Origin of the sequence: Luethyella okanaganae (genome assembly GCF_042660285.1) — a bacterium.
Classification (GTDB): Bacteria; Actinomycetota; Actinomycetes; order Actinomycetales; family Microbacteriaceae; genus Luethyella; species Luethyella okanaganae.
This window is the reverse complement of record NZ_JBHSTP010000002.1, coordinates 690,118-746,325: the sequence shown is the minus strand read 5'-3', so window position 1 is coordinate 746,325 and position 56,208 is coordinate 690,118. Positions and strand designations below refer to the sequence as shown.

General features: G+C 66.6%; 56 protein-coding genes, 1 pseudogene and 1 CRISPR repeat array (2 of these 58 cut by a window edge). Of the genes and pseudogenes, 18 read left to right on the top strand and 39 right to left on the bottom strand.

The genetic code is table 11. The features are described from left to right. The 12 genes from ACFQB0_RS11205 to ACFQB0_RS11150 all read right to left on the bottom strand — a co-directional run. Positions 1-863, bottom strand: partial view of a type II secretion system F family protein gene (locus ACFQB0_RS11205; protein ID WP_386731410.1) — the 5' portion only. It extends 16 nt beyond the left edge of the window; only the first 863 of its 879 coding nucleotides appear in the window; it begins with the start codon at positions 861-863; the stop codon falls past the left edge of the window. 8 nt (positions 864-871) lie between these two features. After that, positions 872-1,828 (bottom strand): type II secretion system F family protein, encoded by a 957-nt coding sequence (locus tag ACFQB0_RS11200; RefSeq protein ID WP_386731408.1) that lies wholly within the window; start codon positions 1,826-1,828, stop codon positions 872-874. Next, entirely contained in the window at positions 1,825-3,480 is a 1,656-nt protein-coding gene (locus ACFQB0_RS11195) for a CpaF family protein (RefSeq protein WP_386731405.1), read from the bottom strand. Before ACFQB0_RS11195 ends, ACFQB0_RS11200 begins: the two co-directional genes overlap by 4 nt. Next, positions 3,477-4,829, bottom strand: coding sequence for an AAA family ATPase (locus ACFQB0_RS11190; protein ID WP_386731561.1), 1,353 nt, complete (start codon positions 4,827-4,829; stop codon positions 3,477-3,479). The genes ACFQB0_RS11195 and ACFQB0_RS11190 overlap by 4 nt, the downstream gene beginning before the upstream one ends. 5 nt (positions 4,830-4,834) lie before the next feature. Then, entirely contained in the window at positions 4,835-5,575 is a 741-nt protein-coding gene (cpaB, locus tag ACFQB0_RS11185; RefSeq protein WP_386731403.1) for a Flp pilus assembly protein CpaB, read from the bottom strand. An 18-nt stretch (positions 5,576-5,593) separates the two neighbouring features. Beyond that, the gene (locus ACFQB0_RS11180; protein WP_386731400.1) at positions 5,594-6,547 is read right to left on the bottom strand and encodes a pilus assembly protein TadG-related protein; all 954 of its coding nucleotides are present in this window, start codon (positions 6,545-6,547) and stop codon (positions 5,594-5,596) included. Between the two features lie 5 nt (positions 6,548-6,552). After that, positions 6,553-6,957: a TadE/TadG family type IV pilus assembly protein gene (locus ACFQB0_RS11175; RefSeq protein ID WP_386731398.1), complete on the bottom strand. Its 405-nt coding sequence runs from the start codon at positions 6,955-6,957 to the stop codon at positions 6,553-6,555. Between the two features lie 99 nt (positions 6,958-7,056). Beyond that, positions 7,057-7,245 carry a Flp family type IVb pilin gene (locus ACFQB0_RS11170; RefSeq protein ID WP_386731395.1) on the bottom strand — a complete coding sequence of 63 codons (189 nt, stop codon included), beginning with the start codon at positions 7,243-7,245 and terminating at the stop codon, positions 7,057-7,059. Between the two features lie 565 nt (positions 7,246-7,810). Further along, positions 7,811-8,467, bottom strand: coding sequence for a prepilin peptidase (locus ACFQB0_RS11165; RefSeq protein WP_386731393.1), 657 nt, complete (start codon positions 8,465-8,467; stop codon positions 7,811-7,813). A gap of 2 nt (positions 8,468-8,469) precedes the next feature. Then, positions 8,470-9,852: an FAD-dependent oxidoreductase gene (locus ACFQB0_RS11160; RefSeq protein WP_386731390.1), complete on the bottom strand. Its 1,383-nt coding sequence runs from the start codon at positions 9,850-9,852 to the stop codon at positions 8,470-8,472. Positions 9,853-9,861: 9 nt separating this feature from the next. After that, positions 9,862-10,932 (bottom strand): polyprenyl synthetase family protein, encoded by a 1,071-nt coding sequence (locus tag ACFQB0_RS11155; protein ID WP_386731387.1) that lies wholly within the window; start codon positions 10,930-10,932, stop codon positions 9,862-9,864. A gap of 55 nt (positions 10,933-10,987) precedes the next feature. Then, positions 10,988-11,653 (bottom strand): class I SAM-dependent methyltransferase, encoded by a 666-nt coding sequence (locus ACFQB0_RS11150; protein ID WP_386731558.1) that lies wholly within the window; start codon positions 11,651-11,653, stop codon positions 10,988-10,990. Between the two features lie 234 nt (positions 11,654-11,887). Further along, positions 11,888-12,158: direct repeats of the CRISPR family, unit length 27 nt; unit sequence GGAGGCCTTCGCGCGCGGGGGAGGGCT. A 235-nt stretch (positions 12,159-12,393) separates the two neighbouring features. Between ACFQB0_RS11150 and ACFQB0_RS11145 the strand changes: the two genes are divergently transcribed. Continuing rightward, positions 12,394-13,641 carry an isochorismate synthase gene (locus tag ACFQB0_RS11145; protein ID WP_386731385.1) on the top strand — a complete coding sequence of 416 codons (1,248 nt, stop codon included), beginning with the start codon at positions 12,394-12,396 and terminating at the stop codon, positions 13,639-13,641. A gap of 87 nt (positions 13,642-13,728) precedes the next feature. Here ACFQB0_RS11145 and ACFQB0_RS11140 read toward each other — a convergent pair whose 3' ends face one another. The 3 genes from ACFQB0_RS11140 to ACFQB0_RS11130 form a co-directional block, all read right to left on the bottom strand. Continuing rightward, on the bottom strand, positions 13,729-14,589 hold the full coding sequence (locus tag ACFQB0_RS11140; RefSeq protein ID WP_386731383.1) for a PPK2 family polyphosphate kinase: 861 nt from the start codon (positions 14,587-14,589) through the stop codon (positions 13,729-13,731). Between the two features lie 345 nt (positions 14,590-14,934). Then, a complete protein-coding gene (gene menD, locus ACFQB0_RS11135) occupies positions 14,935-16,755 on the bottom strand; it encodes a 2-succinyl-5-enolpyruvyl-6-hydroxy-3-cyclohexene-1-carboxylic-acid synthase (RefSeq protein ID WP_386731380.1) in 1,821 nt (606 codons plus the stop codon). Continuing rightward, entirely contained in the window at positions 16,748-17,122 is a 375-nt protein-coding gene (locus ACFQB0_RS11130) for a PLDc N-terminal domain-containing protein (RefSeq protein WP_386731378.1), read from the bottom strand. Before ACFQB0_RS11130 ends, menD begins: the two co-directional genes overlap by 8 nt. A 220-nt stretch (positions 17,123-17,342) precedes the next feature. On the opposite strand from ACFQB0_RS11130, the gene ACFQB0_RS11125 reads away from it, so the two are divergent. Then, on the top strand, positions 17,343-17,858 hold the full coding sequence (locus ACFQB0_RS11125; RefSeq protein ID WP_386731376.1) for a DUF4229 domain-containing protein: 516 nt from the start codon (positions 17,343-17,345) through the stop codon (positions 17,856-17,858). Here the strand turns inward: ACFQB0_RS11125 and ACFQB0_RS11120 are convergent. The 3 genes from ACFQB0_RS11120 to ACFQB0_RS11110 all read right to left on the bottom strand — a co-directional run bounded on the left by ACFQB0_RS11120 (position 17,772) and on the right by ACFQB0_RS11110 (position 21,204). After that, on the bottom strand, positions 17,772-18,698 hold the full coding sequence (locus ACFQB0_RS11120) for a 1,4-dihydroxy-2-naphthoate polyprenyltransferase (protein ID WP_386731555.1): 927 nt from the start codon (positions 18,696-18,698) through the stop codon (positions 17,772-17,774). The two genes, ACFQB0_RS11125 and ACFQB0_RS11120, sit on opposite strands and share 87 nt — an antisense overlap. 263 nt (positions 18,699-18,961) lie before the next feature. Beyond that, positions 18,962-20,263, bottom strand: a complete 1,302-nt coding sequence (locus tag ACFQB0_RS11115) for an AMP-binding protein (protein ID WP_386731373.1) — start codon at positions 20,261-20,263, stop codon at positions 18,962-18,964. Between the two features lie 2 nt (positions 20,264-20,265). Next, the gene (locus ACFQB0_RS11110) at positions 20,266-21,204 is read right to left on the bottom strand and encodes a 1,4-dihydroxy-2-naphthoyl-CoA synthase (RefSeq protein WP_386731371.1); all 939 of its coding nucleotides are present in this window, start codon (positions 21,202-21,204) and stop codon (positions 20,266-20,268) included. Positions 21,205-21,663: 459 nt separating this feature from the next. Here ACFQB0_RS11110 and ACFQB0_RS11105 point away from each other — a divergent pair, with 459 nt between their 5' ends. Next, positions 21,664-22,692: an o-succinylbenzoate synthase gene (locus ACFQB0_RS11105; protein ID WP_386731369.1), complete on the top strand. Its 1,029-nt coding sequence runs from the start codon at positions 21,664-21,666 to the stop codon at positions 22,690-22,692. A 148-nt stretch (positions 22,693-22,840) separates the two neighbouring features. On the opposite strand, the gene ccsB is transcribed toward ACFQB0_RS11105, so the two are convergent. Genes ccsB through ACFQB0_RS11080 form a run of 5 tightly spaced genes read right to left on the bottom strand, consistent with a single transcriptional unit; the run spans position 22,841 to position 27,556 of the window. Continuing rightward, positions 22,841-23,839 (bottom strand): c-type cytochrome biogenesis protein CcsB, encoded by a 999-nt coding sequence (gene ccsB, locus ACFQB0_RS11100; protein WP_386731553.1) that lies wholly within the window; start codon positions 23,837-23,839, stop codon positions 22,841-22,843. Positions 23,840-23,888: 49 nt separating this feature from the next. Further along, on the bottom strand, positions 23,889-25,574 hold the full coding sequence (resB, locus tag ACFQB0_RS11095; RefSeq protein ID WP_386731366.1) for a cytochrome c biogenesis protein ResB: 1,686 nt from the start codon (positions 25,572-25,574) through the stop codon (positions 23,889-23,891). Then, complete coding sequence (locus ACFQB0_RS11090) at positions 25,558-26,313, bottom strand: cytochrome c biogenesis CcdA family protein (RefSeq protein ID WP_386731364.1); 756 nt, start codon at positions 26,311-26,313, stop codon at positions 25,558-25,560. Before ACFQB0_RS11090 ends, resB begins: the two co-directional genes overlap by 17 nt. A gap of 2 nt (positions 26,314-26,315) precedes the next feature. Further along, a complete protein-coding gene (locus tag ACFQB0_RS11085) occupies positions 26,316-26,909 on the bottom strand; it encodes a TlpA family protein disulfide reductase (RefSeq protein WP_386731361.1) in 594 nt (197 codons plus the stop codon). Continuing rightward, positions 26,909-27,556, bottom strand: a complete 648-nt coding sequence (locus ACFQB0_RS11080; protein ID WP_386731358.1) for a histidine phosphatase family protein — start codon at positions 27,554-27,556, stop codon at positions 26,909-26,911. The genes ACFQB0_RS11085 and ACFQB0_RS11080 overlap by 1 nt, the downstream gene beginning before the upstream one ends. Positions 27,557-27,649: 93 nt before the next feature. Between ACFQB0_RS11080 and aspS the strand changes: the two genes are divergently transcribed. Continuing rightward, entirely contained in the window at positions 27,650-28,993 is a 1,344-nt protein-coding gene (gene aspS / locus ACFQB0_RS11075) for an aspartate--tRNA(Asn) ligase (RefSeq protein WP_386731550.1), read from the top strand. A 30-nt stretch (positions 28,994-29,023) separates the two neighbouring features. Here aspS and ACFQB0_RS11070 read toward each other — a convergent pair whose 3' ends face one another. Beyond that, positions 29,024-29,389: a heavy-metal-associated domain-containing protein gene (locus ACFQB0_RS11070; protein ID WP_386731355.1), complete on the bottom strand. Its 366-nt coding sequence runs from the start codon at positions 29,387-29,389 to the stop codon at positions 29,024-29,026. A 127-nt stretch (positions 29,390-29,516) separates the two neighbouring features. On the opposite strand from ACFQB0_RS11070, the gene ACFQB0_RS11065 reads away from it, so the two are divergent. The 3 genes from ACFQB0_RS11065 (at position 29,517) to ACFQB0_RS11055 (ending at position 31,709) form a co-directional block, all read left to right on the top strand. Then, complete coding sequence (locus ACFQB0_RS11065) at positions 29,517-30,638, top strand: formylglycine-generating enzyme family protein (RefSeq protein ID WP_386731547.1); 1,122 nt, start codon at positions 29,517-29,519, stop codon at positions 30,636-30,638. 341 nt (positions 30,639-30,979) lie between these two features. Then, positions 30,980-31,369 carry an SHOCT domain-containing protein gene (locus ACFQB0_RS11060; protein WP_386731353.1) on the top strand — a complete coding sequence of 130 codons (390 nt, stop codon included), beginning with the start codon at positions 30,980-30,982 and terminating at the stop codon, positions 31,367-31,369. Positions 31,370-31,418: 49 nt separating this feature from the next. Then, positions 31,419-31,709: a YegP family protein gene (locus tag ACFQB0_RS11055; RefSeq protein WP_386731351.1), complete on the top strand. Its 291-nt coding sequence runs from the start codon at positions 31,419-31,421 to the stop codon at positions 31,707-31,709. On the opposite strand, the gene ACFQB0_RS11050 is transcribed toward ACFQB0_RS11055, so the two are convergent. Both ACFQB0_RS11050 and ACFQB0_RS11045 read right to left on the bottom strand, forming a co-directional pair. Further along, positions 31,706-32,014: a Dabb family protein gene (locus tag ACFQB0_RS11050; RefSeq protein ID WP_386731348.1), complete on the bottom strand. Its 309-nt coding sequence runs from the start codon at positions 32,012-32,014 to the stop codon at positions 31,706-31,708. The genes ACFQB0_RS11055 and ACFQB0_RS11050 overlap by 4 nt on opposite strands. Next, positions 32,011-32,280, bottom strand: coding sequence for a glutaredoxin family protein (locus ACFQB0_RS11045; protein WP_386731346.1), 270 nt, complete (start codon positions 32,278-32,280; stop codon positions 32,011-32,013). Before ACFQB0_RS11045 ends, ACFQB0_RS11050 begins: the two co-directional genes overlap by 4 nt. A 152-nt stretch (positions 32,281-32,432) precedes the next feature. Here ACFQB0_RS11045 and ACFQB0_RS11040 point away from each other — a divergent pair, with 152 nt between their 5' ends. Then, positions 32,433-33,173, top strand: a complete 741-nt coding sequence (locus ACFQB0_RS11040) for an HAD family hydrolase (RefSeq protein ID WP_386731343.1) — start codon at positions 32,433-32,435, stop codon at positions 33,171-33,173. 45 nt (positions 33,174-33,218) lie between these two features. Here the strand turns inward: ACFQB0_RS11040 and ACFQB0_RS11035 are convergent, their stop codons facing one another. The 3 genes from ACFQB0_RS11035 to ACFQB0_RS11025 form a co-directional block, all read right to left on the bottom strand. Further along, on the bottom strand, positions 33,219-33,317 hold the full coding sequence (locus ACFQB0_RS11035; RefSeq protein WP_003792170.1) for a 30S ribosomal protein bS22: 99 nt from the start codon (positions 33,315-33,317) through the stop codon (positions 33,219-33,221). Positions 33,318-33,409: 92 nt separating this feature from the next. Then, positions 33,410-33,604: a helix-turn-helix domain-containing protein gene (locus tag ACFQB0_RS11030; RefSeq protein ID WP_386731341.1), complete on the bottom strand. Its 195-nt coding sequence runs from the start codon at positions 33,602-33,604 to the stop codon at positions 33,410-33,412. Between the two features lie 223 nt (positions 33,605-33,827). Next, positions 33,828-34,268 carry an ArsR/SmtB family transcription factor gene (locus ACFQB0_RS11025; protein ID WP_386731338.1) on the bottom strand — a complete coding sequence of 147 codons (441 nt, stop codon included), beginning with the start codon at positions 34,266-34,268 and terminating at the stop codon, positions 33,828-33,830. A gap of 77 nt (positions 34,269-34,345) precedes the next feature. Between ACFQB0_RS11025 and ACFQB0_RS11020 the strand changes: the two genes are divergently transcribed. Both ACFQB0_RS11020 and ACFQB0_RS11015 read left to right on the top strand, forming a co-directional pair. Continuing rightward, positions 34,346-35,788: a TrkH family potassium uptake protein gene (locus ACFQB0_RS11020; RefSeq protein ID WP_386731336.1), complete on the top strand. Its 1,443-nt coding sequence runs from the start codon at positions 34,346-34,348 to the stop codon at positions 35,786-35,788. Next, positions 35,781-36,452 carry a potassium channel family protein gene (locus ACFQB0_RS11015; protein ID WP_386731335.1) on the top strand — a complete coding sequence of 224 codons (672 nt, stop codon included), beginning with the start codon at positions 35,781-35,783 and terminating at the stop codon, positions 36,450-36,452. The genes ACFQB0_RS11020 and ACFQB0_RS11015 overlap by 8 nt, the downstream gene beginning before the upstream one ends. A 59-nt stretch (positions 36,453-36,511) precedes the next feature. Here the strand turns inward: ACFQB0_RS11015 and proC are convergent, their stop codons facing one another. Then, on the bottom strand, positions 36,512-37,348 hold the full coding sequence (gene proC / locus ACFQB0_RS11010) for a pyrroline-5-carboxylate reductase (RefSeq protein ID WP_386731332.1): 837 nt from the start codon (positions 37,346-37,348) through the stop codon (positions 36,512-36,514). A gap of 22 nt (positions 37,349-37,370) precedes the next feature. On the opposite strand from proC, the gene ACFQB0_RS11005 reads away from it, so the two are divergent. Then, positions 37,371-38,333 (top strand): cation diffusion facilitator family transporter, encoded by a 963-nt coding sequence (locus tag ACFQB0_RS11005; protein ID WP_386731329.1) that lies wholly within the window; start codon positions 37,371-37,373, stop codon positions 38,331-38,333. Next, positions 38,330-39,049, top strand: a complete 720-nt coding sequence (locus tag ACFQB0_RS11000) for a glutamine amidotransferase (RefSeq protein WP_386731327.1) — start codon at positions 38,330-38,332, stop codon at positions 39,047-39,049. Before ACFQB0_RS11005 ends, ACFQB0_RS11000 begins: the two co-directional genes overlap by 4 nt. A 77-nt stretch (positions 39,050-39,126) precedes the next feature. On the opposite strand, the gene tadA is transcribed toward ACFQB0_RS11000, so the two are convergent. Continuing rightward, on the bottom strand, positions 39,127-39,603 hold the full coding sequence (gene tadA, locus ACFQB0_RS10995) for a tRNA adenosine(34) deaminase TadA (RefSeq protein WP_386731325.1): 477 nt from the start codon (positions 39,601-39,603) through the stop codon (positions 39,127-39,129). Between the two features lie 52 nt (positions 39,604-39,655). Between tadA and upp the strand changes: the two genes are divergently transcribed. The 5 genes and pseudogenes from upp (at position 39,656) to ACFQB0_RS10970 (ending at position 43,761) form a co-directional block, all read left to right on the top strand. Then, positions 39,656-40,288, top strand: a complete 633-nt coding sequence (gene upp, locus ACFQB0_RS10990; protein WP_386731323.1) for a uracil phosphoribosyltransferase — start codon at positions 39,656-39,658, stop codon at positions 40,286-40,288. Between the two features lie 101 nt (positions 40,289-40,389). After that, positions 40,390-40,581 carry a hypothetical protein gene (locus tag ACFQB0_RS10985; RefSeq protein WP_386731321.1) on the top strand — a complete coding sequence of 64 codons (192 nt, stop codon included), beginning with the start codon at positions 40,390-40,392 and terminating at the stop codon, positions 40,579-40,581. Between the two features lie 409 nt (positions 40,582-40,990). After that, positions 40,991-41,710 carry a winged helix-turn-helix domain-containing protein gene (locus ACFQB0_RS10980; RefSeq protein ID WP_386731319.1) on the top strand — a complete coding sequence of 240 codons (720 nt, stop codon included), beginning with the start codon at positions 40,991-40,993 and terminating at the stop codon, positions 41,708-41,710. 120 nt (positions 41,711-41,830) lie between these two features. Further along, positions 41,831-42,486, top strand: a pseudogene (locus tag ACFQB0_RS10975) (IS5 family transposase); the annotation flags it as partial. 84 nt (positions 42,487-42,570) lie between these two features. Further along, positions 42,571-43,761 carry an MFS transporter gene (locus ACFQB0_RS10970; protein WP_386731316.1) on the top strand — a complete coding sequence of 397 codons (1,191 nt, stop codon included), beginning with the start codon at positions 42,571-42,573 and terminating at the stop codon, positions 43,759-43,761. A gap of 244 nt (positions 43,762-44,005) precedes the next feature. Here ACFQB0_RS10970 and ACFQB0_RS10965 read toward each other — a convergent pair whose 3' ends face one another. From ACFQB0_RS10965 to ACFQB0_RS10930, 8 genes are all read right to left on the bottom strand, one after another. Next, positions 44,006-45,673: a hypothetical protein gene (locus ACFQB0_RS10965; RefSeq protein ID WP_386731313.1), complete on the bottom strand. Its 1,668-nt coding sequence runs from the start codon at positions 45,671-45,673 to the stop codon at positions 44,006-44,008. Positions 45,674-45,796: 123 nt separating this feature from the next. Beyond that, positions 45,797-48,196: a glycosyl hydrolase family 95 catalytic domain-containing protein gene (locus ACFQB0_RS10960; RefSeq protein ID WP_386731310.1), complete on the bottom strand. Its 2,400-nt coding sequence runs from the start codon at positions 48,194-48,196 to the stop codon at positions 45,797-45,799. Then, positions 48,196-49,170, bottom strand: coding sequence for a LacI family DNA-binding transcriptional regulator (locus tag ACFQB0_RS10955; protein ID WP_386731308.1), 975 nt, complete (start codon positions 49,168-49,170; stop codon positions 48,196-48,198). Before ACFQB0_RS10955 ends, ACFQB0_RS10960 begins: the two co-directional genes overlap by 1 nt. A 55-nt stretch (positions 49,171-49,225) precedes the next feature. After that, positions 49,226-51,250, bottom strand: coding sequence for a DUF5107 domain-containing protein (locus ACFQB0_RS10950; RefSeq protein ID WP_386731305.1), 2,025 nt, complete (start codon positions 51,248-51,250; stop codon positions 49,226-49,228). A 54-nt stretch (positions 51,251-51,304) separates the two neighbouring features. After that, on the bottom strand, positions 51,305-52,108 hold the full coding sequence (locus ACFQB0_RS10945) for a carbohydrate ABC transporter permease (protein WP_386731302.1): 804 nt from the start codon (positions 52,106-52,108) through the stop codon (positions 51,305-51,307). A 118-nt stretch (positions 52,109-52,226) separates the two neighbouring features. Further along, on the bottom strand, positions 52,227-53,186 hold the full coding sequence (locus ACFQB0_RS10940) for a carbohydrate ABC transporter permease (protein ID WP_386731299.1): 960 nt from the start codon (positions 53,184-53,186) through the stop codon (positions 52,227-52,229). Position 53,187: 1 nt separating this feature from the next. Beyond that, entirely contained in the window at positions 53,188-54,537 is a 1,350-nt protein-coding gene (locus ACFQB0_RS10935; protein WP_386731297.1) for an ABC transporter substrate-binding protein, read from the bottom strand. Positions 54,538-54,952: 415 nt separating this feature from the next. After that, positions 54,953-55,525, bottom strand: coding sequence for a TnsA-like heteromeric transposase endonuclease subunit (locus ACFQB0_RS10930; protein ID WP_386731294.1), 573 nt, complete (start codon positions 55,523-55,525; stop codon positions 54,953-54,955). A gap of 607 nt (positions 55,526-56,132) precedes the next feature. On the opposite strand from ACFQB0_RS10930, the gene ACFQB0_RS10925 reads away from it, so the two are divergent. Next, positions 56,133-56,208, top strand: partial view of a hypothetical protein gene (locus ACFQB0_RS10925; RefSeq protein ID WP_386731291.1) — the start only. 215 nt of this gene lie beyond the right edge of the window; the window shows 76 of its 291 coding nt (coding positions 1-76); the start codon lies at positions 56,133-56,135; its stop codon lies beyond the right edge, outside the window.

Genomic DNA, 56,208 nt, shown 5'->3' with positions numbered 1-56,208 from the left:
ATCATGCCGAGTACCGCGGGGGTGAGCAGCACGATGAACAACACGGGGAGGATGCAGAAGACGAGGGGGAAGATCACCTTGACCGGAACCTTCATGGCCTGTTCCTCGGCGCGCTGACGTCGCTTGATCCGCATCTCCCCCGCTTGCACCCTCAGCACGTCTGCGATGGCGATGCCGTAGATGTCCGCCTGAATGACGGAACGGGTGAAGCGACGCAGATCGGGTGACGAGGTCCGTTCTGCGAGCGCGTGATAGGCGTCTTTGCGGGAGCGGCCGATACTCATGTCCTGGAGAGTGCGGATGAGCTCTTCGGCGAGCGGTCCCTTGCCGTTCGTGCCCGCCTTCGCCATCGCCGATTCGAAGCCAAGGCCCGCTTCGACCGAGATCGTCATTTGGTCGAGAGTGTCGGCCAGCGCATCCTGGATGCCCGCCTGCCGCTCCTGCGCGCGACTGTAGACGAGGAGCTCGGGAACGAAGAAGCACAACAGGATGAGAAGGCCGCCGAGCAGAAACCTGAGCGCAACCGGATCTGCGCCGATCCACCAGAATGCGAGCAGCGCGCCGACCGCAGCGAGCACGGGCTTGACGATGAGGATCTTGTCGATGGTCCATCCGGCGGGCCGGCCAGCGAGAACGAGCTGCCGGTCGAGCATTCCGAGGTAGCCGCGCGGGGCGAGTCCGCTCAGTCCGCCGCTCCGCCTGCGACGGGTGCCGTCGTCGACGAGCGTCGGAGCGTCGGGGACCGCGGGATTCCCGGCCGAAGCGGCGCTGCGCGAGCGCCCTCCCCCGACGAGGATGCCGACGAGCGCTCCGAACCCGCCGGCGACGGCGGCGGCGGCGATGATGGCTACGAGTTGCGGCATCCCCGCCCCTAGAACTTCACCTTGACGACGACCATCATCCAGAGTGAGCCGACGATCAGGAGCACACCGGCGACGAGCAGTGCGACGGCACCCCAGATGCTCGTGAAGAAACCGGCGAAGTACCCCGGCTGCGTCAGCAGCAGGAATGCGAATACGCCGATGGGCAGGAGGATGAGCACGATCGCGGACATCTTCCCCTCGGCGCTCAACGCCTTGACCTGGCGACGGATCTGGTTGCGTTCCCTGATCGTGCGGCCGACCTGGTCGAGCACGTCGGAGAGGTTGCCGCCGACCTCCCTGTTGATCGCGATCGCCTGGGCGACCCACTGGAAGTCGTCGCTCCTCATGCGCATCGCGGTATAGTCGAGCGCATCGCCCAGATCACGTCCGATCCTCGTCTCGTTCATGATCCGGGCGAACTCATCGGCGAGCGGCGGATCGGTCTCCTGCGACACCGCGTCGACGGCGCGCAGCAGGCTGTGGCCGGCGCGCAAGCCACCGGCGAGCACCGTGAGCGAGTCTTCGAGCTGATCGGCGAACTTCGCGCGGCGACGACGCGTCCACACGGAGAGCAGAATCCTCGCCCCCAGCGGGGCCAGAGCCGCGAAGAGCAGCATGAGGGGGATCGTCCAGATCGTTCCTCCTGCCAGCGCGAGGCCGAACGCGGCGAGAACGATCGCGGCGCAGCCGACGAGGAGCACGAAGGACGACGGCGTCACGGACAGTCCCGCCTCTTCGAGTCGCGCGGCACCGAAGAACGTGCCGCTGCGCTTGCCGATGACGCCGTCGATCGTCGCCGTGGCGCGATCCGCCACGCGCGACAGTGTGGACACCTGCACGACCCCCGGTGCTCTGCGACGCTCGAGCGCGACGCGCGGAGGCGGCGGCGCTATCACGAGAAACACGAGCACGAGCAGCGCGACGAGTGCGAGCGCGACTCCGGCGTAGGGCACGAGCGCACTCATCGCGTCATCCGTGCGGTCAGCGGCGCCTGGAAGACGTTCGGAGACAGGGTGATGCCCAGTTCGCGGAAGCGGTCCGCGAACCGTGGACGCACCCCCGTCGCAGCGGCGTATCCGAGAAAACGCCCCGCCGCATCGACGCCAGCCGAGTAGTCGAACACGAACGCGTCCTGCAGGGTGACGATGTCGCTCTCCATGCCCTGCACCTCGGTGACGTGGGTGACCCGGCGCGTGCCGTCTTTGAGCCGGGTGATCTGGACGATCACGTCGACCGCCGAGGTGATCTGCTCCCGGATGGCGCGCAGTGGCAGGTCCATCCCCGCCATGAGCACGAGGGTCTCCAGGCGGGCGATGGCATCGCGCGGAGAGTTCGCGTGCACGGTCGACAGTGAACCCTCGTGACCGGTGTTCATCGCCTGGAGCATGTCGAGGCTCTCCCCGCCGCGACACTCGCCGATGACGATTCGGTCTGGGCGCATGCGGAGGGAGTTGCGCACGAGGTCCCTGATGGTGATCTCGCCCTTGCCCTCGATGTTCGCGGGTCGCGACTCGAGACGCACCACGTGGTCCTGCTGCAACTGCAGCTCGACCGCATCCTCGATCGTGACGATGCGCTCGTCGCGCGGGATGTAGGAGGAGAGCACGTTCAGCAGGGTCGTCTTGCCCGTGCCCGTGCCGCCGGAGACGATGATGTTGAGCCGGGCCTTGACGCATGCCTCGAGCATGTCGGCCATGTCCTGGCTCATCGTGCCGAAGGCGACCAGGTCGTCGACGGTGAAGGGCTCGCGTGCGAACTTGCGGATGGTGAGAGCCGACCCGTTGACCGCGAGTGGCGGGATCACGGCGTTCACGCGCGAGCCATCTGCGAGGCGGGCGTCGACGAGCGGAGACGACTCGTCGATCCGGCGACCGACCTTCGACACGATGCGCTCGATGACACGGCGGAGCTGCGCCTCGCTCGTGAAGCGGACACCGCTGAGTTGCAGACGGCCTCCGCGTTCCACGAAGATCTGCTCGGGCCCGTTGACCATGATCTCTGTGATCTGCTCGTCGTCGAGGAACGTCTCGAGCGGCCCGTAGCCGAGGACGTCGGCCCCGATCTCGCGGATCAGGCGAGCACGCTCGTCGGAGCTCAGCGGAACCTGCTCCTCGGTGACGATCTGCGACAGCTCGGCGCGCGCGTAGGCGTGCAGCTTCTCCTCCGTGAGGCTCGAGTCGTTCATGCGTGCGCCGATGCGCACGAAGAGCTCCTGCGCCGCCCGTTCCTTCAGCTCGGCGAGCGCGTCGAACGGTTGCTGCGGCTCCGGTCGCTCCGGGCTTTCCGCCGGGGAGCGGCCCGACACGGGCTCCGTCACGGCGCGCACCGCGGCTCGGCGGCTCAACCGCTCTTCAGGTCTCGCTCCGGGCAGCTCGCCCGAGGGCGCGTGCCCCGAGGCCGGCAACTGAACCGGGGGCGGCGGTTGCACCGAGGCCGACGCCGTGGCAGGCGAGATCCCTGCGTATTCTCCGCCGGTCGGCGGCGTCGTCTGCGGAGATGCCACGGAGTCGACGGAGCTTCCCGCAGAGGGAAGGACCAGGCCGGTCGCGACGGTCTCGACCGTCGAATGCCGCGGAGGAACACCACGGGCGGCGTCGATGCGATCCGTCAGCTTCATGCGACCACCTTCTTCTGCAGACCTCGCTCGCGCCGCACGGCACCGTGCTCGAAATGCGTCACCAGCCGGGCGAGCGCCTTGGCGGCCGGATCCCGCGACCCCTCCTGCAGCAGTGGAACGCCGCGATTCGTCGACAGGGGCACGGCGGCCGAGCGGGGGATCGCGATGTCGACGGGCACCCCGATGACGGCTTCAGCGTCGCGTTCGGAGAGACCGCTCATGCGATCGACGAAATTGAGGACAATGTGGCGGGCGGGAGGCAGGAGTCCGATCGAGGCGAGAAGGGCGAGTTCCTTGCGCAGCCCCCTGAGGCTCGGCACGCCGAGACTGCACAGCAGGATCGCGTCACTCGCCATCTCGAGTGCGCTGAGAGTCTGCTCGCCGAGACCCGGTGCCGTGTCGATCACGACGTAGCGGAAGATGCCGGCCAGCTGACGGATGAGCTGCTCGAGCTGTTCCCCGCTGACCCGGTCGCCGTCCGCGGGCGATTCCGAGCCGCATACCGCGTAGAAGCCGCAGGGATGTCTCGTGAGCAACGTCTTGAGCACCATGGTGTCCACCGTCGCGGCACCACTCACCATGTCGGGCAGGGTGTGCGCCGGCTCGAGGCCGAGCGCCGTCGCGACATCGCCGAATTGCATGTCCGCATCGACGAGCACCACAGACATGGGCGCGGCCCTGGCGAGGCCGACGGCGAGATTGGTCGCGACGGTCGTCTTGCCCAGTCCGCCCTTCGGCGACACCACCGCGATGATGTGCGACCGCTCCCCCTCGACAGGCGCGACGGTCTCGACAGGCGCGACCGGTTCGACGGGCTCCGGCAGCCTCGGCGGCTCGAAGAGCGCGAGCCGCGCACCCGGGTGCGGCGCCCCCGCTGCGAGATCGATCGCTGGACCAGGAACGATCGGTTCGACGCCCGCTCCCGGTGCACCCCGATCGTGCGCGGGGTCCAGTGCCCCGCTATCCGGCCCGTCGCGACGCTGCTGGCCGAGGAAGGACCGCAGCCGGTCGAGCAGTTCGGTCACGGCGGCGTCATCGGCCGTCGGGCTGAGCACGGCGTGCACGGGCATCTCCGACACCCATTCCTCGATGACGGCGTGACTCTCGTGCACGAGGATGATGCCGACCCCCGGATAACGCTCGGTCAGCCCGCACGAGAGCTCGCGGGCATCCTCATAGCTGAGGAACGGCCCGAGAAACGCGAAATCGGGCGGGCTGAGAGCCTCCACCTGGTGGAGGACGACATCGGCCCCGACGATGAGCGTCGCACCGAGGACGGTGGTCAACGACTCGCCCAGCAACGAGCCGAGCCGGGCCTCGTACTCATGGCTCCTGGTGACGAGCAGCATGGAGCTCACGGGAACACGATGCTTCCATCGACGGAGCGGGAACCGCTTTCGTCGGCGCCCTCCGGTTCGAGCGTGAGCCAGATCGTTCCGAACTGCTGGCCCCACACCAGGGTCTCGACATCGGGGGTGCTGCGCGCGAGGGTGATCATGAGCGCGCTCACGGGATCGCTCGGCGCCTTGGCCCCGTCGGTGTTCGGGGCGACGACCGTGCCCGGCTGCACTGAGAGCACGAGCACGCGGTGGAACGCCTGCCTGGTCAGCGACACCTCGTCGCCACTCCCCGCGGGTTTGATCGTGGCCGCGATCACGACGCCGACGGTGTCGCCGGCCTTCACCGTGCCGCCGACCACCTGTTCGACGGGCAAGGCGATCGTCACGGCCTGCATGCCGACCGGAACGGCCACGTCACCCTGGGCCGCCAGTTCGGCCGGGTCGACCCAGCGTGAGGCGAGCAGCTGCTCGCCCGGCTCGAGCTCGACGTCAGCGACGAGGCCCGCCAGGTCACGGAGATCGATCACCCGGCCCTGCGCAGCCGCGGACGCCGGTAGCTCGGCCGTGGTGAGGTAGGCGGAGAGCTCTTCGGCGGGAGTCCCGCCGGGAACCTGCTTCTGCACGAGATAGACCGGCACGAGCTCAGCGCCGGCCGCTGCCCGCGCATCCGCACCGCGCACGTAGCCGATGAGCACGACGGTTCCCGCGACCGCGAGCACGATCGCGAGAATGGCTCCGATGAGTCGAGTCTTCATGAGGCTCCGTCGTTCCCGTCAGTTCTTCAGACGCGCGATGGATGCGCCGAGATCCGGCCCGCCGAGCTCCACCGCGGCCGCGTCGACCGAGACCCAGTGGTCGAAATACCCCTGGATTCCCCGACAGTTGCCGGTGCAATGCGGAGCGGCCGGGTCGAGGTCGACGGTCGGCATCTTGTTGCCACCGCTGAACTTCCACCCCGTCACCGTGAAGGCTGCGAAGGCGTAGATGTGGTACCACTTCGCCGGCCCGCTCACGACGTCGGCACCGTCGAAGATCGGAATGAGGATCGTCTTCCCCGCGAGCTCGGCCATGCCGGGATCGCAGACGCCGGGGTAGGAGTTGCCCGGCTCGCTCGGCGCGGTGGCGTCGTCGAGGTCCACGAAGGCCTCGCACAGTCCGCTCACTCGTTCGAGCCAGCCGAAGCCGCCAGGGATCGGATGGCCATCACGACCCTTGCACGAGACGTTCGTGTCATAGCGGATGAGCTGAAGCGTGCCGTCGAGGGTCGGCCGGAACTCGCAGAATGACAGAGCGATCGGCAGCACGACGGCGCTCGCCTTGGGCGGACCCCATTCGGCTGTCGCGCTCGCCCGCACCGTCGTCGAGTCGATGCCGAGCACGGCTGCGAAGGGGTGGTAGATCGCTGGAGCGTCCGTCCCCGCGACGCGTGTGCTGTCTGTGATCACGACCGTATGGGCGTTCGGAAAGCTCGGTGCGAGGGTGTTGGCCGCTCCGTCGTTCGCATTCGCGTTCGCGAAGCTGGCCGCCTGGCTCCACGCGTTGTCGCACACGCCGTCCCCCGCACAGTTCTGGGCGACGGCGAGCGCTGCGGCATCCGCGCCGTTCTGCAATTGCCCGCGCTCGACGTACAGCGCTCCGACGTCGAGGGCGATCGCGAGGCACCCGATGAGGGGCACGATCATGATTCCGACGAGCACGGCGCTCGCACCGCGCTCGGACTGGAGCAATCGAACTATCCGCCGCATAGCATGACTCCCTTGCCGCTCAGGGGGATCTCGACCCCGAAGAATCCGGTCATGAGCGCGATGTCGTAGTCGATCGTTACGGTGACGGTCGACCCGTCAGCGCACGTATCCGGGCTGACCGTGATGTCGCTGGAGGCGATCGCCGGCGAGACGGATGGTGCGGCGGCACTGGCCGCGCTCCTGGCCTGCGCCGCATCGTTGTGGATCGCCATGACCCTCGCACCCTCTCGTGCCGCATTGCTCAGCGAGATCTGCACGTTGTAGACCCTGCTGAACTCGAGCAGCCCGAGCACCAGCATCAGCAGCACCGGCAGCATCAGAGCGAACTCCACAGCGGCAGCACCGCGTTCGCCGCCGGGGCCGCGAACGTGTGCGCTGAGGAAACGGTGCATGGGGGATCCTTCGTTCGTCGTGATCGGTGGTGGCTTCCGGCCTCGGGAAGCCACCACCGGAACGCAGGCACGATGGCTCGCGGGACGTGTCGGGCGGTCTTACGGTGTCGTCGTGAGTTTCACGCCGACGGCGTCGAAGATCTTGTCGAGGTTGGTGCCGATCAGGGTCACGGCGGCGATGATGACGACGGCGATGAGGGCGACCATGAGGCCGTACTCCACGGCGGTGGCGCCGTCTTCGCTGCGCATGCTGTTGATTCGAGCCTGGATATCGGTGAGGAGCTTCATCGTGCAGTCCGTTCTGTGAACTGCCGGCCGGGGCTGGCCGGCGGGTGTTCGTCACGGTAGTGAAGAGTGAGGAGCGCTCACTAATCCCCAGTGGGAGGGAGACTCGAACAGGGGGTGAAATTGCCAATAAAATCCCTGATGGCACACAAAATACCGCGACCACTCGAGTCGCGGTGGCATGCGAGTCCAACGCCTACGGAAGTGCGGAGTTCGGCGGTCGTCGTGACGCGCAGGCGCCGTCCGTGGCGCACCCCTGCACCGCGAACGAAATGTGGTGGATAGTACCCATGACAGGCCTCTCGATTTCCCTAGCGAGATCACCGCCGGTTCAGATCCGGCGCTCATGCTGCGTGAAAAATCTAGTGATATCGATGGAGATCGATCAGTCCCCCTACTGGGGCGCGGGTTTCCGAGCGTTTTCGCGTCATAGCGGAGTCCTCCATGTCTCTTCACGATGAATCCTCTCCCTGAATGACGCCGTCAGCGTCGACGCGATGGAACATGTAAGGTCGACCGTCTCCGCACAGGGATGAGCGCAGGGATGATCGAAGCCGGCGAGGTCCGGTCAGGAGAGCAGGATCGCGAGCAACGCGCCCGCGAACATCGACGGCCCGAACGGAATCGAGCTCCGAAGCCCGGCCCGGCCGCTCAGAAGGGCGACGAGCGCGGCGACACCGCCAACGAGGAACGCAGCGACGAACCCGACGAGCCAGGTGGACCAGCCGAGGTATCCGAGCGCCACGCCGACGAATCCGGCGAACTTCACGTCGCCCATGCCCATGCCGCGCGGCGAGATCAGGGCGAGCACGAGATAGGCGGCGAACAGTGCCGCACCGCCGAGCGCCGCACCGAGCAGGGCCGACCAGCCACCGGAGAAGGCGGCCGCTGTCACGAGAAGCACGAGCTCGATACCGATCGACGGCAGTACGATCGCATTCGGCAGTCGCTTGTCGGCGAGGTCGACGACCGCGAGCAGGACGCCGGTCAGCGCGAAGAACAGATAGGCGGGCGTCTCGGATGCGAGGCCGAAACGCCCGACGACGAGCGCGAGCGACCCGCCCATTGCGACCGCCGCGCCCCAACGGGCAAAGGCCGGGAGCGGTCGCCGCGGCCGCAGCACCCGCTCGGCGGCGACGGCGAGCCACCAGCCGACGACGAGACCGGCCAGAACAGCCCCGACCAGCAGTGGCAGAGTCGCGAAAATCGAGGGGGCAGATGTCACGGTCAGGCCTTGGCGGCCCGTCCCAACGAGATGTCGACCATCTCGTCGCGCGGGACGACCTTGACCCGCGCGCGGCCCTGCTTCTCGCCGAGGGCCATCTCGTGCACATCGAGATTGCGCCAGCCGTCGAGGGTCGTGTAGTCGATGCCGCGTTCCTCGAGCATCGCGACGACGCTCTCCTCGGACTGCGATTCCGGACGCCACCAATTGCCGAGATCGTTGATGAGGTGGCGCACGGTCTCCATCGCATCGGACTTGGTATGGCCGATGAGGCCGACGGGGCCGCGTTTGATCCATCCGGTCGTATAGACGCCGTACATCTGCTGGTTCGATCCGTCCGGGTTGCTCTTCACGAGCACCTGCCCTTCGCGGTTCGGGATGATGCCACGCCTCTCGTCGAAGGGGATGCCGGGCAGCGGAGAGCCGAAGTAGCCGACGGCACGGTAGACCGCCTGCACGGGGATCTCCCGGATCTCGCCAGTGCCGACGACGCCGCCCTCACCGTCTGGTGCGGTGCGTTCGTAGCGGATGGCGCCGACCCGACCGGTTCCGTCGTCGGCGATCTCGAGCGGCTTGGCGAAGAAGTGCAGATGGAGGCGACGGCTGGCCCGACCGACCTCGCGCTGGCGCCACTGATTCAGCACCTTGTCGATCACGAAGACCTGCTTGTTGCCGCTCACGGCAGCGCGGGCGGCATCGTCGTAGTCGAAGTCCTCGTCGTAGACGATCATGTCGACATCGCGTAGTTCGCCGAGTTCGCGCAGTTCGAGCGGGGTGAACTTGACCGAGGTCGGTCCGCGTCGGCCGAACACGTGCACATCGGTCACAGGCGAGGCCTTGAGCCCGTCGAAGACATTCGCAGGGATCTCGGTCGGCAACAGGTCCTCGGCGTGTTTTGCGAGCATCCTGGCCACGTCGAGCGCGACGTTGCCGTTCCCGATGACGGCGACCTGCTCGGCCTCCAGCGGCCAGGTGCGGGGAAAATCGGGGTGCCCGTCGAACCAGCTCACGAACTCGGCGGCGCCATAGCTGCCCTCGAGCTCGACGCCGGGGATGTGCAGCTCGGCGTCGCGCACCGCGCCGGTCGCGAAGATGACGGCGTTGTAGTGCCTCTTGAGATCGTCGAGAGTCACATCCTCGCCGAAGCGAACGTTGCCGAAGACACGGATGTCGCCGCGGTCGAGCACCTCGCGCAGAGCGGTGATGATGCCCTTGATGCGCGGGTGGTCTGGAGCGACACCGTAGCGCACGAGCCCGTATGGCGCCGGCAACTGGTCGAACAGGTCGATCGAGACGTCGAAGTTCCTCTCGGCCCTCAAGAGGATGTCTGCGGCGTAGATGCCGGCCGGGCCTGCGCCGACGATGGCCAAACGGAGCCTGGTCATGGATTCGTCCTAACTGGAACGCTCGACAATGGTGTCGGCGAACCGGGTGAGCGCCTTCTTCACGGAACCGTCGGGCAGCGGTCCGAGTGCGGACACCGCCTCACGCGCCCATCGGTGCGCTTCGGCGAGGGTCGAGGCAGTGGCCTCGTGGTCGCGCAGCTCCGCGACCAGGGATGCGGTGGCGTCACGAGGGTCGAACGGCACGCCGACCACGTCACGCTCGAGGCGTTCGAGCAGTTCGGCGGATGCCGCGTCCGACCTCGCCGCCTCTCGCAGACGCAGCAGGGGCAGCGTCACGACCCCGGCATGCAGGTCGGTTCCGGGAACCTTGCCGGTCGTCTGCGGCTGGGGCGAGAGATCGATCACGTCGTCGATGAGCTGGAAAGCTACGCCGATCCGCTCGCCGAAGTCGGCGACGGGCTGCTCGAGCTCGCCGGGGGCCTTCGAAAAGATGACGCCGGTCTGGGCCGCGGCGGCGATGAGCGAGCCGGTCTTGTCGGCGAGCACCCGGATGTAGTGCTCGAACGGGTCGTCCTCGGGGCCGGGGCCGACCGTCTCGTGAAGCTGGCCGAGCACGAGACGTTCGAAGGTGTCGGCCTGCAGCCGGATGGCTCCTTCGCCGAGTCCGGCCATCAGCTGACTCGCGCGTGCGAACAACAGGTCACCAGCGAGGATGGCGACGGAGTTTCCCCATACCGTCTGGGCGCTGGGGACGCCGCGCCGCTTGTCGGCGTCGTCCATGACGTCGTCGTGGTAGAGCGATGCGAGGTGAGTGATCTCGATCGCCTCGGCCGCGATGACGACCTCCTCGGTGACGCCGGAGCCGAGATGTGCCGTGAGCAGGGTGAGCATGGGACGCACCCGCTTGCCGCCTGCATTGAGCAGATAACGCGTCGTGACATCCGCTACAGTGTCGGCGAAACCGACTTCGCGCAGCAGGCCTTCCTCGACGCGGTCGAGACCGGCGTCGATCGACCTGGCCAGCACACGATCCTCGGACGTGGCGAAGATGCGCTCACTGAGGCCCAACTGCGATGCGAGGGCGGAGCCGCGACGCACGATGGGAACGCTCGGTTTCACGGTTCCAGCCTAGCGATTGCGGGCGCGGCTGACGTCCATGGTCGGCACAGCGGGCTCAGGACGCCGACGATTTGATGCCGCGGTGCAGCGCGACGATCCCGAAGCTGAGGTTGCGGTGCCCGACCGCGACGTATCCGGCGTCGCGCAACCAGACGGCCAGTGAGCGCTGGTCCGGCCAGTCGCGTATGGACTCGTTGAGGTAGTCGTAGGCGGAGTCGTTGGAACTCGTGAGCCTGACGAGAGACGGCATGACGTAGCGCTGATACGCCGAATAGCCGAAACGGACGAGCGTCGCGGGCGGCGTGGAGAACTCGCAGATCACGATCCGTCCGCCCGGCCTGGTGACGCGATAGAACTCCGCGAGCGCCTTGCGGGGTTCGACGACGTTGCGCAGGCCGAAGCTGATCGTCACGGCGTCGAACTCGTCGTTCGCGAACGGCAGGGCCGTCGCATCCGCCTGCACAAACTCGATGTTCGGGATTCCGGCCTGCCGTGCTCGCCCGACCTCGACCATGCCCGGAGAGAAGTCGGCCGCGATGATCGTTGCCCCACTCCTGGCGAGGCTCGCGCTCGAGGTGCCCGTCCCCGCTGCGACATCGAGGATGCGCTCTGCCGGCCTCGGCGCGACGGCGCGCGTCGTCGCTGTGCGCCAGAGGGCGGCACTACCCATCGAGAGCACGGCGTTGGTGCGATCGTAGCCCGCGGCGACCTCGTCGAACATGGCGGCTACCTGCGCCGGCCGCTTGTTGAGGTCTGCCTTCGTCACTCCTGCAGTCTATGTGCAGCGGTAGCTGCGCCGACGGCCTGCGGTTATGGCGCAGCAGCCCGCGGTGCAGCCCGCGGTGCAGCCCGCGGTTTCGACACGCTCAACCAGCGTCGGCCCGCATCCGCTGAGTGAGCCTGTCGAAATCAGAGGGAGGCAACCGGTTTCGACACACCCAACCGACGCCGATCCGGAGGCCTTCGCGCGCGGGGGAGGGCTAGGGGCAGAATTCATTCACCCCCGGGCCATCCGCGGAGGCCTTCGCGCGCGGGGGAGGGCTTCCGCGGTCGTCACCGTCGGGGCTGTTCTCGAAAGGAGGCCTTCGCGCGCGGGGGAGGGCTAGGTGAACGACTCGTACACCAGTGGGCCGTTAGAGGAGGCCTTCGCGCGCGGGGGAGGGCTCGATGCTGCCCCGTCGAAGATCCTCGCCCACCGAGGAGGCCTTCGCGCGCGGGGGAGGGCTTCTCTCGCGATCGCGGCCTCCGCTCCGGCCGAAGGCCTCCCCTGCGGTGACTCGACTCCGACCGGTTCAACCGGCGAGGTCAGGCATCAGTTCAACGCCAGAGCACACAGGCTCCCCGTCATGGCACACAGGCTCCCCGTCAGACACGCAGGCTCCACGAGGTCGGGGCACGCAGGTTCCAGCGGAGGATACGCTCGACGACATCCGGGGCCACGCACGAGCGTAGGCTGATGTCGTGACTGTTACGGAGACCCGCGTGCAGGCGCTCACGGTTGAAACCACCGCGCTCGACGACATCCGCCAGCTGATCCCCATCGTCGACCCGCGTAGGCCACTGCTCTGGCTGCGTAAAGGCGAGGGCCTGGCCGGCATCGGCGAGGCGTTGCGGCTCGAGTTCTCGGGCCCAACCCGCGTGTCCGATGCCTCAGCCGCCTGGCGCGAGGTCGTCGCCCACGCGACCGTCGTCGACCCGCTCGGCGTGCCAGGCTCCGGCCTCGTCGCCTTCGGAACGTTCGCCTTCTCGGCGTCCTCGGCGGAGACGAGTGCGCTGATCGTGCCTGAGACGATCATCGGCCGGCGCGACGGCCGCTGCTGGATGACACGCATCGGAGCGACGGGAGCGGCACCGCCATCCGTTCCCCCAGTATCCCGAGCCCTCGGCGACGAGTACCGCATCGCGCTGCTCCCTGGCTCGCTCAGCGCCGACGGCTTCACGACTCTCGTCGCGAAAGCGGTCGACCGCATCGCGCACCGCGAGGTCAGCAAGGTCGTGCTCGCCCGCGACCTCGTCGGCCACCTTCCGCCGGAGTCCGATCTGCGTCGCGTCGTGCGCGATCTGGCCCTCGGCTACCCCGACTGCTGGACCTACGCCGTCGACGGTCTCGTCGGCTCGAGCCCCGAGACGCTGATCCGGGCGCATCGCGGCGAGCTCAACGCGCGCGTGCTCGCCGGAACGATCTCACGAGGCCCGGACGCCGCATCCGACCAGGCGGCGGCCGTCGCCCTCGCAACCTCGGAGAAGGACAAAGACGAACACGAGTTCGCCGTGCAGAGCGTGCTCGCCGCGCTGCGTCCGCATGCCTCGCATCTCGCGACGAGCGAGGTTCCCTTCACGCTCAAGCTTCCGAACCTCTGGCACCTCGCGACCGACATCGAGGGCAGCCTGAGCGACGGCTCGACCTCGCTCGACCTCGTCGCGGCGATGCATCCGACGGCGGCCGTGGCCGGAACCCCGACGGACGCCGCGCTCACACTCATCGAAGAGCTCGAGCCGTTCGACCGCGGACGCTATGCCGGGCCGGTCGGCTGGGTGGGCGCCGACGGCGACGGCGAGTGGGCGATCGCGCTGCGCTGCGCCCAGGTGGCGCGGAACGGCGACATCCGCGCCTATGCCGGATGCGGCATCGTGGCTGAGTCGGTCCCCGAGCACGAGCTCGCCGAGTCACGCATGAAGTTCCGTCCGATCGTCGAGGCCTTCAACTAGGCCCACGGAGACCTGCCGAGTTGCGCGGCCGGGGGTGCGCATCCGGCCGCACCCCGAAGGCCGGGCAACTCGGCGATGGGGTTGCGTTCAGCTCGCGGCGAGGCGCATCTTCTCGGCCTCGACATCGAAGTCGGCGGGCGGCCATGCGAGTCCGAAGCGCTGCAGGGTGTCGATGAGCAGGTGCTGAACGGCGAGGCGCGCGTACCATTTGCTGTCGGCGGGAACGACGTGCCAGGGCGCAGCAGTCGTCGAGGTCCGGTCGAAGACGAGTTGGTAGGCATCCTGATAGGCCGGCCAGAGCAGCCGCTCGTCCACGTCCCCGGGGTTGTACTTCCAGTTCTTGTCGGCCCGGTCAAGACGTTCGGCCAGACGGGCTTTCTGTTCCTCCGCGCTGATGTGCAGCATGACCTTGACGATCGTCGTCCCGTTGTCGACGAGCTCCTGCTCGAAGTCGTTGATGGTGCCGTAGCGTTTGTCGATGACATCCGGAGCCGCGAGTTCGCGTACCCTGGCGATGAGAACATCCTCGTAGTGCGAACGGTCGAAGACCCCGATCTTGCCGGCGCCGGGGATTCGCTTGCGGATGCGCCAGAGGAAGTCGTGCTCGAGTTCCTCCTTCGTCGGCGCTTTGAAGGCGTAATGGGCGATGCCCTGCGGGTCGACCGCGCCGACGACGTGACGTACGATTCCGCCCTTGCCTGCCGTGTCCATCGCTTGAAGCACGAGCAGCACGGAACGCGTGTCGCCGGCGGTGCTCCCCGCGAAGAACATCTCCTGAAGCTTCGAGAGGATCGCCGCGCCTTCCGCGAGCGCGGACTCGGACGATCTCTTGTCGCCGTCGAAACCGGGGCGCGAGTCCGTGTCGACCTCTGCGAGCACGAATCCCTCGTCGACGCGCAATAGGCGTGACGGGTCGTCGCCCCAGAACCCCTCGGTCGGTGCGGTCATGATGCCCCTTTCAGTCGGTAGCCATCATCCTGCCGCCTCAGACGGGTGGATGTCGAGGCGTACCACCGACCCGAACCCCACTCGACCCCACTCGAACCCACTCGAACCCACTCGAACCGGCAGTAGCCGCCCTTCTGGGCGCTGAGAAGGGCGGCTACTGCCGGTTCGCGCACTTGGTAGGGCGAGGGCTAGGGCGGGCGAGGAGCGGGGGCGAGCGAAGAGGCGGGGGCGAGCGAAGAGGCGGGGGCGGGAAGCGGGCGGGAAGCGGGCGGGAAGCGGGCGGGAAGCGGGCGGGAAGCGGGCGGGAATGGAACGGACGAGCGGAAGGAAGCGCGGCGACGACACTCAGCGCGGCAGCGGAACTTCGAGAATGCTCGGCGAGGGCGGCGGTGAGGTCAGCGCGTCGTCGAGCTCACCACGCGTCTCCGCCAGGGCGTACTCCCAGCCGTAGGCCGCGGCGAGCGCCGCTAGATCGACGGCCTGCGGCGTGTAGAGCACACGATCGAGTGCGGCCCGCGGGGCGGTTCCGGCGACCTCGAGCGCGTCGAAGATCGTGCCGCCCCCGTCGTTCCCGACCACGAGCTGAATGCGCGGACGCGATTCTCCCGCGCCCAGCAGAAGCGAGCCGGCGTCGTGAAGGAAGGTCAGGTCGCCGAGAAGCACGCGCGTCGTGCCCCGAGCGGATGGCGCGGCGTCCGCCCTTCCCGGCGCCTGGCTGCCGATGGCGATGCCGAGTGCGGTCGCAACGGTGCCGTCGATGCCGGCGAGGCCCCGGTTCGCATGCGCGAGAATGCGCTTGCCGGGAACGACCCTATCGGCGTCGCGGATGAGACGGCTCGCGCCGAAGACGAGGCGGTCGTGAGGCCAGCTGGCACGCCAGACCGCGTCGACGAGCATCCGTCGCGTGACCGGCGTGCGGAGGGCGGCGAGCTCGGTGCGCACGTATTCGCGCTGCGCAGAGAGCTCCGGTTTGCCGTCGAGGCCAAGCCGGGTGGGCACGAACGGAGAGACCTCAGGCAGACCCGCGTCGACGAGGTTGCGACTCGAGGTGACCCAGCGTCCGAGCCATGTCCGCGCCTCACGCTCCTCCTCGATGCTTCGTCGCGGTAGCGGTAGCACGTCGATCCGGCGCGCGAACGCCTGCGCACGATGCCCGGGGTTGAACCACTCGTCTCCCGTCGGCGAGACGACGACCGTCTCGACGCCGTCGCGCTGGAGGAGAGCCGGCACCTCCCGGCTGAGCGTCGGATGCCCGAACACGATCGCGCGTTCGACGCGCGCGCCGAAGTCGGCGTCGCCGAGGAGTCCACGATAGGCGACGACGAGATTGGGGCCGAAGTGCGCCCCGCTCGACACCTCCGCGAGCAGTGGCCACCCCCCGGCCCGCGCCGTGGCCTCCGCCTCGGCTCCCGCGCCATGGCCGGCGACGACGATCGTGCGCGGACCATGCCCGATCGGCAGGACAGAGGCCACGCGATCGTCCCGCTCGCCGACGCAGACCGCCGGAGCGCGAAAGGCCATCCCGTCCGCCACGACGGCTTCGGCGAGCATGGCAGGCACTGCGCGCGCAGCATCCAGAGTCACCGCTGCCGAGAGCGGCTCCCTCAATGCGAGGTTGAGGTGCACGGGACCGGGGTCGAGCGTGGCGAGCCCGGTGGCGAATGCGAGCGCGAGGTGGGCCAGATCCGTTGCAGCCTCAGACTCGGCGTCTCCGCCCTGTGGTGCCGGCACGTCTTCGCACAACCGCACGGCATCGCCGAACAGCCCCGGCTGCGCCGTCGTCTGATTCGAACGGATGCCCCGCAATTCGGCCGGCCGATCTGCGGTGAGCAGCACGAGCGGCACCCCGGAGTGGTGCGCCTCGAGCACGGCAGGGTGCAGATTCGCGACGGCGGTGCCGGAGGTCGTCACGACGAGCGCAGGGAATCCGGTCTCGATGGCGAAACCCAGCCCGAGGAACGCGGCACCGCGCTCGTCGATGCGAACATGCAATCGCAACGCGCCGACCCGCTCGAGCTCTGCGGCTGCGAGCGCGAGCGCCTGCGATCGCGATCCCGGGCACAGCACGACGTGACGCACGCCGAGGCGCACGAACTCGCTCAGCAGGGCGAAGGAGAAATCGGTGGCCGGGCTGTCGCTCTGCGACATCCGAGGCAGTTCAGGCATCTGGCCGGCTTGGCTTGTCGCCGTCGGTGGATTCCGTGCCAGGGTCGAGCCTCTTGTCGAGATCCGCAAGCTCTTGCTCGAGCTTGCGGATGCGGTCCTCCTGGGCGGCGTCGCGGTCGAGACGCTTGAGGAAGTCGGGGTCGTCGTCCGGCGCCACCGTACGAGTGCGGTCCCCCGTGCCGCGGCGACCCCGGCCGACGATCAGCCAGAGCACCGCACCGACGACCGGCACGAGAACGATGACGAGGATCCAGATGTAACGCGGAAGCCCACGGATGCGATTGCGGTCGAAGAATGCGCAGTCGACCGCCATGTAGACCGTCAACACCACGACGGCGATGGCGATGCCGAACAGCAGGCGGGACATGACGATCAGTCTAAGCCGCGCCGCTGCCCGTTGGCTGGGCGACTGGCTCGAACATCGAGGCGTTCCCCACCGGTGGACGACACGGTCGAGCTGTGCCGCCACCGCCACGCCGCCACCGCCACGCCGCCATCGCCGCGCCGCCACCGCCACGCCGCCATCATCGCCGCCGCCACGTCCGCCATCGGGCGGCAACCGGGCACGCAGCTTAGACTTGTGCCTCGTGAAAGCCCCCTCCTGGTTGACCTACACGATCCCGCGCGTGCTCGCGTTCGCCGTGCCTCTTACGCTGCTGTTGCTCGTCAACGTCAACCCATGGATCTCGGCGCTGCTCGCCGCGGTGATCGGACTGTGCGTCTCCTACATCTTCCTGCGGCGTCCGCGCGAAACCGTCTCACGCGAGCTCTACGAACGGCGCCATGGCGACAATCCGACCATCAACGTCGACGACGAGAGCGAAGACGCGGCGATCGACAATGCGGATATCGCGAAAAGCTCGGCAGATACCCCGACCTTGCCGGACGCCTCCACTGCGGGCCCGGACCCAGCCGACTCGAACCCAGCGAACTCGAACCCAGCCGACTCGGCCGCCATCGGCACAGCGACGATCCGCCCGGCCGGTGGCGACCCGGCCGCGCCATCCACGCCGTCGTCAGAACGCGAAGGCGGCACCGAGCCCCACGCCGAAGGCGAGCGCGGTGAAACTGCTCAGCCTGAGGGCGAGAACAAGCTCCTGTGACGACCTCGCGGTCGTGACGATGAGGCACGCGGGGAGCGCGAGCAGCAGCGCGAAGAACGTGAGCGACGCGAGCGGGTAGAAGAGCGAGAAGAACGCGATCGCCCCGAACGGCAGCAGCAGGAAGACGCAGAACAGCACCCGGGATGCCACAGGCCCGATCAGCACCGCGAGGGTGCGCTTGCCAGCTGCTCTGTCCGGTCCGATGTCGCGCAGGTTGTTCACCATGAGCACCGCGCAGGCGATGAGACCGATCGCGATACCTGACAGCCAGCTCTCGGTGTTGACCTGCAGCGCCTGCACCCAGGTCGTGCCGCAGGTCGCGACGAGGCCGAAGAAGACGAAGACGACGAGTTCGCCGAGGCCGTAGTAGCCGTACGGCCTTCTGCCGCCGGTGTAGAACCAGGCAGCCGCAATCGCCAACGCGCCCACCGAGATGAGCCACCACTGCTGGGTGACCACGACGACGGTGAGACCGGCGACGGCGGCGAGACCGAAGAATGCCAGGGCGACCGCGAGCACGTGCCGGGGCTTGGCCGCGCCCGAACCCGTGAGCCGCGCCGGCCCCACGCGATGATCATCGGTTCCGCGTACGCCGTCGGAGTAGTCGTTGGCGTAGTTCACGGCGATCTGCAGGCACAGCGCGACGACGAGGCACAGCAGCGCACGCACCGGATGCCACACGCCGTCGCCGTTTGCGACGACCGCCGCCCCTGTGCCGAGCGCGACGGGCGCGATCGCGAGCGGCAGGGTGCGCAGGCGCGCCCCAGACACCCAATCGGCCGCGGTCGCCGGCTTGACCCGCGGCTTCATGCCCGGCCTTCCGCGTCCGGCGGGGTTCATACGCTGTTGCTTGGGCCTCGACGGCCGGGATCCAGATGCCACGCTCCCATGTTAACGAGGCGCGGGCCGTGCGATGGTCCCGCCCGCGTCCTGGCAGCCCTTCGCCCCATCCATTCCCCGTTCACTTGCCGCTCATGACGCTGTTCCAGCGTGGCGTTCCAGCGTGCAGTTCCAGCGTGGCGTTCCAGCGTGCAGTTCCAGCGTGGCGTTCCAGCGTGGCGTTGGGATCACACGGGCCGACACGACATCAGCGGGACGACCCGTCAGCTGGCGCGGTCGGCGACGAGCGCCGAGAGCGCCCGGCGATCGGGCTTGCCCGACGAGAGCATCGGCATGGAGTCCACGATCACGAGCTCCCTCGGCCGGGCGGTGACTCCGAGCCGGGCCGAGACGAACCGGCGCACCGAGTCGAAGGCCGCGGTCGGATTCGGAACCGTGTTCGGGTCGTCGGCCGCGCTCGCGGCCTGCACGGCCTCCGTCACCACCACCGGCGCCTGTCCCCACCGGGCGTCGTCTGCGGCGACCACGACCGCATGCTCGAACCCGGGATGGCGGCGCACGACGAGCTCGACCGCATCGATGGATACCTTCTCGCCTCCCGAGATGATCACGTTGTCGGCCCGCCCGAGCACCCGCAGTCGACCCTCGGCGTCCAGCTCGCCGAGATCACCCGTGCGATACCAGCGTCTGCCGTCGTGCTCCGGGAACGCCTCTTCGGTGCGCTCCGGGTCGCCCACGTATCCCTGCGCGAGCACGGCACCGCTCAGCTCGACGAGCCCGCCGACGACGCGCATCCGCGTGTTTCCGATGGGAACGCCATCGTAGACGCATCCGCCCGCCGTCTCCGAGGAGCCGTACGTGCGGGTGACGACGATGTCGAGCGCTTCGGCGCGTTCGAGGAGAGCCGGAGGTACAGCCTGTCCGCCGACGAGGATCCGGTCGAAGTGCTGGAGCGCGGCGAGCAATCGGGCGTCGTCGACCGCCGCGTCGAGAACACGCGAAAGCTGCACGGGCACGAGTGAGGTGAATGTCCGCTCCCCGGTCATGCGGGCGGAATGCTCGCCGAACACGATGGGATCGAAACCTCCAGGCGGCAGGATGAGCGGATCGGTTCCGGCTGCGATCGAGCGCACGAGCACCTGGGCACCGGCGATGTAGTGCGCGGGAAGAGCGAGCAGCCATTGTCCGGCCCCCCCGAGCGCGGCAGCGGAGGCGGCAGCGGACGCGAGGAGGGCGTCGGTGCTGAGCGCCACACGCTTCGGCGCCTCCGTCGATCCGGATGTCTCGATGACAAGTGCGACGGCGCGGGGAACCTCGAGCGGTACCCTGTCGCGCTCGCGTGCGACTCGCCGGCCGCCCCCATGGCCATCACCTCGCCGATTGAGCCTGTCGAAGTCAGCCGGACTCCCGCCCCCCGCACGGTGCGAGGACCCGAACTGCGCTCGGCGCCCGGGTGCCGGCGTGATCGGGAGCACCGCCGGTCCATCTCCGCTCAACGCGGCTCGGAGCGCGACGAGAACCTCCGCCGGCCGCGAGCCGTCGACGAGGCGCAGCAGCCGAGTCATCCCTAGTACCGCCAGGGAAAAGGAGCCCAGTCCGGTTCGCGCTTCTCCAGGAAGGCGTCCCTGCCCTCGACGGCCTCGTCGGTCCCGTAGGCCAGCCTCGTGGCCTCGCCTGCGAAGACCTGCTGGCCCACCAGGCCGTCGTCGACGGCGTTGAAGGCGAACTTGAGCATACGGATGGCCGTCGGCGACTTGGTCAGGATGTCGCGGGCCCACTCGAGCGCGGTCGGCTCGAGTTCGGCATGCGGCACGACGGCGTTGACCGCGCCCATCTCGTAGGCGCGCTGCGCAGAGTACTCGCGAGCGAGGAAGAACACCTCACGCGCCGACTTCTGCCCGATCTGACGTGCGAAATAGGCGCTCCCATAGCCCGCGTCGAACGATCCCACATCCGCGTCGGTCTGCTTGAATCGGGCGTGCTCGGCGCTCGCGATGCTCAGGTCGCAGACGACGTGCAGAGAGTGCCCGCCACCCGCTGCCCACCCGGCAACGACGGCGATGACGACCTTGGGCATGAACCGGATGAGCCGCTGCACCTCGAGGATGTGCAGGCGGCCGACCGAGGTCGGTCGCCGATCGTTCCTCGCGAACGCCTGGTCGTCGCCGGGCTCCACCGTCGAAGGCTCGTACAGGTAGCCGTCGCGCCCGCGGATGCGCTGGTCGCCTCCCGAGCAGAACGCCCAGCCGCCGTCCCTGGTGCTCGGGCCGTTGCCGGTGAGCAGCACGACGCCGATGCGCGGGTTCGTGCGGGCATCCTCGAGCGCCGCATAGAGCTCGTCGACGGTGTGCGGGCGGAAAGCGTTGCGCACCTCGGGCCGATTGAAGGCGATCCGGGCGATCCTGCCATCGGTCGAGTGGTGGTACGTCACGTCGGTGAGGGTGCCGAAGCCCGGAGCCGCCTGCCACTGCGCCGGGTCGAAGATCTCGGATACCTGAGCGGTCATGGCTTCAAGCCTACGACCACCCGTGCGAAGGATCAGAGCGATGAGGCCGCGAAACCGGCCATGAGGCCTGCGATGACCGCGGATGCCCACATCGCGACAACGATGACGCCAGACCATGGAAGCCAGAGCGGCGAGCACGGCCAGAACACAGCCGACGCCGACGAGCACTTGGCGGAACGTCGACGGCACGGTGACAGGACTCGACCGCGACGTCGTTCTCGAACAAGCCACCGAGCCCGCAAACCCCGCCGTCCTCACTACTCTCCCCGCCGACTCCCTCTGCTCACTGCACACCTGTTACCCCCCTGCTGCCGCAAGCCTAACCGCGCCAGCCCGTTCACGACTCAGGCGGTTGTCGACGACCGAGCGCCACCCGGCCGGTTCGCGGCCTCCAGACGGGAAACCGCCCGGGTCGTGAACGCACGGGCGGTGCGAGACCGACGGTGCAAGACTGAGAGGATGACGCTGCCGCAGCCGCCCACATCCTCACCTTCGCCGACAGGGGTCCCTCCGCTGGGCGAACTCCTCACCGCGGCCCGCGTCGTGTCGTTGCCGCTCGTCACGCACTTCCGGGGCATCGACGTTCGTGAGGCGATCGTGATCGAGGGGCCGTTCGGCTGGACCGAGTTCTCGCCCTTCGCCGAGTACGACGACCACGAGAGCGCTGCCTGGCTGGCTGCGGCGATCGACTTCGGCTGGAACGAGACCCCGATGACGGTGCGCGACGTCATAGGCGTGAACGCCACCGTGCCTGCCGTCGCCCCTGGACGAGTCGCGAGCGTGCTGGCGCGCTTCCCGGGTTGCCGCACGGCGAAGGTCAAGGTCGCCGGAGGCGATCAGACACTCGCCGACGACGTGGCGCGGGTGCGCGCGACCCGTGAGGCACTCGGTCCCGAGGGACGCATCCGGGTCGACGCCAACGGCGGCTGGAATATCGACGAGGCTGAGCACGCGGTTCACGCCCTGGCCGGGTTCGATCTCGAGTACATCGAGCAGCCGTGCGCGACGATCGAGGAACTCGCCGAGATCCGGTTCCGCACGAAGTACATGGGCATTCCTATCGCGGCCGACGAGAGCGTGCGTCGTGCGGAGGACCCGCTGGCAGTGGTGGACGCCGGAGCCGCCGATCTGCTCGTGATCAAAGCACAGCCGCTCGGCGGCATCCGCAACGCGCTCTCGATCGTCCGACGCGTCGGACTGCCCGTCGTCGTGTCGAGCGCGCTTGAGACCTCGATCGGACTCGCCATGGGAGCCCATCTCGCCGCATGCATTCCAGAACTCGAATACGACTGCGGACTCGGCACAGCATCGCTCCTCGCGGCAGACGTCACGACCGATCCGCTGCTGCCCGTCGATGGCGGGATCCCGGTGCGACGGGTGACGCCGAGCGGGGCGCTGCTCGAACGCCATGCGGCGGCTCCGGGGCGGGCCGATTGGTGGCTCGCGCGGCTCGAACGCTGTCACGCGATCCTCGCCGGACGGCTCTGAGCCGCCCGTACCGGGTATCTCGATACCGGCGGCTCAAGGAACGAACCGGAACCCGATGGCTCGAGGGCGGTCGAGAACTCGCAGACCCGAGGGAGCGAGCGGAGACACGCTGGCTGAGGGAGCGCCACGCAGTCGGTGCCGAGTTGAGCTAGAGCCCCGAGTAGGCGTGCAGGCCCTTGAAGAACAGGTTGACGATGGTGAAGTTGAAGAGCACCGCCGAGAAGCCGACGATCGCGAGCCACGCCGAACGCGAGCCACGCCATCCGCGGGTCGCCCGTGCGTGGATGTACCCGGCGTAGATGGTCCAGATGATGAACGTCCAGACCTCTTTCGTATCCCAGCCCCAGTAGCGCCCCCAGGCCCTCTCCGCCCAGATCGCGCCGGCCATGAGCGTGAAGGTCCACAAGATGAAGCCCACGATGTTGATGCGGTAGGCCAGGTTTTCGAGCCTTTCCGCCGAGGGCAGGGTCGCGAGCAGCCTCAGCCTCACCGCCTTCGCCTCTGCGACGAGAGCATCGCGTCGCGATTGCAGGAGTTGCACGACCGAGAGTCCGAACCCGATGGCGAAGAACCCGACACTCGACGAGGCGACGAAGACGTGGATGACGAGCCAGATCGACCGCAACGCCGACGGCAGCGGCACGACGCTGACGTAGAAGTTCACGGCGGCGAGACCGAGCAGCACGAGCACGAGCCCCGTGACGAAGGTGCCGAGGAAGCGCAGGTCGACTTTGAGGTTGACGAGCAGATACACGGTCACGATGATGAGGGTCCCCGTCATGGCGAACTCGTACATGTTCGCCCACGGCACCCGCCCGGCGGCGAGGCCGCGAGTGAACACGGCCGCGAGTTGCAGCAGCCACGCGATGATCGTGAGAGCGATGCCGACGCGGAGGGAGGGCGAACGTCCGTAGCCGAAGGAGGCGATGGGCGGTGCCTTCTCGAGGGTGGAGGTGCCTGCGCGGCTGCCGGTGCGGCTCCCGGCATGTCTCGTGGAGGCTGCGATGGTTTCGACAGGCTCAATCAACGCCGAGGGCTCAACCGGCCGGGCGGACTCGACCAACGAGGAGATCCCTGCCGAGACCGCGCCCGACCGCCTGGCCAGGTCGATCGCGTAGGCGATGAAGGCCAGGGCGTACACCGCCATGGCCGAATAGAGGCAGAGAACGGAGATATCGTCGAGGAGCAGCACGGTGTCAGCCTAGATCTGATTGGCCCGCGGGGGCGAGTGGAGCGGTGAATGCGGCGGAATGCCTCTCGGCGACGGCGGCGACCGCCTCCTCGAGGGTCGGGTCCTCGCCGCGCGCGAGCCCGGCGTACTCGATGCGGAGCGAGCCGTCCTCCCGCTCGACGACCTTGACCCATATACGACGGCGCGGGATGAAGAGCGAGGTGAGCAGGCCGAGCAGAACAAGCACGGCGAAGAGCAGCACCCAGCCCTGCGTTGGGTCGTTATGGATGTCGAGCGAGGCGAAGCGCAAGACGCTGTGCGAGTAATCCGTCGTCTCGGCGGGATCTGCCGGGGCGTTGGGGGCGGCATTCTCGAAGGTGACCGTGCCAAGTCCGTTCGGCAGTTCCTGGGAACGGCCCGGCATGAGTTCGATCGACTTCACGCCCGTGTCGCCGCGCGTGAGCTGGGTCATCGAATCGGTGTTGAGCGTGTAGACCGAGGTGGGGATGCCACCGTCGATGCCGAGATCCCCCGCGAACACATCGAGTGTCAACACCGGATATTCGAGGTCGGGAAAGCTCGAGAAGTACGGCTGCTGCTGAGCGGCCTGCGTCGGGTAGAAGAAGCCGATCATGCCGATCTGCTCTGCGAGTCCGTCGGGAACCTTGACGACTCCCAACGAGGTGAGCTGGGCATCCTGCGGCAGAAAGGGGATCGAGTCGGTGAAGACGACGGTGCCCTCGGGGTCTCTCACAGTGATCGTCGGCGCATAGCCGTTGCCCAGGAGGTAGATGTCGGTGCCGCCCGTGCGCAAGGGCTCGTTGACCTTGACCCTGCCCGGCTCGGGCTTCTCGCCCTTGTGCTCGACGGTGACGTTCGCGGCGAAGTCGGTGGGCTGGCCGAAGGCGTCACGGTTCTCGGTCTCGTAGGTGACGTCGAAGCTGTCGAGGGTGAGCTTGTACGGTTCGAGGCTGCCAGGGCTGAAGAAACGGCCAGGGTTGTAGGACTCGTAGGCGAGCAGCGAGTTGACGAACGACTGACCCTCGACGACGACACGCTGACCGGTGAAGCCGAAGCCTCCGCCGAAGCCGACGGCCACGAGAATTCCAATGAGCGCGGAATGGAAGACGAGATTGCCCGTCTCGCGCAGGTAACCCCGCTCAGCCGATACCGAGAGCTCTTTCGCGTCGGTGAAGACCGCCACCCGATAGCCGCCGGAACGCAGTTGAGCGCGCGCCGCCTCGACGACGGATGCGGCATCCGCGACGCCGGCCGGAACCTCGCGCTCGATAAAGCCGGCCAGACGTGCGAGCCGCGCCGGGGTCTTCGGCGGCTTCGCCCGCAACGCCTGGAAGTGATACCGGGTGCGCGGGACGACACACCCGATGAGCGATACGAAGAGCAGGAGGTAGATGCTCGAGAACCAGACGGAGGTATAGACCTCGAACGCCTGGAAGGTGTCGAGGACCGGTGCGAGATCGGGGTTGTCGACGAAGTACTGAGTCACGCCGTTGGGGTCGCTCGATCTTTGCGGCACGAGGCTGCCCGGCACGGCGGCGATCGCCAGCAGCAGAAGCAGGAAGAGGGCTGTGCGCATGCTCGTGAGCTGACGCCAGAGCCAGCGCAGCCAGCCGACGAAGCCGAGCCTGGGCTGGTTGATGCCGCCGTCCGCCGGTTGCCGCGAGTCGATGTGGTCAGATGGCCGGGACAAAACCGGAGATCACCGCCTGCAGTTCGTAGATCCAGACCGTCCATTGCCCCGAGACCATGAGCAGCCCGATGATGACGAGCAGTGTCCCGCCGATGAGGTTGATCGTACGGATATGCCGTTTGAGGAATGTGACGGAGCGGGTCACCCAGTCGAGGCCGAGGGCTACGAGCAGAAAGGGGACGCCGAGCCCGATGCAGTAGGCGAAGCCCAGCAGCGCTCCTCGACCCGCCGAGCCGGCGTCGGTGCTGAGGGTGAGCACGACGCCGAGGGTCGGGCCGATGCACGGCGTCCAGCCGAGCCCGAACACGATGCCGAGCAGCGGAGCTCCTGCGATGCCGGTGACCGGCCGCCATGACGGCTTGATCGTGCGCTGCAGGAGCGTGAACCGGCCGACGAAGACGAGACCCATGACGATGACGATGACCCCGAGAACCCGGATGATCAGGTCTTCATAGACCTTGAGCCAGAGCCCGAGCACGCCGAAAGCAGCTCCGTAGGCAACGAAAACGACCGTGAAACCGAGCACGAACAGTGCGACCCCGAGCAGTAGCCGATGGCGCGATCGACGTGCGGCCTCCTCGTCGGCCGATACCTCGGCGAGACCACCGACATAGCCGAGATAACCGGGAACGAGCGGCAGCACGCACGGCGAGAGGAACGACACGACGCCGGCGACGACCGCGATGGGAACGGCGGCGAGAAGTTGACCGCCGAGAACGATCTCACTGACGCCGCCCACGGCTACTCGCCCTCCGCGATGGTGTCGCGAATGAGCGTCTCGAGGATGGACCGCTCCTGGAGCTGGCCAAGGATGCGTGCGGCGACACGGCCCTGCGCGTCGAGCACGAGTGTCGTCGGAACGGCGTTCGCCGGCACCTTGCCGGTGAACGCGAGCTGCACCGCCGCGTCGTTCGCGTCGATGACAGAGGGATAGGTGACGCCGAAGGTCTTCTCGAAGGCTGCGGCGGTGTCGGTCTGGTCGCGCACGTTCACGCCGAGGAAGCTCGCACCCTTGCCGTCGAACCGCTCGTTGAGCGCTTGGAGGTCGCGGGCCTCTGCGCGACACGGCGCGCAGCTCGCAAACCAGAAGTTGACCACGAGCACCTCACCGGCGTAATCGGCGGAGGTCACGGTCGTGCCGCTCTCGGTCGTGCCGCTGAACTCGATCGGCTCGTCCCGGTTCGACACGTCAATCTCCGTAACGGCGCCGTCGCCCGCGATGTAGTTCTTGTTGCTGCCCTCGCGGTACTGCTCGGCGAGCGGGTCGTTCGAGCAGCCGGCAAGCAGCAGCGCGAATGCCACGGCGACGGCGACGGGTGCGAGACGTCTGCGCATCAGACCGCACCCACATCTGTCGCCGACGAGGCGAGCGTGGCCGCGGGCTCGGCATAGCCGGTCTCGACGAAGGTGCCGCCGAAACGACTGAAGCTCGTCACGCTCGAGAGGCCGCAGCGCCGGGTGCGCGGATCGTGCCAGAGTCGCTGCCCGGCGAGCGCGCGGTGCACCATCCAGATCGGCAGCTGATGACTCACCATCACGATGTCGCCGTCGTCCTCGGCATCCCAGGCGGCGTTCATGGCGGCGATCATCCGGTCGGCGATCGAGCGATACGACTCACCCCAGCTCGGTCGGAGCGGGTTGAGCAGGAAGGGCCAGTTGCGTGGGTCCGTGAGTGCGGAGCCCTTGCCACGCATCCGCTTGCCCTCGAAGTGGTTGGACGGTTCGACGATTCGAGACTCCACCTGGGCGGCGAGGCCGAGGGCCACGGCCACGGGCTCGGCCGATTCCCGGGCGCGCTGCAGCGGGGAGACGTAGAGGGCGACGTAGTAGGACCCACGGGCGGCAAGGTCGTCCGCGGCGGCGGCGGCCATCGTCCGGCCGAGCTCAGAGAGCCCGTAGCCGGGGAGGCGTCCGTAGAGCACTCGCTCGGGATTGTGCACCTCGCCGTGCCGGACGAGGTGCAGCTGTCTGGCTACTACCACGGCACCCAGTCTACGGAGCGTAGAACCGTGAGCTTGCCGAGAGGATGGCCGCCGGCGCGAAAGGTAGGATTGGCGGTTGTGAACGCACGTGTCTTGATCAAGGATCTCTCCGCCCTGGCCGACGGCCCCGTCTCGGTGTCGGGCTGGGTCGATACCGTGCGCGACCAGAAGAAAGTGCAGTTCATCGTGCTGCGCGACGAGTCCGGTGCCGCCCAGCTCGTGAACCCGGCGGTGCGCGAGCCGTCCGTCGATCTGCAGACGGGAGCGGATGATGCGGCATCCGCCGACAGGTTCGCCATCACCGAGGCGATCTCGACCCTCGCGCACGGTTCGTTCATCACCGTGACCGGTCAGCTCAAGAAGGACGAGCGGGTCAAGCTCGGTGGCCTCGAGATCAAGCTCGAGACCCTTGACCTCGTCACCGAGGCCCTGCCCGAGACGCCGATCGCCGCCGACTCCGGACTCGACAAGCGCATGGACTGGCGTTTTCTCGATCTGCGCCACCCCAAGCAGAACCTCATCTTCAGGATTCAGACGACGTTCCTGCATGCCCTGCGCACGTACTGGGTCGACAACGACTTCATCGAGATCCAGACACCCAAGCTCATGGCGAGCGCGAGCGAGTCGCGCGCGGAGCTCTTCGAGGTCGAGTACTTCGAGGGCAAGGCCTACCTCGCGCAGAGCCCGCAGTTCTATAAGCAGATGGCGCAGCCGGCCGGCTTCGGCAAGGTCTTCGAGATCGGTCCGGCGTTCCGGGCCGACCCCTCTTTCACGAGCCGTCACGCCACCGAGTTCACGAGCATCGACTCCGAACTCAGTTGGATCGACGACCACGAGGACGTCATGCGGCTGCACGAGGAGCTGATCGTCGCGGGTTTTACCGCCGTCAAGGAGAAGCACGGCGCCGAGATCGTCGAGCTCTTCGACGTCGAGGTCACCGTGCCGTCGACGCCGTTCCCGCGCATCCCGCTGGCCGAGGCCAAGCGGATCGTCGCGGAGCGTGGCTACGAGGTGCCGCGTGCCGACGCCGACCTGGACCCGGAAGGCGAGCGCAGGATCGCCGCCTACGTCGCCGAGACCTTTGAGCACGAGTTCGTGTTTCTCACGGACTACGCGTCGAGCATCCGGCCGTTCTACCACATGCGCCACGCGAACGACCCGAGTCTGACCAACAGTTACGACCTGCTCTTCAACGGCACCGAGATCTCTACCGGAGCCCAGCGCGAGCACCGGGTCGAGGTGCTCGTCGAGCAGGCCAAGGAGAAGGGGCTCGATCCTGAGGAGCTCGGCTTCTACCTCGACTTCTTCCGCTACGGCGTTCCCCCGCACGGCGGTTTCGGCATGGGCCTCGCTCGCGTGCTCATGCTCATGCTGCACCAGGCATCGATTCGAGAGGTGACCTATCTCTTCCGCGGGCCGACTCGTCTCGAGCCTTAGCCGAGGCATCGGGGCCGCAGCACGGATGAGTCACACCAGGCGATAGCCGGCCTCGTCGACCGCTGCGGCGACGGATGGTTCGTCGAGCACCCGTGCACTGCGCACCGTGACCGTCGAGACGCCGCCGGCCATGAGTGCGACATCCACTCCGGTGACGCCGTCGATCGCCGAGAGCTGCTCCGTCACGCTCGAGATACAGTGCCCACACGTCATGCCGTCGACCTTCCAGATGCTCAGCTGCTCTGGATTCCGGTCGCCCGGCGCGGCATCGTCACCGGAAGCGGCGGCGCCGGCGACTTCGGAACTCCGCTCGGAAACGGCGCAGCACGAGCATCCGGAGTCGTTCGCCGAGACATCCGTGAGGCCGAGGTCGGTGAATGCGGTGGTGTCTGTCATGGATCGAGTATACCCCTAGGGGGTATATGGATAGCAAGCCGCCGGTCTTCTGAGTCTCGGGGCGGCGAGGAGAGCATCTCCCGCGAACGACAGGAGCGACCGCACGTAGGCTCGAAGGGTGACCGATATGACCGCCATGCTCCGCATCGACGGCGGAAGCTTCCGCATGGGCTCCGACGCGTTCTATCCCGAGGAGTCGCCCGCGCACGTCCGCGATGTCGCGGCGTTTCTCCTCGACGAGCATCCGGTCACGAACGAGCAGTTCGCGGCCTTCGTCGCGGCAACCGGTTACGTGACCGTCGCGGAGCGTCCGCTCGACCCAGCCGACTTTCCCGGAGCCGACACCAGCGGCCACTCCCCCGGCGGACTCGTCTTCACGGGCACGTCCGGCCCCGTCGATCTCTCCGACTGGCGCGCCTGGTGGGCCTGGGGCCCCGGGGCTTGCTGGCGTCGACCGTTCGGCCAGGACTCAACGATCGAGGGGCGAGAGAGGCATCCCGTCGTGCAGATTTCGTTCGAGGACGCCTCGGCCTACGCAGCCTGGGCCGGAAGGAGGCTGCCCACCGAGGCCGAGTGGGAGTTCGCCGCGCGCGGAGGCCTCGACGGCGCCAGCTACGCGTGGGGCGACGAGGTCCGCGTCGACGATCGGATCATGGCGAACACCTGGCAAGGGCGGTTTCCGTACCTGAACACCGGCGCAGACGGCTGGGTCGGCACCTCACCGGTGAAGACCTTCCAACCGAACGGCTACGGGCTCTACGACTGCATCGGAAATGTGTGGGAATGGACGAGCGACTACTACACGCCGCGCCACGAGGTTCCTGTCGCGATCGCCACCGCGCCCGAGCCGTCCGGACGCCCGGATCCACTCATCCCGCTCGCCGGTGCCACTGCGGGTTGCGGTGAGGCATGCGCCTGCGGGCCAGACGGCTCCGGCCGGAGTACCGCGGCTCGGACGCTCGGCCCCGACGCGGACGCGGCACAACCGGGTGCCCTGCCGCGGGCCTCGGATGAGGCGAACCCCGCGCGGCCCCCGGATGCGAAACGGGCGGACGCGAAACGGGCGGATGCGGAGCGAGCGGCTGCGAGCGCCGAACCGGGCTCGCCGATTCCGCGTCGCGTGCTCAAGGGCGGTTCCCATCTGTGCGCTCCGGAGTACTGCCTGCGCTATCGTCCAGCTGCGCGCTCGCCCCAGGCCGAGGACACCGCCACCACTCACATCGGCTTCCGCTGCGCTCGGGACCTCTAGCCCTGCAGCCCCGGTTGGAGCGGTTCTCGTGGATTCACGCGGGAGTCATCGCGCACGGCCGGATCATCGCGCGAAGGCTATCCACGGCCCCGCCTCCCGCCGCCCGCCCCCTGGCATCCAAGCCTCCTCTCCGGTGCGAGATGACGCGAACCGTCCTCCAACGCCGGTGCAGAGAGCCGTCGGTGTCAGCTCGCGGAGGCAAGGCGGGCTAGCGCTCGCTTGCCATCGGGCGTAGCGGGCGAGTGTAGACCCCGACTCCGACGAGGCGATAGCTTGTTCACAGGGGGCCATTCAGCATGGGGCTGGGGCCGATCTGAGCACAACGATCGGAAGGACTGCTCGTGAGTATCTGGGAAAATTTTTGGAACGTCCTCTGGGTGATCTTCTGGAGCTTCGCCTTCATCGCCTATCTGTTCGCGATCTTCGCGATCGTGGGCGACCTGTTCCGCGACCACAAGCTCAACGGCTGGTGGAAGGCGCTCTGGATCGTCTTCCTCATCTTCGTGCCGTTCCTCACCGCCCTGGTCTACCTGATCGCCCGTGGACGTGGGATGGCCGAGCGCCAGGCCAGGGACATCAGGGCCGCACAGCAGGCGAGCGACGACTACATCAAGAGCGTCGCCGGCTCTACCCCAACCGAGGAGATCGGCAAGGCCAAGGCCCTTCTCGACGCCGGGACCATCACGCAGAGGGAGTTCGAGATGCTCAAGGCCAAGGCTCTTTCGCACTAGTCGCACCTCGATAGACGAAGCGGCCGAAGGTTCACCCGTCGGTCGCTTCGTGTTCTCTCAGGATCCGTTCTGCCTCTGGCGCGACAGCAACCCCGTACATATCCTGATGCTGGCGGTCGACGTGGCCGACCACGCAACCATGCAGAAAGCGGGCATCATGGCAGGCAAATTCGAGCTGTTCCAGGACAAGGGCGGCGACTGGCGCTTCAACCTCAAGGCCGGAAACGGCGAGGTCATCGCGAGCTCGCAGGGATACAACGCCAAGGCGAGTGCGCTCAACGGCATCGACTCGGTCCGTCGTAACGCGGCCGACGCCGAGGTCGTCGAGTTGCAGAGCTAGAGCACCAGTTCGAAGTCGACGCAGCTGCGCTCCGCCGTGAGCGGCTTGATGAGGCCGACGACCGGAAGGTGCGCAGGATGCACCTGGTAGCGTTCGAGCGCAGCCGCGTCGTCGTAGTCGGCGATCAACACGACGTCCCAGTTCCGTTCCGGTCCGATCGAGTTGACCCCGACTTGCAGGGAACGGATGTCGCTGATCTGCGCCGGTAGCGCCTCGAGGGCCGCGACGATGCGCTCGGCCTGCGCGGCTCTCTCACTCGGGTCGCTCTCGGCGAGCTTCCACGTGACGACGTGACGGATGGTCATCGAGCCTCCAGAAGAGCGGATCGCAGGCGCACAGGGTCGATGCGCCAATAGTTGTGGACTCTGCCGTCGATCAGCAGCACGGGGATCTCCTCGACGAAGCGCTCGTGCAACGCACGATCGTCGAGGATCGACTTCTCCTCGAGGGAGATCGACGGGGCATCAGGATTCGCCGCCAGTTCGGCGACGACCGCACCGACGACCGAGCGAGCGTCGTCGCAGAGATGGCAGCCGGGTTTGCCGATGAGAGTCAGAATCGTGCTGGACACGATTCAACCCTAGATGGAGTCGGGTTCGCGGGCGCGGTGACATTCCGCGGCGAAGCTGCGGTTGGTGCCCTCTCTGAAGGGTGCGATACGGCCAACGACCGCCGCATCGTCGGCGCGAGGAGACGCTCGATGCGGTCTAGACTGCCTTAGTCATGCCCGAGCTCCCTCAGCCCGCAATAGCGTTCTTCGATGTCGACAACACGCTCATGCAGGGCGCCAGTCTCTACCATGTCGGAGTCGGCGCCTGGCGACGCCGACTCATCACCGCGCGCGACGTCTTCGCTTTCGGGTGGAAGCAGGCGCGCTTCGTCGCCGTCGGCGAGAACCGGAGGCACCTCGACACGATCCGCGAACGCGCACTCGAACTCGCCGTCGGGCGTCATCGCTCGGAAGTGATCCAGCTCGCCAACGACGTCTTCGACGAGAGGCTCGTGCCCCACCTGTGGCCCGAGACCGTCGCCCTGGCGCAGGAGCATGTCGCCGCGGGGCGGGAGGTCTGGCTCGTCACCGCTACGGCGCAGGAGGTGGCAGATGTCATCGTCGCCAGACTCGGGCTGACCGGCGCTCTCGGCACAGTGCTGGAATCGGTCGACGGCGTATACACCGGACGACTCATCGGCACCGTGCTGCACGGCCAGCACAAGGCGGATGCGGCAGAGACCCGCGCGGCGGTATCCGGGGTCGACCTCGCCGACTGCTGGGCGTACTCCGACTCGCGGCACGACATCCCGCTGCTCAACCTGGTCGGCAACCCCGTCGTGGTGAATCCGGATGCGACACTGCGCCGATACGCGATCGCCCGCGCCTGGCCCGTCATGACGACGCGACCGGAGACGCTCAGGGAGACACGGCGTGCAGCCACGGATCGCTCCGAGCGCAGCAAAAAGCGCTAGATCCCGAACGGGTCTAGCGCTTGCGCCAGCAACGGTCGGCGACCGCTACTTCTTGTTGCGACGCTGGTGACGAGTCTTGCGAAGCAGCTTGCGGTGCTTCTTCTTCGCCATGCGCTTGCGGCGCTTCTTAATTACGGAACCCACACAAACCTCACAAGAATTGGACTGACCACGAGAGTGCGGCCGACACGAAGTGCCCAGTCTACCGGATGTCGCGGCATCCGTTCACCGGATTCTCAAGCGCTATCGGCCACGTGGTGCCGCAACACCTGCACGACCGCGGATTCTGGCACCCGGAACGAGCGCCCGAAGCGGATCGCCGGCAGCTCTCCCGAGTGGACGAGACGATAGACCGTCATTCTGGAGACGCGCATCATGTCGGCCACCTCGGCGACGGTGAGGAAGCGCACATCGGAAAGATCGCGTGCCATGACTTCCAACCCCCTGTCGGCGAACTCGATGCCGAGTTCTGTAACTCCCGTGACTGATGTGACTGGAGTATGTGAGAAAACTCTAAAGCCGAAGGATGCCCGGCGTCTAGACCATCTCGGACGTCGGCGGCTCGGAGAGGAGGCTTCGCCGCGCCCAGCCGATGGAGAAAGCGCCCAACCGAGACCACAGCCAGCACTCGATGGCCATCAGCTCGCTCGACGACTACGCGTAGCGACGCTTCTTCTTCGTGGCGTCCTTCACGACACTCGTCACCTGGAACGAGGTGTCGGCGAATGCCTTGCCGAGAGCTGCGGCGAAAGCCCGCTGCTCGTCTTTGAGCACTGCCCCCTCGTCGGCCGCACCGATCACCGTGTCGAAATCGACGCTCAAGAACGGGATGAGCCAGTCTTCGATCTCTTCGAGCGGCCCGTAGTCGAGATGGTAGTAACGGTGTTGCCCCTCCTCACGCACCCCGACGAGGCCTGCCTCGCGCAGCACCTTGAGGTGCTTGGAGACTGTCGGCTGGCTGAGGCCCAGCTGTGCCACGATTTCGGAGACGCTGATCTCTCCCTCGTAGTCGCCGTCGGTGTTGTATTTCTCGAGCAGAATGCCCAGAATGTCCCGTCGGGTCGAATCCGCCACCACGTCAAAGATGTCCGCCATGGCCTCAAGGGTAGTCATTCCCCGCGGGGAGTACCATGACCATTCAGGCCAGACGCCGTTTCAGCGAAGGAAAATCGATGCGCAGTGCTGTCGCCGCGCGACGACCCCTGAGCGATGCGCGCTCATGGCCGGCGCGATTCCGCGACGGCCTCGACGCCTTCGCGGGCCGCTCGCCGGCGCGTTTCGCGATCCTCGTCTTCGCGGCGCTCGTGCTGCTCTTCACAGTGCTCTTCTCCCTTCCGATCGCCTCGGCCGACGGCACGATCACACCGCTCGCAGACGCCCTGTTCACCGCGGTCTCCGTCATCTGCGTCACGGGTCTGAGTACGGTCGACATGGCCACCCACTGGTCGGACCTCGGTGATGTGCTCGTCTTCGTCGGTGTGAACATCGGCGGCGTCGGGGTGCTGACCCTCGCATCGATCCTCGGTCTCGTCATCTCCCGGCGGCTCGGCCTGCGCGCCAAGCTCATGGCAGCGAGCGACACGAATCCGTCGCGCATCCATGTCGGTCCGGTGAACGAAGGGCAGGCCGTGCGCCTGGGAGAGGTCGGCAATCTGCTGCTGACGGTCGCGATCAGCGCCCTCGTCATCGAGGCGATCGTCGCGGTGCTGCTCTTTCCGCGGATGCTCGCCGTAGGCGTGCCCATCGGAGAGTCTGCCTGGCACAGCCTCTATTACGCCGCCATGGCCTTCACGAACACAGGGTTCAACCCGAACCCCGATGCGCTCACGCCGTGGGCGAACGACTACCTGTTCCTCGGCGCGCTCATGCTCGGCGTCGTGCTTGGCGCGATCGGCTTCCCCGTGATCTACGCGCTCGTCCGCGGCTGGCGGCATCCGCGACGCTGGTCGGTGCACGTGAAGATCACTCTTCTGGCGTTCGCGCTGCTCCTCGTGGCTGGCACCCTGCTCTACATCCTCCTCGAATACGACAATCCGAAGACCTTCGGCCAGCACAATGCCGCAGACACGGTCTTCCAGGCGCTCTTCATGTCGGTGATGACACGTTCAGGCGGCTTCGCGACCATCAACATCGACGATCTGCACGGGTCGAGCCTGCTCGTGAGCGACATGCTCATGTTCATCGGCGGTGGATCCGCCTCGACGGCCGGCGGCATCAAGGTGACCACGCTCGCCGTGCTCTTCCTCGCCGCCTTCGCCGAGGCCAGGGGAAACGAGTCGATGGAGGCCTTCGGAAGACGGATCCCTCGCGACATCCTGCGCCTCGCCGTGAGCGTCGTGCTCTGGGGCGCGACGATCGTAGCCGTCTCGAGCATCATCATCCTGCAGATCACGAAGGCGCCGTTCGACTACGTGCTGTTCGACGTGATCTCGGCCTTCGCCACATGTGGCCTGTCGACAGGGCTCACCGCCTCGCTACCGCCGGAGGGGGTGTACGTCATGGCCGCAACCATGTTCATGGGCCGCATTGGTACAGTGACACTCGCGGCGGCCCTGGCGGCGAGCCAGCGGCGGCAGTTGTTCAAGCGCCCGGAAGAGAGGCCCATCGTTGGTTGATCGCATCAAACACGACGCCCCCGTCCTTGTGATCGGTCTCGGACGCTTCGGGGCCGCGACGGCCGGAAAACTCGATCGACTCGGCCGGGAGGTGCTCGTCGTCGACGACAGCGAGGCGCTCGTGCAGAAGTGGTCGGAACGGGTGACCCACGCCGTGCAGGCCGACGCCCGCTCGATCGACGCACTGCGTCAGATCGGCGCACAGGACTTCTCGATCGCGGTCTGCGCGGTCGGGTCGTCCGTCGAGGCGAGCGTGCTCATCACGGCAAACCTCGTCGACCTGGGCGTCCCGCAGATCTGGGCGAAAGCGATCTCGCGTTCGCACGGCAAGATCCTTGAGCGCATCGGCGCCAATCACGTGATCTACCCCGAGGCCGAGGCCGGCGAGCGTGTCGCCCACCTCGTGAGCGGGCGAATGCTCGACTTCATCGAGTTCGACGACGACTTCGCACTCGTGAAGATGTACCCGCCCAAGCCGATTCGCGGGCTGTCCCTCACGGAGTCGCAGGTGCGCGGCAAGCACCGCATCACCGTCGTGGGCGTGAAGAGCCCCGGCAAGCCGTTCACCTATGCGACGGCGGACACCATCGTCTCGAATCATGACCTCATCATCGCCTCGGGCACAGAAGGCGATCTCGAGAGGTTCGCGTCGCTCGGCGGCTGAGGTGACAGGACGTCGGCGCGTCGCTTCACCTCCAGCCGCCCAGCGACGCGAGGCGCCGGCTAACCGGCTGCGAGCTCCCGCGCCCGCGCGAGGGCAGCGTCCGTCGCGGTGTCGAAGAGCGCCTTGAGGTCGACTCTCTCCAGTTCCCGGATCGCCCGTTCGGTCGTGCCGTTGGGGCTCGTCACCCGGCGGCGCAGCTCCGCGGGCTGCTCACCGGATGACGCGAGCAGCTCGCTCGCGCCGAGGAAGGTGCCGTTGACCATGATCGCCGCCTGCTCGGGGGTGAATCCCTTCGAGACGGCTGTGGCGGTGAGCTGTTCGATCAGGTAGAAGACGTAGGCCGGGCCGGAGCCGGAGATCGTGCTGAGCGCGTCGATCTGGTCCTCGGGAACGACGAGCACCGCACCGACCGTCTCGAACAGAGCGACGGCGAGCGCGAGATCCGCATCGCTCGACCGCGAGCCGCCGGAGATCCCGGTGACGGCCTTGCCGACGACGGCGGGCGTGTTCGGCATCGAACGGACGACGGACACGGTCGCGGGAAGAAGGGCCTCGAAGGTCGCAACCGTCACCCCGGCCGCGACACTCACGACGAGTGCACCGGGTTCCAGGGCATCCGCGATCTCCGCGAGCAGCTCGGGCACCATCGCCGGCTTCACGGCGACGACCACGATCTTCGCTCCGTGGACCGCGATGCGGTTCGCGTCGGCGTCCTCCTCGGTCGCGAAGGCGGTGACCCCGTCGAGCGCGGAGAGCTCGGCGGCCTTCGCGGCGCTGCGATTGGTCGTGCGAATGCCTCCGACGACCTCGATCCCGGGCTGGAGCAGCCCCGTCAGGATCGCGCGGGCCATGGAGCCGGCGCCGAGAAAGGCGATGGTGGGCAACTGAGTGGTCACGAGACCATCCTAGGATTGCAGCATGAGTGCATCGGGCGGAAACAAGGCGATCATCGCCGCCTTCCTGGCGAACGCGGGCATCGCGCTGACCAAGTTCATCGCGTGGTCCTTCTCCGGCTCGTCGTCGATGCTCGCTGAGAGCGTGCACTCGGTGGCCGACGCCGGCAACCAGCTGCTCCTCCTGCTGGGCGGGCGCCAGGCCGCGAAGAAGGCGACGCCAACGCATCCGTTCGGCTTCGGCCGGGAGCGTTATGTCTACGCCTTCGTCGTGTCGATCATCCTGTTCTCTGTCGGCGGCATGTTCTCGATCTACGAGGGCATCAGCAAGCTGCAGCATCCCCACCCGCTCGAGGTGTGGTGGCTGCCGATTCTCGTTCTCGTGATCGCCATCGTGCTCGAGTCGTTCTCGTTGCGCACCGCCATCAAGGAGAGCAACCATGTGCGGGGCAAGCAAGGCTGGGTGTCGTTCGTCCGGCACGCGAAGGCGCCGGAACTGCCGGTCGTGCTGCTCGAGGACATCGCGGCGCTGCTCGGCCTCGTCTTCGCCCTCATCGGCGTCGGCCTGACCATCCTCACCGGAAACGGCTTCTGGGACGCGATCGGAACGCTCGCCATCGGGACCCTACTCATCACCGTCGCCGTCGTGCTCGGCATCGAGACCAAGAGCCTGCTCGTCGGTGAGGGTGCGAACCCCGGAGATGTCGCCGCGATCGAGGATGCCATCCTCGACGGCCCCGAGACCGACCTCATCATCCACATGAAGACCCTCTATCTCGGGCCGGAGGAATTGCTCGTCGGCGCGAAGGTGTCGGTGCCGGCCTCCACGCGCTTCGCCGACGTGGCGAGCGGCATCGACGCGATCGAACAGCGCATCCGGGCCGCCGTTCCCGTCGCCCGGGTCGTCTACATCGAGCCCGACGTGTACAACGTCATGACCGGGCACAATCCACCGACCGACGCCATCGTCATCAAGGGACTCGAATGAGCAAGACCGCTCTCGTGCTGCGGCACCACGAGAGCATCCACCTCGGCAACCTCGAACCGGTGCTGCGCGAGCACGGCTACGAGGTGCACATCGTCGACACCCCGCATGCGGATGTCGCGGCCGTCGACCCGGCGAAGGCGGACCTCGTCGTGGTTCTCGGCGGCAACATGGGCGTCTACGAACACGCCGACCACCCCTATCTGCTCGACGAGATCGTGCTGCTGAAGGCACGGCTGGATGCACGCCAACCGGTGTTCGGCGTGTGCCTCGGCGCACAGCTCATGGCCCGATCGCTCGGCAGTGAGGTCTATCGCGGCCCGAGCAACGAGATCGGTTACCGCACCGTCGAGCCGACGGAGGACGGCGCTGCATCGCCGTTGCGTCACATGACCGGCGTGCCCGTCATGCAATGGCACAACGACACCTTCGACCTGCCGCCGGGCGTGACGCGCCTGGCCGGATCCCCGCAGTACGGCAACGAGGCGTTCGGCATCGACGAGTGGGCGCTCGCCGTGCAGTTCCACCCCGAGATGACCCCGGAGATGCACGAGGCCTGGCTGCAGGCATCCGCGGACGAGCTGATGGCGGAGGGCGTCGATGCCGATGAGCTGCGCCGCGAGCGCGAGCGTTACTCGGCCGGGATGCAGGAGGCCTCGCGTCGGCTGTTCGGGGAATGGCTCGACGGATTGGAGAACCGCGCCGCATCCTCCGGCTGAGCATCGGCGATCGGTTGACGCCCTCCGCCCTCGACCGGACGCGTCGACTGAGCTCCTCCCCGAGCCACCGGCACGCCTCATGCGGGTGCGCGACGCCTCGGATCGTCGAAGAAGTCAGTGAGGAGTCGACTGCATTGCGCCTCCTCGACACCGGGAAAGACCTCGACCCGATGATTGAGGCGTCGATCGCGGAGCACGTCGTAGACCGACCCGGAGGCCCCGGCCTTCTCGTCCCAGGCTCCGAAGACCACCACGGGGATCCGAGCGGCGAGGATCGCCCCCGCGCACATGACGCACGGCTCCAGAGTCACGATGAGGGTGCAACCCGTGAGGCGCCAGTCCCCGAGAGCCGCGGATGCCTGCCGGATCGCGATGACCTCCGCATGCGCGGTCGGGTCGCCGTGCAACTCGCGTTCGTTACGTCCTCGGCCCAGCACGAGGCCATCCATATCGGTCACGAGCGCCCCGACCGGGACGTCGCCGCTCGCGAGCGCGGCGCGCGCCTCGGCGATGGCAGCGAGCATCCATTCGCGGTGCTGCGCGTTGAGCGACATCCGTACCTCCTGCGTCGGACGGCGGATGCCGCGCCGAACTAGACTCGAGCCTATGCGAGTCCACGTTGCAGACCACCCGCTGATCACGCACAAACTGACGGTGCTCCGCGACGAATCGACGCCCTCCCCCATCTTCCGGGCACTCACCGCAGAACTCATGACACTGCTCGCCTACGAGGGCACCCGCAACGTGCGCGTCGAGCCCGTGACGATCCGGACCCCCGTTGCGCAGACGCAGGGCGTGCGCATCGGCAAGCCGAAGCCGCTCGTCGTTCCGATCCTGCGCGCCGGCCTCGGCATGCTCGATGGCATGGTCAAGCTGCTCCCGACCGCCGAGGTCGGGTTTCTGGGAATGGCTCGCAACGAGGTGACTCTCGAGCCGACGACCTATGCGGAGCGACTGCCAGAGGACCTCGCCGATCGGCAGTGCTTCGTGCTCGACCCGATGCTCGCCACGGGCGGATCGCTCACCGCGGCGATCGAGTTCCTCTTCGACCGCGGGGCGCAGGATGTCACGGCGATCTGTATCCTGGCCGCCCCCGAGGGTCTCGCCGCCGTCGAGAAGGCGCTCGCCGGTCGCGAGGTCACGATCGTGCTCGGCGCCCTCGACGAGCGTCTCAACGAGCACGGCTACATCGTCCCCGGCCTCGGCGACGCCGGCGACCGGCTCTACGGGACCGTGTAGAGCACCCGGTCGGCGCTGCTGGAGTCCTCGCGCTCCGCCGCACAGCTCCCGCCCTCTCGCTCACGTTTTCGAGACGCCCGAGTTCGGAGTTGTCTGCCTGCATGACGCCCGACCCGGTCATCTCGGCTCCTCGCTTCCTGGATGCGGCGCAGGGAATCCTCAGCGAGCGACGAATGATCTTCGAGATTGGACACGCCGGTGACGAGATCTATCAATTAAATCCGATAAATCCATTCTTTTGTGAAAAATCTTCCATAAATGCGTCATCGATCATGGATCATGCCGATAGCTGACCGCCCATGCGCACCATGTGCGGCGCAATCGGCGTCATCTCGCGTCATCGAATTGACACAGGGCGTAACACTCCGCTTTACTTTCCCGCATGACAGACAACGTGCACACCCTGACCTCCCTTGAGGCCCATGGGAACGCCGGGATGATGATGTCCGGCCGCGCATCGCTGTGTTGTCGAATGTGTCGCTGACACGCGAACCCTCGCCGAGTTCCCCTTCGCCTTTGCCGAACGCCGGGCCGTTAGCGCGAACTCCCCGGATGCGCCGTACCCGGACGTCTCCGCACCCAGGCCCTCTCGTGGCCGAACGTCAGAACCCTCCCGTCGAGAAGACCTCGACTCCGCTGTCGACACGACAGCAGCGCATCGCACGCCGGGTTCGCCACATCATCACAGCTAAGGAATTCCCCATGTCGATCGCCCAGCTCGCCCCAGCCCTCCGTCCCGAGCTTTCGCTCGCGCCGCCCCCCCTCGAGACCGCGGTCGCGGAGCGCACCCCCAACCCCGCCCCGCGCATCCGCGCCGTGCCCGAGGGCACCGAGGCTCGCGGTTTCGTGCTCTACGTCGGTCTCGACGAAGCCAAGGCCGCCGCCGCCGGCACCAACCTTCACCGAATCGTCGAGGCACTCAAGGCGCTCGCCGTCGAGATCGCGCCGAACGCGGAGACCTACGCAGCCGTTGCACTCGCACCGCAGGGCGCCGGCGGACGCGACGTCGATGTCGTGCGGCTCGCATTGCAGGACCCGGCCGCGCTCGCCAAGTACCGCCAGCCCGAAGACGCAGCGGACCGTCACCCGGCCGGCGTGATCGTCGACATCTCGCGCAAGCGTGCGCTGCTCGACGGCGAGACCGCGGCGCTGACCTACAAGGAGTTCGAGCTGCTGCAGTACCTGGTGCTGCGCGAAGGCCGCACCATCGACCGTGCCGAGCTCATCTCGTCGCTGTGGAACGCCGACGAGGACGAGGTTCCGAACGAACGCACCATCGATGTGCACGTGCGCCGGCTGCGCGCCAAGCTCGGCGGCTACGAGGACATCGTGCGCACCGTGCGCGGCGTCGGCTACCGTTTCGACCGCCACGCGGATGTCTCCATCCGTCAGGCCTCGACTCCGAGCCCCGACCTCTTCTAGGTCGGCTGTCTCACGTACCCGCTCGGGTCGGGTGCGTGAGCATGCCATCCGGATACCTCCGGTAGCGGCCTCCGTATCGCACTTTTCACCGGTTCGCCTACGAACGCGCGAGGCCGGAGCCGTCGTAGGCGACCGGCTTCGGAAATCTCCCCCGATTCGACGATGACAGAGGCGATCATCTATCGGTATCGGTGCGGGATCGCCTGACGGGATCTGCCAGAGACGTTCGGGCCGTGGCAGACGGTGTGGACCTGGCATCACCGGATGGCGACTGACGGCACCTGGGATGCCCTACTCCGCAAGCTGACCGCCGCCGCCGCGGCGGGGTTGATCGATTGGTCGCTGTCGGTGGACTCAACGATCGCCCGTGCACATCAGCATGCGACGAACACGACCCGCCCCACAGGGGCTGGATCGAACTACATGAATCCGCTCGTCGAGCCGCCTGATCACGGCATTGGCCGCTCCCGCGGCGGCATCTCGACCAAGATCCGCCAGCTCGTCGATGACAAGGGGCTGCCCCTGGTGACGCTGATCACGCCCGGCCAGGCGGGCGACTCACCGATGTTCCTTCCGCTGATGGCGCATCTGAGCGTCAGGCGCGACAAGGAGCGGCCTCTCTGCTGACTACAAGAACCGCAACGTGATCGAGCGCCGCTACTGCCACACCAAGGCGCGGTCTCGCCACCCGCTACGACAAGCACGCCGTCAACTACCGCGCAGCAGTCGTCCTTAACGCCGTCATCGCATGGACCCGACAATTGTCGGGTGGATGAGGACAGCGGCGCGATAGACGATCATGTGTCCAGTCCACCCCTGTCGAGCGATGGGATGTCGGTGGTTATCAGTACTGTCCGGCCATGCCTGGAAACATCGCCCCCTCGACGTTGACTGAGCTCGCTGGCCGACGCGCGCAGGCAGGCGTCGTGGCGGTGTTCTTCGCGCACGGCCTGCTCTTTGCGTCGTGGACGGCGCACATTCCGTTCGTCAAGGCGCATATCGGGATGGATGACGGCATGCTCGGCGTCGCCCTGCTGGGCATTCCAGCCGGATCACTGCTCACCGTCGCTGTTAGCTCCGCTGTCATACCGCGGCTCGGCAGCCGCCGACTCGTGCAACTTGCCCTCGTCGGCTCGTGTCTCGCTGGCCCCTTCGTCGGACTGACCGGTTCCGTGTTGGCCCTGTTCGGCGCTCTCCTCGTTTGGGGCCTGTTCCAAGGGCTTCTCGATATCGCGATGACCACCCAAGCCGTAGCCGTCGAGAAGGCGCGCGATCGACCGATCATGAACGGCATGCAAGCCAGCTGGAGCATCGGCGCATTCGTCGGAGCCGCAACCGGGACAGCCGGGGTTGCGCTCGGCACATCCCTCACGCTGCAACTCATCATCATCGGCGCACCTGCACTCGTCGTCGGTCTGTGGCTGAGCACCCGCATGCTGACGGACGTCGACCCCGCAGCGGAGTCGACCGCCGATGCCGCGCAGAAAGTTCGACACCGCGTGTCCTCAGTCATGCTCGTTCTCGGCGGGATCGCGTTCGCCACCCTGCTCCTGGAAGGAGCCGTGGCCGACTGGTCATCGGTGTACCTCCGCGAATCCCTCGACGGCGGACCGGCCGCGGCAGGCCTCGGCTACACGAGCTTTGCTCTCGCCATGGTCATCGTCCGCCTCTTCGGCAACCGCCTCACCGCCCGCTTCCCCGTGCACGTGCTCCTGCCGATCCTGACCGGAGTCGCCGCCGTCGTGTTCGCCAGCGCCCTCCTCATCGGGACAGTCCCCGCCGCGCTCATCGGCTTCTTAGTCCTCGGACTCGGCTGCGGCACGGTCGTGCCCACCGTGTTCAGCGCAGCCGGCAGACTGCAAGGCACGCATCCCGGATTCGCGGTCACCGTCGTCTCCGGCATCGGATGGGTCGGCATCTTCTGCGGCCCCCCGCTCATCGGCCTGCTCTCGCACGCCACGTCACTCCCCGCCGCGCTCTGGCTCATCCCTGTCTTGACAGCCCTCATCGCCGTCGGCTGCCGATACGTCACCGCGCTTCGTCGCGACTGACGCAACGCGCATCCACACCACGACTGAACCCCCTGATCGAGCACAGGTTCTGTGCACCACCCCACGGCGCGGTCTCGCGACCTGCTACGACAGACACACGACTGTATAGCGCCCAGCCGCCCTCATGTACTACGCAACCTCATGTACTACGCAACTCGCCCAGGCCGAGCAATTGCCAGACACGCCCTAGGTCATCGGCGTAGAGTCCACGACGTCAATCCTGCACAAGGCCCGGGTTTCTTGATCAACCCTTGCGAGGCGATGGGTGGGTCCCCGGGCCTGCGTGGGCACCACGGTTTGGGCGAGCAGGGTTGGCCGGGTGGCCCCAGAGGTCCTTGGCGCCGGGGCCTGTGACAACCACACCGCTCCGCAACGCCGGTGATCCCGTGGTGAGGCGGTATCCGTTCAGATCCCCGATCCCCGTCGCGTTGCCTGGATTCTCGAGGAGCGGGTCCGCCGTCGACCCATTGGCGTCGGGGATCACCGATGTGCTCGGCGTGTTGTTGCCGAAGTACACGTTGTGATCGTACGTCCACGAGGGTTTGGCGGCATATCCGCCGGATCCGAGGTTGTAGAAGATGTTGTTGTTGAAGGCCACCTGGTTCGCGCCGCCCCCGGCCTGGAAGACCTTGGTCGAGAGACCAGGGGCGATGTAGAAGGTGTTGTTGTAGACCTTCATGTTGTAGAGGTTCGCACCGCCGCAGACCGAGAAGAGCTGATGGCGATCGTTCTGGCTGACGTTGTAGCGGAAGACGCCGTCATAGATGCCGCCTCCTGTCGCCCGCCCGTCCGCACACAACAGGAGCGTCCCCCCTTCGTTGTCATGGCTGTAGTTGTACTGGTAGATGACCCCGCGAGACCCGTGATCGAAGTCGAACGCGTTGCCGTCCATCGTCGTCTTGCCACCCGACACCTCATTGAACTGGTACAGGGTACGGTCCCCGTTCCAGGTCCACATGCCGACGTTGTACCCCTGGGAGGTCACGTTGAATCCTGCGATCGTGTTGCGCTCGACCAGGGCGTCCACCGTCTGGTGGGGAACGATGCCATCCCCACCGATCTGCGTGAGTCTGTTCCCGCGGATCACCACATTGGTCATAGGGGTGAAGGGCGTGATCGAGCTCTCACCGTACCCGAGGCCGTCTCCCAGCTCGGCGCGGTTCTGCCAGTCAGTCCAGGTGATGATGCCGGACCGGGAGACCTTGTCGATCACGTTGTTCTCGATCGTCACGGAGTCGTAGCTCGTCCGCTGACGCACGGTGTTCGTGGGCGGAATACCCTGGGCGTTCATCCCCGGGACCTTCACGCTGACCTGGATCCCAGCGCTGCCGTCCCCGTCCTTCTTGTCCTCGCCGTTCACGTCGTGGATGTCTAGATCATGGATCCGGATCCCCTTCAGCGTCGAGACCTTCGAGAGATTCGTTGATGCTCCGACCTGATAGTCCTGGCCGAGGATGTGCACTCCCCGACGGGGCGCGGTGGCCGAGGCCGTGCCGCGGTTGGTGACCTCCAGATACCCGATGTCCCAGTGCTGCTGGTTGAAGAGATAGACGACGCTCTCGACGTTGCCATGCCCCTCGAGCTTCGGGGCCGCTCCCTGGCCGTACTTACCGATCGTGATCGGCCGCCCCTCCTCACCTGACCCCTTCGGATGCAGCTGCCCGGTCCAGGACGCACCCGACCTGAAGAGGATTGCATCGCCGGACGCGAAGGTCGTGGCGTTCACCTTGGCGAGCGATGCCCAGGCGCTGCCCTCCGAGCGTCCATCGCGCGCGTCGTCTCCCCCGGCAGAGTCGACGTAGTAGGTGATCCCCGTCGGTGTCGTCTCCGCCGAGGCCGGCGGGGCCGCTTGCGCTGTCAGGAGTCCCAGCCCCACGACGGCGCCCGCGAAGATCCCCATCGTATTCGTCATTGCTGAAGTCATTGCAGAAGTCATCATCGTCCCTATATAGTTAGCGGTAACAATCTAAGCCAAACGTAGTCGAAAGTTCGAGCTCCCGGAAGAGCCGTGTCCAAAGAGGTTCCGTCCGCTCGATCAGGGCCCCCCAAGTCGGCTTGCGAAGTCCTCGCCACGAACGACGACCGCGCGCGACCCCACCCGGAGACGAAGGATCGCTTCCCGATAGCGGACGAGGACGACCTTCTCGCCCACGCGAGAGCGCAGTCGCGCGAAAACCAGTTCGCCCCTGCGCCACTCGACGTCCACCACGACACCGGGCCGGGCGACCAGCCCTCTCACCGTGCCGGCGGCATCGAACTCGGCCGGGAGCGCCGGGAGAAGTTCGATCTCCCCTCGATGGCTCTGGAGGAGAAATTCCGCCGTCGCGGCGACGAATCCGAGATTCGCGTCGATCTGGAACGGCGGATGAGACGCCAGCAGATTGCGATACAGGCCGCCTGCGAAGGGGCCGTCCTGGTCCTCCGCCGGGCGGATCATCGAGCGCAGCAGAGGGGAGATCCCGAGAGGGTCCCGCAGTCGGGCTCGCAGGGCGAGTCGCCACACCACGGACCACCCGGTGCTGTCGTTCCCCCGCACGTCCAGACTCCGACCGGCGGCCGCCTCGAGTTCCACGGGGAAGGGGCGCGTCCCCGGGTAGAGGAACCACAAATGAGACTGATGGCGATGCTGCGGGTCCTCATCGGGGCCCGCATCCTCCCACTCCGCGACCAGCCCGTCCTCCGTGACCGAGGGATCTGGGATTCGTGGCCAGACTCGCCGAGCGGTGGCGACCAAAGGATCGTCGATCACGTTCAGAAGGCTCGCCAGTTCGTCGAAGGTCTGAAACAGGTCCCGAAGCAGGCTGAGATCGAGAGTCGCCGACCGCCCTACAGACGACACGCGTCCATCCTGGTCGATGAAGGCGTTCTCCGGTGAGGTGGAGGGCGAAGTGTGCAGCCCCCTCCCGTCTTCGCGCAGCCAGGCGAGTGCGAATTCCGCTGCGGATCGAACGGGACCCCACATCCGCTCTCTTGCGAAATCCTCGACGCTCGCCGCCGACACTGCCCCGAACTCGCGGTGGTCCTGAAGATGCCGCGCGAGCCAGATGCCCCCGAGCGGCCAGAAGGCCCATTTCGGGTCATGCGTCCCGTTCCCGACGGGCAGCGCGTAACCCCACCGGTCCGAGTTGTGATGCGCCGCCCAGCCCGAGGTCCCGAGAAGGCGGAGTGCTGGTTCGCTCCCGGTCTGTGCGAGGAGGTCGACAAAGTCGAACAGCGGCACGGCGAGTTCGCTGAGCTGCGTGACCTCCGCCGGCCAGAAGTTCATCTGGAGGTTGATGTTGATGGTGTAAGCGCTGCTCCATGGCGGCTGGAGCTGCGCGTTCCAGATCCCCTGGAGATTCGGCGGAGGCGATCCCTCCCGCGTGCTGCTGATGAGGAGGTACCGACCGTAGTGGAAGAGCAGCGCGGCAAGCCCGGGGTCCGTGGACAGACCGCGCGCGGCGACCGCCGACACGCGTTGATCCGTCGGGGTCGACGGCGGCGCTCCGCCGAGCTCGAGCCCAACCCGGGTGTAGAGGTCGCGGTTCGCGGCCTCATGGGATCGACGAACCTCGTCGATCCCCCGTCGCCAGACCGCATCAGCCCGCTCGACTGCAACCGCAGCCGCGACGCGCGCACCTGGCAGGGGGAGACCATCGTCGACAATCGCCGTCGAGAGCACCACGATGCACCGAGTGACACCGACCATGTGACTCTTCCCCTCGACCACGACTTCGCGGCCGTCGTGCCGCCACTGCACGACGACAGCTCCCCGAGAAGAGGCCCCTGGTGTCCCGTCGTAGGAGATCGACCCTGGAACCTCGTCGTGGCTCGGCGGAACGTCGCTCGGCAGCTGCACCAGGAGTCGGGTCGACGATTCCGCCGATTCTCTCGCGAGAACGCGCAGAGTAGAGTCGATCGACAGAGCGATTTCGAGGGGCACCGGCGACTCAACCTCGATCACCACCGCTTCGTCCGGACGGCTCGCCCAGGAACGACGCACGAGTTCCTCGTCACCGCCGAGATCCGTCCGCACGGTGTGAATGGCACGCTCCAGATCGAGCTCGCGCTCCACCGTCCCCTGTATGGACTCACCGGAAATCGAGTACTTCAGGGTGAGCGCGGCCAATGGCAGGAAGGTCTGCGAGTGACGGTGCTGCAACGCTTGGAGCGGAGATCCTGCGTCGAATCCGCGCCCTTCGGCGATTGCCCCGCGTGCGTCGTCCAACGCCTGCCGTGCATGGTCACCTGAAATGCGCGGCCCTTGGTGCGCCGACGCCGCCGAGCCCGACCACCCCCGAGCGTCGTTGAGATGCATCACGTCTTCGGACGCACCACCGCACACCATGACGCCCTGCCGGCCGTTGCCGATCGGTAGTCCGTCGATCCACTCGACCGCAGACCCGAGGAGTCGGATGAAATGCTCGCCGCACGACCCGGCCTCAGGGCCCGGCATCAATTCACGGCAGGAGCAGCCGTGCTAGCACGGATGATCAGCCGAGGCACGATCTTCTCCGACACGAACGGACCCTCGTCCTGCCCGATCCGGTGCAGAAGATAGCGTGCGGCGCGGGCGCCGATCTCCATCAGTGGTTCCTCGACCGAACTCAGCGGCGGGGAGACCCAGGGCGAGAGGCGACTGTCGGCCGCGCCCATCACCGAAATCTCTCCGGGGATCGACCGTCCCGCCTCCTGCAGACCACGCATGACGCCGAAGGCCATCTCGTCGCTGGCGACGAGAACGGCCGTGATCGTCGGGTCGTCGGCGATCCGCCGCCCGAGCGCATAGCCAGATGTCGGAGTCCAGTCGCCTTCGAGGACATCAGGAATCGGGCGCCCGGCGCGTTCGAGCTCCGCCCGCCAGGCGTCGGCGAGCCCGAGTTCACGCAAGCCGCCGACATAGGTCACGGTCTCGTGTCCGAGGTCGAGAAGATAGCGGGTCGCGTTCCCCGTCCCGGCGTGCTTGTCCAACGCGATCGCATCGGCCCAGTCCTTCCGATCGCCGCCGACGGCGATCGTCGGGACCTCGGCAATCAACGCTTCCGCAGCGGCATCGATCTCCGTGAACGTGAACGCCAAGACGATACCCGCCACCGACTGGTCGAGCAGCCGCGAGATCGCTCGCGTCACATCCTTCGACTCCAGAGTCGCGGTTGTCGCCATATTCACCGTGTACCCACGCTGGGCGGCCACACCGACGATTCCCGACATCACATCGAATCGGAAGGAGCCATGGTCCAGGCCGACGACGCCCAGAGCGCTGCTCCGCCCGGAGGCGAGTGCGGCGGCAGCCGCATTGCGCCGATATCCCAGCTCGGCCACGGCGTCGAGAACCTTCTTACGAGTTCGTTCCGAGACGTGTTGGTACCCGCGGAGAGTCCGCGACACAGTCTGGGCCGAAACCCCGGCGAGCTCGGCGACATCAAACATGTCCGGCCCGGAAGACCGAGAGGCCTTCACGGAGGGCTTACGCGATTCTGCCATATCAGCTCCGCTGCATGATCAGCTCGGAGTCGGAGATGACCATCCGGAAGTCGAAGTCTCGCGGGACGACTTCACGGGAAGAGACCTCCGCCCTCAGCGCGGGCGTCACACTGACGGATCGCTCCCGAGCGACGACAGCGGTGCGATAGTCGATCCAGAGGTCCGAGAGCACGTTCTCACCTTCCCGTAGATCAGGGACTTCGATTCCGCCCTGGAGGATATCACCACCGCCCTCCAGGTCACCGCTTTCGATGCAGAGGGCCGCTTCGGCGAGGCGAATGCGTGGGTCACCTCTCAGGTCCGGGCTGAGGCCGGCGATCAGCGCGCGAGCGCCATCGAAGTCATTGGCCGCCCGCAACGCGCGCAACGCCTCGATCACGAGCCCCCGGTTCGCAGGTGCCAGCTCAAGCGCGCGAAGGTACCAGTTCCGCGCACCGGCGCCGTCGCCCCGATGAAGGTTCAACGCCCCAAGGTTGCGGAGCGCGAGTACGTTTGCTACAGCGGAAAGGGAGTCAAGCCAGCTCGCCTCGGCGGCGCGAAGATCGCCTCTGGCAGCGAGGAGACTCCCTCGCTGCGCCAACTCCAGCCAGCCTCCACTCGCCGCAAGCCTCAGGTTCCAACCTTCCGCGATCTGCATCGACTCTGGAAAGTCCGCAGGGTTCGCGGGAGGGAAGGCTCCCCGCTCCAGCAGATCGAGCCAGGGCCGTTGCAGCGCACCCAAGGAGTCGTCGCCGAACGGTATCGAGGCACTGCTCAGGCTGCGATCTCCCCTCGACGATCGTTCACGGCGTTCAAGCGCACCCCACCCCGATCCGGTGTGCAGGATCTCCTCCACCGGAGACTGTGCGAGAAGCCCCCCGGCTTCGCGCTCCTCGCGGAGCCGGGCGATGGGCATCCGTTCGCGCATTGCTCGCCCCGTCGCGTCGCGCGCTTGCTCCCACGATCCATGGGCTTCGGTGGCAGGCACGTCGATGCGCCCGTATGCCTCGACCCAGGAGAGAGAATCGGCCGCCGGCAACAGAACATGCTCGAACTGGGTACGGGCAAGCCCCGCCTGGATCTCGATGTAGCGCTGCCCTTTTTCAGACAACCACTCCTGCCAGCGCTCTCCGCCCGCACTCTTCCCCCAGAGAAAGAGTTTCCGTCCCCGCAATTCGCACGTCGATGTCTGCCCGAGACCGATACCGTCCTCATCAAGGGAGGCAATCCACGGGGCGGGATCCCCTGCCGTGTCGAAGAAATAGTCTGCCGCGTAGGGACTCCGACTCGGGTAGCTGACATCCCCGCTGCCGTCCAGCGCGGAGACCGGCTGAGTCTCCAAGCGATTGCTGTAGGCGTAAGACCAGGCCGAGTCTGCCGACGCGACGACGCGTGTCTTCTCGGTCTGCGGGACCGCGATGTTCGACCACCAGTACGTCGGCACGTCCTCGTCGCGGGGGTTGCTGATCCTCGGATGCACGAAGAGCGTGTCTGCGTCGGGCGGCAGGTGGAAATCGATCTGGAAGGCGACGCCGCGGATGCGATCGAACTCCCAGAGACGTAGGACTGGCGTTCCGTCCGGGTGCGTGAGCCGACCGGCGTGCATTGGCGCGTACGTTCCCGGTGCATGACCGATCGTTCCGACGTTCCACTCGATGCCACCGGCGAACCAGGCGTTGCGCAGCGCGAGATTCGCGGGCTGAAGTACCTCGTTGCGGAACAAGAGCTCGCGTCCTGTCGGCCGATGGATCAGTGATCGCAGGCGGCCCCCTTGATCCAACAGGAATGTCGCGGTGAGCAACTCGTTCTCCAGCACGGCGACCGGGTGCGCGACCGGTCGCCGGTCACGTCCGTAGCCATCCTGCATCAGGTACGGAGCGACGGAAAGGACACGGCCGTATACCGAACCGTCACGGATCACGTCCGGCGCCTCGGACATGTCGACCTGAAAGTCAACGTTCCCTGTGCCGAAGAGCGGAGGGAGCGGATTCTCCTCTCCGAGGGGCGCGGTCGGAAGGACGAGAGACTCGAGGCGGAGTTCAGTCATCGGTGCGTTTTCATTTCGTACGAGGGCGGGACGGTGAGGGCTTGGGAGACGAAGTCATTTTCCTGCGCCAAGCGTCATGCCTTCCATGATGCGTCTCCCCGCGAGCATGTAGGCGAAAAGGATGGGCAATGTCACCAAGACGACTCCAGCGAACAGCCCTCCCCAGTTCGAGGTGTACTGCATCGTCCCGTAGAGTCCAAGCAGCGCGACCGGCAGAGTGTACTTCTCGTTATCGGTGATGAAGATCAGCGCCACCAGAGTCTCGTTCCACAGACCGAGAAGGGTGAGGATGAACGCGGTGATCACCCCCGGCCGCGCCATGGGGAGGATCACCGAGAAGAAGGACCGCAACGGGCCGGCCCCGTCAAGCGCAGCGGCCTCCTCGACTTCGGTGGGAAGAGACCGGAAGTAGCCCGTGAGCAAGAAAACGGCGAAGGGGAGTCCGGTCGCGACGTAGACGATGTAGACGCTGATCCGCTCGTCCCACCAGCCGAAAGACGCATACATGAAGCTGCTGATCGTCTGCATCACGACGAAGATCGGCACGATCACCGCCTGCATGGGAATTCCCATCCCGATGACGAAGATGCTCGTCAGCGGACTCGCGGCGCGGTGCCTCGTTCGGCTGAGAGCCTGGGCAGCCAGAGATGCGAGCACGACGATCATGATCGTCGCGAGGACGCACAGAACGATGGTGTTCAGGAATCCCGTTCCGAGCTGACCAGCGTCGAGCGCACTGACGTAGTTGTCAAAGTTGAGGCTTCGAGGCAACGCGAACGGGCGGGTGAAGATCTCCGAGCCGTTGCGAAACGACTGCATCACTACCCAGGCGAAGAGAAGGACGTTGAAGATCGCCACGGCCCAGATGATGGGCCCAACGACCTTGCCGAACCACCCAGTGCTTCGCGCGCCACCCTCTCTTCTGCGCCCTTCCCGAGTCTTGACAGAGGGTCGTGCTCGGACGGCGACCAGCACATCAGAACTCGAGAGCGTCACGTCGCATCACTCTCCTCACCACGACGACCAACAGGCCGATAAGCACGACCATGAACACTCCGATGGCACTTCCGTACCCCATCTGATAGGCGGGAACAGGTCCACCGACGGTGGCAACATACTGCGCGATGGCGAGGGTCGCGGAGGATGCGGCGGGGACTCCGGCTAGACCGTTGAACGAGATGATCAGATCGAACACCTTGATCGCGCCGATCAGCCACAGGACGACGGCGATGGTGACGATGTCCCAGCTGAGCGGCAGCGTGACGTGCACGAACTTCTGAAAGGCGTTGGCGCCGGCGAGCTCCGCTTCCTCGTAGAAATACGGCGGGATGCGATCGATCCCCGACATCAACAGGATGATGAAGAACCCCAGATTGAGCCAGACGAACACCGCCATGATCGTGCGGAACTGGTTGTCCGGCCCGAGCCAGTCGATCGCGAGGGTACCGAGACCGATCGAACGCAGGATCGTGTTGATCATTCCCTGGGGCGCCAGCAAGAGCCCGAAGGCGACGCCGGTGGCGATCGGGGAGATGAGGTAGGGAATGAACAGCAGGGAGCGGATGGTGACCCTGGCTCGCATTTCACGCACCACCACCGAGAAGGAGAAGGCGAGCGCGAAGGCGACTACCCCACAGACAAAGGCGATCAACATGGTGTTGGCGAACGCGGAGAGGAAGTAGGGATCGCGGAACAATCGGACGTAGTTCGCAATTCCATTGAAACGCATCTCCGTGCCCGCGCCGCGCCACTCAGAGAAGCTCGCCACCACCCCGAACAACGCAGGAGCGATGAAGAACAGCACGTAGGCGGACAGTGCGGGAAGAACGAAGGGCCAGAAGATCCGGCGGCGTTGACGTTCGAGGGAGGCACCGCCCCCGGAGGGCGAACTCGAACGAGTACGAGGTCGCCCTCCGGTGACCGAGATCGCGGACATCTCAGCCCTGCGCCCCGAGGGTATCGATGGTGCGCTTCTTCAAGGCTGCGACGAAGGCCTCCGGCGACTCGAACTTTCGGTTGAACAGGTCTGCCACCGTCGGCTGGAGCACCTGGGAGGACCACTGTGCATTCACGTTGGATCCGTCCGGGGCGGCCACCAGTTGCCCCGCCTCTGCCGACGCCTTGTACTCGACGGCGAAGTCGGCAAGCTCGCCGGGCGCTTCCACATCAGCGCGAGGCGTCAGGTTGTCCGCCTTCGCCGCGATGTCCTGCATCTGCTCCTTGGCAGTGAAGAAGCGGATGAACTCCTTGGCCGCCTCGGCATTGCGAGCCTTGGCCGGGATCGCGAACCCAAAGGCATCAACCCACGAAATCTGATTCCCTACACCGCGCTCAACAGCGGGGAACGGGATAGAGCGGTAGTCGATCGTCGTCGCAACGTCGAGGCCCGACTGCTTCAACGCCGTCCCCGTCTCGCTCGGCGCCCAGGATCCCATCAAGAGGAAAGACGTGCCATTGGATCCGTCGGCCCATGCCGACTGCTGAGCCGGCCACTTCGTCCCGGCGAAATCGGACGGAAGGTAACCGCCCTGCAATAAGGGGAAGAGGTCCTTCGCCGCGGCGAGGATCGCAGGGTCGTCTGCGGCGGCGCCCGTCTTGTCTGCCGCAAGCTTGTTCAGCACCTCAGGCCCACCGTGACGGATGGCGGAGTACACGAACCAGTACGCCTCGTAGTAGGCCTGATCGCCATCGATGGCGATCGGGGCGGCGCCCTTCGCCTTCAGCGCGTCGAGTTCTGCGACGAACTCCCCCCAGGTCGAGACCTTGAGGTCCGGGAGCTTCAGTCCGTTGTACCAGAGCGTCGACCCCGTGATCTCGTAGGGGACGATGATCGGCTCGCCGTCCTTGTTCTTGTAGAGAGCGCTGACCGCCTCAGGGATGACATCGCCGATCTTCTCCTTCTCGCCATCCGGTGTACTGTCGTAGACATCATTGAGGCCCAACACCCCGTTGCTCTCGACGAACGCGGCGGAGATTGGCCCTCCACCCTGATCGAACAGGTCGGGCGGGTTGCCCGCGGCGAGGCGCGGCGTCACTTGCTTGATGACCTCTCGTCCTGCCCATTGGACGTCAACGGTGATTCCGGTCTTCTTCTCGAACTTCTCGATGGCCGCGGCGAGGACGACCTGCTGCGGCTCTCCCGTCTTCCACATCGACCAGTACGTAAGGGTCTTGTCTCCGGCGGCGGTCCCCTGGCCCGCACCACAGCCTGTCAGGGCCAGGGTCGCTGTCACCCCGAGGGCGACCGCGGCGGAGAGGGTACGGGCAATACGCGTGCGACGAATCATCGTTAATCTCCTAGTTCGGGGTAGGCAGAACGTGAGTGCACCCTCCGATCGGCCGATCCCGATGCGAGGTGGGTGCGCTCACGCTAGCAGAAATTGTCAGCGCTGCCAATTGGATTCTCGAACTGCCCCGCCCCAGCGCGGCAGACATGCGCCGCGTGAGCTCGAACTTCTCGGCATCCGGCGGCTCGGATGAGACAACAATCAGCTCGAGTGAGGCTTTGCCAACTCGGGCGAAACGGGACAAACAGTGACCAGTCTCACGGGAGCTCGCCAGTTCTCACAGGTCTCTCCCGCTAACAGACGGGATTCAGGGATCGCGCGAAGCTGTTGTGTCGATGGTTGTATCTCATGGAAGTTCGCGAGTCCTTACGTGAGGCGTCCTCCGGATGCATGCCGCGAATGTGGCGCAACCTACTCAGTCGGTGTCGTTCGTTCGGTGAGGAGCCGTGATGGACGGGCTCTGGGCGTCAGTATGGTCACTCTCTGTTTTGCACGGGTGACCGCAACGTTCATTGCGTACCGACCGTTGCTGAGGTCGGTTTCGTCGTGTCTGCTCGAACGTCTCCGCGCTGCGCTCGTCAACCAGGGCTTCAGGGCGTACATCGAGCACAACGCCCTCGCCGTTGTCGTACCGGACGAAGAAGTCGGGCGCGTGGGCGGTGTGCCCACTGTCCTTGGGCCAAAGAATCCACATTGGCTGGCTCGATATTCCGATGACCTTCGGATCGCGATCGAGGAGCATGAGCGCCGTCTTCTCGGTGAGTGACTCGAACCCGATGTGGCGATTGTTCGTCGCGGCCCAGTAGAAGCCGGAGTAGTTCCGTTTGCCCGGCCACGAGGGAAACGTGCGTACCGGTGCTGCGTTCTCGAAATCGATCCGGTGCGCATCTCGCGCGTCGATGCTGAGTGCTTCCCCGTCGTGTTCATACACGATGTGGGTGAAGTAGTCGAGCGACGCGCTACTGAGACTACGAAGCTGGATCGTCATGGTTGAAGCTTCTCCAGCGAAGGATGGAGAACGAATGCACGTGTCCTCCTCGTCCTCCTGATTGCCCGAGAGCTAGCAGACCTGACACGCTCACTGTCCCACCGCGAGTGTGCGTTCGTGGAAGCCACGCCCGGGTTGGGACAAATCCGTGGGACATGGAAGAGCCTCTGAGACATAGGAAGCGTTACGTGAGAATTCGAGCAATCAAGTGAAACGGGACATGTCCCGTCTCAAATGACTTGGCCAACCGTGACGCTGTGATCAGGGATTCTTCCAAGCCGATCGTTGCATTCCCGCGGGATTTGTCTCACACAAGTTGGCCAGAGCTGCGGCGTCAGCAGACTTGTCCTGGCTTTCCTGCATTGAGAGGGCAACCTTTGCGCGCCTCAAGCTCGGATCGAGGCAGCTACGACGTCGTAAGTTGGGGCCTCGGCGACGGATGGGGTGGAACAGTCGCCGCTTGGCCGGCACCGGGCCATCACGACTAGCCTTCAGGGATTGAGAGCCAACATGGTGCGACTTGCAGCGATGACAGTCAACGAGGCGTAACGGTGTAACAGGTGAATGTGTACACATTCGGGGTCACGAAGGTGGATACAATCTTGGCATGACCTCTATCTCGGCGTACGCGGTCTTGCCAAGCCGAGAGGCGCGTACCGAGCTGCCGAAAGCCCTGAAGCGGT

Coding starts and splice junctions, on each gene's coding strand:
- ACFQB0_RS11000 (WP_386731327.1), top strand. CDS start 38,330: ATGAGCAAGACCGCTCTCGTGCTGCGGCACCACGAGAGCATCCACCTC.
- ACFQB0_RS11195 (WP_386731405.1), bottom strand. CDS start 3,480: ATGAAGCTGACGGATCGCATCGACGCCGCCCGTGGTGTTCCTCCGCGG.
- ACFQB0_RS11110 (WP_386731371.1), bottom strand. CDS start 21,204: ATGACCGCTCAGGTATCCGAGATCTTCGACCCGGCGCAGTGGCAGGCG.
- ACFQB0_RS11005 (WP_386731329.1), top strand. CDS start 37,371: ATGAGTGCATCGGGCGGAAACAAGGCGATCATCGCCGCCTTCCTGGCG.
- ACFQB0_RS11070 (WP_386731355.1), bottom strand. CDS start 29,389: ATGACAGACACCACCGCATTCACCGACCTCGGCCTCACGGATGTCTCG.
- ACFQB0_RS10980 (WP_386731319.1), top strand. CDS start 40,991: ATGTCGATCGCCCAGCTCGCCCCAGCCCTCCGTCCCGAGCTTTCGCTC.
- ACFQB0_RS10960 (WP_386731310.1), bottom strand. CDS start 48,196: ATGCCGGGCCCTGAGGCCGGGTCGTGCGGCGAGCATTTCATCCGACTC.
- ACFQB0_RS10970 (WP_386731316.1), top strand. CDS start 42,571: ATGCCTGGAAACATCGCCCCCTCGACGTTGACTGAGCTCGCTGGCCGA.
- ACFQB0_RS10950 (WP_386731305.1), bottom strand. CDS start 51,250: ATGACTGAACTCCGCCTCGAGTCTCTCGTCCTTCCGACCGCGCCCCTC.
- ACFQB0_RS11085 (WP_386731361.1), bottom strand. CDS start 26,909: ATGCGCAGACGTCTCGCACCCGTCGCCGTCGCCGTGGCATTCGCGCTG.
- ACFQB0_RS11150 (WP_386731558.1), bottom strand. CDS start 11,653: ATGTTCGACGAGGTCGCCGCGGGCTACGATCGCACCAACGCCGTGCTC.
- ccsB (WP_386731553.1), bottom strand. CDS start 23,839: ATGGCGGTGTACGCCCTGGCCTTCATCGCCTACGCGATCGACCTGGCC.
- ACFQB0_RS11120 (WP_386731555.1), bottom strand. CDS start 18,698: ATGAACCCCGCCGGACGCGGAAGGCCGGGCATGAAGCCGCGGGTCAAG.
- ACFQB0_RS10930 (WP_386731294.1), bottom strand. CDS start 55,525: ATGACGATCCAGCTTCGTAGTCTCAGTAGCGCGTCGCTCGACTACTTC.
- ACFQB0_RS11115 (WP_386731373.1), bottom strand. CDS start 20,263: ATGACTCGGCTGCTGCGCCTCGTCGACGGCTCGCGGCCGGCGGAGGTT.
- menD (WP_386731380.1), bottom strand. CDS start 16,755: ATGCCTGAACTGCCTCGGATGTCGCAGAGCGACAGCCCGGCCACCGAT.
- ACFQB0_RS10965 (WP_386731313.1), bottom strand. CDS start 45,673: ATGACGAATACGATGGGGATCTTCGCGGGCGCCGTCGTGGGGCTGGGA.
- ACFQB0_RS11040 (WP_386731343.1), top strand. CDS start 32,433: ATGCCCGAGCTCCCTCAGCCCGCAATAGCGTTCTTCGATGTCGACAAC.
- ACFQB0_RS10940 (WP_386731299.1), bottom strand. CDS start 53,186: ATGTCCGCGATCTCGGTCACCGGAGGGCGACCTCGTACTCGTTCGAGT.
- ACFQB0_RS10985 (WP_386731321.1), top strand. CDS start 40,390: ATGACGCCCGACCCGGTCATCTCGGCTCCTCGCTTCCTGGATGCGGCG.
- upp (WP_386731323.1), top strand. CDS start 39,656: ATGCGAGTCCACGTTGCAGACCACCCGCTGATCACGCACAAACTGACG.
- cpaB (WP_386731403.1), bottom strand. CDS start 5,575: ATGAAGACTCGACTCATCGGAGCCATTCTCGCGATCGTGCTCGCGGTC.
- ACFQB0_RS11170 (WP_386731395.1), bottom strand. CDS start 7,245: ATGAAGCTCCTCACCGATATCCAGGCTCGAATCAACAGCATGCGCAGC.
- ACFQB0_RS11065 (WP_386731547.1), top strand. CDS start 29,517: ATGACCGCCATGCTCCGCATCGACGGCGGAAGCTTCCGCATGGGCTCC.
- ACFQB0_RS11050 (WP_386731348.1), bottom strand. CDS start 32,014: ATGACCATCCGTCACGTCGTCACGTGGAAGCTCGCCGAGAGCGACCCG.
- ACFQB0_RS11105 (WP_386731369.1), top strand. CDS start 21,664: ATGACGCTGCCGCAGCCGCCCACATCCTCACCTTCGCCGACAGGGGTC.
- ACFQB0_RS11140 (WP_386731383.1), bottom strand. CDS start 14,589: ATGACCGCACCGACCGAGGGGTTCTGGGGCGACGACCCGTCACGCCTA.
- ACFQB0_RS11200 (WP_386731408.1), bottom strand. CDS start 1,828: ATGAGTGCGCTCGTGCCCTACGCCGGAGTCGCGCTCGCACTCGTCGCG.
- ACFQB0_RS11030 (WP_386731341.1), bottom strand. CDS start 33,604: ATGGCACGCGATCTTTCCGATGTGCGCTTCCTCACCGTCGCCGAGGTG.
- ACFQB0_RS11025 (WP_386731338.1), bottom strand. CDS start 34,268: ATGGCGGACATCTTTGACGTGGTGGCGGATTCGACCCGACGGGACATT.
- tadA (WP_386731325.1), bottom strand. CDS start 39,603: ATGTCGCTCAACGCGCAGCACCGCGAATGGATGCTCGCTGCCATCGCC.
- ACFQB0_RS11175 (WP_386731398.1), bottom strand. CDS start 6,957: ATGCACCGTTTCCTCAGCGCACACGTTCGCGGCCCCGGCGGCGAACGC.
- ACFQB0_RS11020 (WP_386731336.1), top strand. CDS start 34,346: ATGCGCAGTGCTGTCGCCGCGCGACGACCCCTGAGCGATGCGCGCTCA.
- ACFQB0_RS11190 (WP_386731561.1), bottom strand. CDS start 4,829: ATGCTGCTCGTCACCAGGAGCCATGAGTACGAGGCCCGGCTCGGCTCG.
- ACFQB0_RS10935 (WP_386731297.1), bottom strand. CDS start 54,537: ATGATTCGTCGCACGCGTATTGCCCGTACCCTCTCCGCCGCGGTCGCC.
- ACFQB0_RS11160 (WP_386731390.1), bottom strand. CDS start 9,852: ATGACCAGGCTCCGTTTGGCCATCGTCGGCGCAGGCCCGGCCGGCATC.
- ACFQB0_RS11130 (WP_386731378.1), bottom strand. CDS start 17,122: ATGTCCCGCCTGCTGTTCGGCATCGCCATCGCCGTCGTGGTGTTGACG.
- ACFQB0_RS10955 (WP_386731308.1), bottom strand. CDS start 49,170: ATGTTTGATGTCGCCGAGCTCGCCGGGGTTTCGGCCCAGACTGTGTCG.